This window comes from Scytonema hankhaensis NUACC26 (assembly GCF_045865695.1).
Classification (GTDB): Bacteria; Cyanobacteriota; Cyanobacteriia; order Cyanobacteriales; family Nostocaceae; genus Scytonema.
The window spans coordinates 1-57,671 of record NZ_BAACAP010000230.1; the positions used below are offsets into that span (position 1 = coordinate 1).

A 57,671-nucleotide genomic window follows, 5' to 3' on the forward strand; every position below is an offset into this window, starting at 1 on the left:
AGTAGGCATTGGCAAGATTGTTTTGGGTCATTGCCCATCGTTCTGAGAATACATTGCGCGTGTGGACTTCAAGTGCGGCAGTGTAAAAGGCAATTGCCCGTTCGAGATTATCTGCCCTTTCCCCTTTTATCCGGTTAAAGTAGGCAATGGCGAGATTGTTTTGAGTCATTGCCCAATCGACTGGGAATGCATCGCGGGTATAGACACTCAGTACTGTTTCATAACCTGCAATTGCCATATCTTGGTTGACCGCCTTGCTGCCAAGAGGAAATTCTTGAATAAGTTTGCTAAAAATGAAAATAGTTGTAGCGATCGCTCTCACGTCATCTGCTTGTGCCTTGGATAGGGAATCTAATGCCCAGTTTCTCAATAAGAGAGTGAAGTTCTCATCCAATTTGTCTAGGTTCGCTTGCAGTAACGGGTACACAGCTTGCTTATCACCCGCACTCTCCCTAGTAACTTGTAATACCTTGAAAAGAAAATCAACAGAGGCGTCAGAAGTAACTGTTGCTGAAGGGATGTCTTGAGATTTAAATTTAAATAAACCTAGCTTTTCAGGAATACTACTTATAAAACCGAACAAACCTTGCCACATTCCAATGACCTCATTGTTTTTCTACCAAGAACTCCAATTCTTATTTTGCACCAAACTAAGGCTAATGTTGAGTAACATTAAGTGTCTTATATTTTACTTCACAGGCTGTTTCAGTTTTTCCAGATTATTAAATATTAAATAGCATTATTATGCTCTTTCTGTGGTGGGCTGCTTCAGCGTAGCTGTTTTGACTAAAATAGAAGAAGAGATTTTGAAAGCGCGAGGGTTGCGTGGCATGGAGGTTGAAAAGCCGTTGGTAATTGATTTTGCTAGAGAAGAAAATACTCAAATGCTTTACCAGCATTCGACTTTGCTTTCTAGCTACACAGCTAATTGGGATGGGTTTTACCTTCAATATCACCATCAGCCGCCACAGGAAATATCCAAACACTGTTCTAAGCAGCATCGTATCATTATTCACAACCACCCCCTGCCAACGCCGAAAATCGAACGGATAGAAGAATTATCTCAAGAGAGCCAAGTCATGCCAGGGACTATCACTGTTGTTCCCGCAAATACACAAAACTGGGCATACTGGGATGCAGAGCACCGATTTATTGTGCTGATTTTTGAGTCGAATCTGTTTGCACGGCACATTGCTGAATCAACCGATGTCGATGAGGTTGAACTGTTAACGACTCTGAGTCATCCCGATTCATTGATTTACAGCATTGGGTTAGCCCTCAAAGCCGAACTAGAATCCAATGGGCTAGGTGGTCATTTGTATGTAGATTCGTTAGCGATCGCATTAATGGCACATCTACTGCGACATTATTCTTCCCAAAAATGTTCCCTGCAAATTTCTGCAAGTGGTTTACCGAAAACTAAGCTGCGACAAGTGCTCGAGTATATTCACGATCGTATTGGTCAAGATTTAACCGTGGCTCAGTTAGCTGCGCTCGCTCACATGAGTCCAAATTATTTCTCAGGCTTATTCAAACAATCAACCGGACTCACACCTCATCAATACGTGCTTCGGTGTCGTATAGATTGTGCCAAGCAGTTGCTGCATGAAGGTAAACTGAGTATTGCAGAAATCTCCAATCACCTCGGCTTTTCCCATCAGAGTCATTTCAGCCAGTACTTTAAACGTCTCGTTGGAACCAGTCCTAAAACATTCCTTAAACGCCAGTAGAAATTTGCAAGACATTATTCTGAAAATTTTGCCTACTTAAATCTAGCGACTTATTGTTGCCTTGTAGAACGATTGGTGAATTGACAGTGCTGCAAGCGATCGCGAATCTTCATGATTACTACATACAAGACTGGCACCATAAATAGACTCAAAAAAGTAGAGACAATCATGCCGCCAAAAACAGATGTTCCCAACGACTGACGGCTTGCGGCTCCACCCCCCGATGCGGTCACCTATGCATTAGTCACATCTTTCTTAACATTTGTAGAAGATAGAAGGAGCAAGGATTACAGAAGTCAGAGCCGTCATCAGGGTTGACAAAAGACAAGAGATGTAGATTAAAGAATAAATGTATAATTATGTACACACATCAGATATGGGGGTATGGAACTGTAACTTAATTCTTTACCATTTTTACCCAATACTAGACTTTTTAGGTATATTGACATATTCTGCTAAATCCCAGAGATTTTAACTAATTACAATGTTCCTTACGGTAAGGTTTAATAGGAATGGATTCAATATTAGAGGAAAACAATAGTTATGCAAAACCTCACTCGAATTACCCGCAATCTAGAAGTAATGGGCGGTAAACCTTGTATCCGAGGGATGAGGGTCACAGTTGGTACAATCGTTGGGTTAATGGCATCGGGACATACCACCAATGACATTCTTGCAGCATATCCCTATTTAGAAGAACCGGATATATATGAAGCACTTGACTATGCATTAGAACTCAACTCGAATTACCAGTGAAGTAAGCCAAACTAAAAATTTCAAATTTTTTGCTTAATCACTATGCCTGTATGTGTAAAGATTCTCAATATGAAAAAAATTGAATCATTTATTGTTCAAGAGTAAGGGGTCACTGAATGACTGATCTGATTCTCACCACTTTCGATTGGGTTCCTAAAACTCCGCGAGGCTATGTGCGTGACATACGTGTGCGTTGGGCACTTGAAGAGGCTGGGTTGCCCTATCGCGTAAATAGCGTGCCATTTCGCGATCGGGATGCCGAGCATTTTTCGCACCAACCCTTTGGTCAAGTGCCGTGGTTGACCGATGGAGACATCTCGATCTTCGAGAGCGGCGCAATCCTGCTTCATCTCGGCGAACTGAGTGACAAGCTGATGCCTGCCGAGCCGCACGGTCGCAGTGATGTTAAACAATGGCTGTTCGCGGCGCTCGCTTCAGTCGAGGCGGCAAGCCAGCCCTGGTCTTTCTTCAAGTTCTCCGGTGACACCGAAGAAACGCAAATGCGGAAGTTTTTTGACGCATTCCTTGAGGCTCGGCTCAAGCACATGGAAACGGTGTTCGCAGGACGCGAATGGCTGGCTGGAAGCTTTTCTGTGGCCGACATCCTGATGGCCGATGTGCTGCGCCTTGTCGATCGGTTCGACGGGCTGGCGGCATATCCCGCTTGTCGTGACTATGTTGCGTGCGCCACGGCACGCCCGTCGTTCGTGAAGGCACATACAGACCAGATGGCGCATTTTGCTGCGGCAGACTGAGCAACACCCAACCATTCGATGAAAGCGAGGTGCCGTTCAACAATCCCGTTGCATACCGACCGTATCAAGTTGGTTAGTGGAGTTTCATAATTCGCTTTTTGCATCAATCTCTGATAAATTTTTACCCTTTAAACTTATATAGCTAGCACAGTCTTGGAATCGAAAACTATAACCATCAGGAAGGGTAATTCTCAAACCGCTTTCTTTATAAATGGGCATATTTAGGCTTGCAAATCTAAACGTACATCTTCTTCATATAACTTTATAGATGCATCTATTATAGAATTGTCTGGCATTCCTTCTTTAAAATCGTTAAATTTAATGTTAATACCTCCGTCAGATTTTTCTAGGCAGCAAAGCTGGATGCTTTCTTGATATTTCCGTGCCAGAATTTCAAATTCTTTTAGCACAAAATAACTATGAGTAGCTAGATAAATTTGTACACCTATCTGACTCAAACAAAACAGCAGATCGCAAAAAGGAATTATAGCATATGGATGTAAGTTTATTTCTGGTTCATCAATAAATAAAATAGTGTTCTTTTGAAGGGTTCCATTACGTATTAATAATGCTAAAATACCAATTCTTTTGATACCTTCTGGAATTTCAGAGATTTCATACTTTTCTCGTCCTTGTTGGAAAAGAAACCTTTGATTCTCTAGAAATAATTCTCCTTGGAGTATACTTTGTAAGTCAGCTAATATCTCTTCAAAAGATTGAGTGAGTTTTTTATTGAAGACTGGTATTCTTAAAGCCTGTATTATATCTTGATAAGTTTGGTCAAAACCAAATATTTTTAAATGCTCATTCACTGCTGCTATAGCGTCAAAAGACGTAATAACTTCTTTGGTTGGTATATATAATGCGTTTAAAACCAAATTTATATTAGCTAAGTCAGTACATTGAAGAATAGTTTCTTTTGAATCTTTTTCTAAATAAAAACTATATTCATCGCCTCTAATGATAGTACGAACCGTGAGGCGATCGCTACCTTTATAGATAATTTCACCAAGCGACTGTTTAGTCGGCTGATAAACCGAAAACAGTTTTTCAGATAAAAAGCTTTTCCATGTTTTACTATCTGCTTCTGAACTTTTATTATACTCTTCGATACTCTTGGCAATAGAATAAAGAAGTTTTAGGAGATAAGTCTTACCAGTACTATTCTTTCCAATAAGAATGTTAATTTTTTGATGTTCTTGCCATTCTAATCTTGAGAATAGCCCTAAGTTTTCTACAAGAAGATACTTAAACATTATTGGTTTCTACTGAATTGAAAGTTAGTTGTACTGGTTCGAGTTTGGTATAGTAAAGCTATAGCGATCGCTATATATTGGATGTTTCGTTATTGATATTAAGTAGAATAAACGAGTTCTATTCTCTTTGTTGTTGATTCAACCAAGTCACTAAATCACCCACTTCAGAGAAATCAACGAAAGCTTCTGCTAAATCTTCCAATTGCGGAGTGGATAATTCCTGTACTTGCTCCAACAATGATGAATCAAGTTGACTAAAAAGCCGATTAAGCTGACGCATAATTATTAAAATTGCTTCTTGTTTTCTTGCCTTTTCAAGGATATCTTGATAAATCACTGATTCTTGCATAGTCTTCTCTCCTAAAAACTGCTTAATTAACTGCTCCAAAAACGTGAACCTAACTAAAAACTCCAGAGATGTAGGTTGAATTGAGCGATCGCAAAATAAAACAAAGTCACAAAAAGTTGGGTTTTGTTCCTCAACCCAACCTACGCGATTTGGAATTTGTACCTTATCTGAGCGATATTGGCAACAATCTGCAAACGATAGAAAAAGTAGAACAAACGAGTTCTACTCTCTTTGTTGTTGATTCAACCAAGTCACTAAATCCCCCACTTCCGAGAAATCAACGAAAGCTTCTGCTAACTCCTCTAATTGCTTAATGGATAATCCCTGTACTTGTTCCGCCAATGATGAATCAAGTTGACTAAAACGCCGATTAAGTAAACGCATGATTATTAAAATTGCTTCTTGCTTTCTTTCCTTGGCTGCAATATCTTGATAAATCACTGATTCTCGCATTATATCCTCCGATAAAAATTGACGAATTAAATCCTTAGTAAATCGCAAGCCAGCTAGGACTTCCAGACAGCCTGCAACATTTTGTCGTTCCTCTCTATCTGAAATTCTAGCCACGTTTTCTGCAACTCGCGCCAGTAATCCTTGAGGTGAATCTGTCCGCGTTAAAGGTGCTAGGGGTAGCAATCCTGGGTTAGTGAGAAATAATGCTGAATCTTGTTCCCATAGGCGAATGACTCGATAACGGTGAACTGTTGTCTCATCTCGATATTCCTCTGTAAAAACGAGTTCATTATCTTCTTCCTGTAAAAAGACGATGACTTATATCACTGGACACCGATATTGTCGCTTTAATCGCACTGAGTAATCGAGCATTCTGAACGGAAGCGGTGGATTGGATGACGTTAAAGTTTGAAATTCAATGTGCAAAATTTGGTTTGCTGTTTGCAGGAAAGTCACAGAATCGGCACGAATTGGTTCTAAACTCAATTCAGTTTTCAGTACGCCGATCTCCCTCGGCTCAATTGCTAGCAGCCGACGGACAAATTCTGCTGGGTATTGTTCGGCTAAATATTTACAAACGTTATCGTAACTCATTTGTTGTTTGGTACTTTTTGTTACTCTACAACAATCCGAACCTTACCTGGATCTTTACCCTTGGCTAAATCGCTGAGATAGTCATCAAAGCGTTTTTTCATCTCTTGGACGGTACAAGGCGAACCCCCATTTAATAATATCTTCTGCAAATCTTGTGTCTTGACGACTACCTTGACTAACCCAGAAAGAACTTCTTGAAAAGCATGAATAAAGTCATTTGTCAACGGATTTGGCAGAACTTGCGATCGCAAAAACTCATCCACAAGCTGTCTTTGCTTTGGTTTCAGCAAATTCAAATTTGCCCGTGTTGTTGGGTCATCCAAATTAGTCAACAGTGTCTGAGTCCAATCATTCAAAAGCTGCTCTAACTGAGTTTCCAAATCAACCAACAAACTGCTAGCAGGCATATTTATTGTCTCAGTCGTCGGCTTAAACTGACAGTGAGGACAAATAGCCGTTGCTTGCATCTCCTGTTCCGTCAGTGCAAAGCAAGTTTTTACTTTAGCCAAATCCTCTTGAAAATCCTTCAACTGGCTTGCTGGCATCAAGTCAACTGTTGCCAACTTCTGCAAACTTTGCAATCGCGAATCTTTAGTTAATTGTACTTTGCGTTGGTCGTCATGCATCCCCAACCGTGCGCTAGCGTGCAATGCCGTATAAGTTTGAATGTAGTTCTGTTTCAAACCCGTAAGTTTTTGTAAAGTTTGCTGTCGGAACAATGCACTAGAGCGTTTCTTGGAATTTAGTATATCTGCAAGAATTTCCTCCCTCACTTGTCGCATCTGCGTTAACCAAGGATTCTCGACTGGTAACAGCGCTTCAGCTGTATCGAGATAAGATGCTACCGATCCCAAGTAAGTCACCAGTTCTTGCAGTGCTTCAATTTCTGGCAATGTTTGCAATCCAGGGCGGTAGGAACTCACTTCTTGTTCTTGAGAGCGAAAATTCTTGAGTTTTCCAGGAGTTGAGTAAGCTTGCAACGACTCCAAAAAGGTCTTCGTCCTATCTAAACTAGAGCGATATTCATCCTGCACGATATCAGTTAAAAGATGGCGACCCCAAAAAGTTAGACCCAATTGCAGTTTTTGCCGTGCTAGCACCAATTTATTAACGTTCTCACTGACAGCTTGTTGTAATTGCTGAATTGGCTCATCCTTACCTTGAGTGACCAACTGCGCCATACCTGGTGCGAGTCCCAACAGTTCAAACAGTGCTTTGAGTGCAGGTAAATTCCAATCTTTTGGTTGCTAATGTGCTTGAAATTAACCAGTTCTTCAACAGAAGTCGTCACCAAACTATCCAAACTATTGGCATCAAATTTTTTCCCAGGAATAGCTAAGGCACTATCCCCGTTGTAAACTAAAGCTGCTGCCAGCACAACTACCCATTCCGGTTCTAATCTATACTGACTGGGAGCCATGTACTCAACACCGGAAATATCTTGAATGACTTCCGCACGATTGAGAACTTGACCGGAACCTTTTTGCTTCAGTAAGGACAAAATGTAGTTAGCATATTTAGAGCGATGGACATCTAACTTGTCTCCATCCAATAATTCCAAACCATCAAGTACTGCGATCGCTTGTTTTGTCTTCGTTGTTCCCTTAAGAAAACGCAATGCATCTTGTGCAGCCTGGTTTTTGTTTTCCCTTGTAATTAACAAGGAAAAAGTTGGGTATTCTGGTGCTCGATCTCCAAAATGAGCAGCTAAACAGCTAGAACTTACCACATTCACAATATCGCGCACATTAGCACGCGCACTAGTCCCCATCTTTAGACCTTTCATCCATTCCAGTAAAGGTTTGGTTTTTCCTTGGTAAGTCACTTCAAAGGTAGTGGTCATGTTTTGCTGCAACCAGTTCACCAAGTTTCGCAAAAAACCTTTTGCCTTATCCTCATAACTTTTTTTTGCCTGTCCTGATGAAGTAGAAGCCAAGTCAACAGCTGCTGCGTACTTCTCTAAAGTTTGCTGAAAATTTGTATCTGGTTTGGTTAAGTGAAAGAAAACCTCATCTGCTAACTTTTCTTTTTTATAAGCAGGAGGATCGTAAGGCTGAATAAAGTATAGATAAAAATCTCTTGCAGGAGCAGCTGTAGATCGCTCATTTGGCGCACCAAAGAACAAATACCCTTGGCGAGTGACTTTTTTGCTCGCCCACTCCACCTCATGTTCCCAAATCAAATAACCCGTTACATAGGTTTGGTCGGGACGTTCTGGAACTATTTGCTTGAGAGCTTCATAATAATACCTATCCAACTGAGTTTTATCTAGACTTTCAGCTCGCTTTTCAATCAAAGCATCGTAGTCATCAGTTTTCTTTAAGTCAATATAGTATTGACGATTCTCTGGATTTGCGGAAATAAACTGACCGCTAATAGTTTTGAGGATTTCCCGCAATACTGTTTCTATCTGCGACAGCAAGTCATCGGCTGGTTCACCCCCCAATTCCGCTACTATGGGGTCATACAAACACAAGCTGTCCCGCAACTCATCTGGTGTTGCACCTAAAGGCGAGTAAATATCCCCTGTAGTTAGACGGTGAACTGAAAGCGCTGATACAATTCGCTTTGCCATGGGCTTGTAAGCAGGACGGGTAAAAGCTTGTTGAATGCGTGTTTCCAGTACTCCAGAACAATTGATGACTTCTCGAATATCGGGAACTGACCGAAAGGAAGGATTGTCTTTAAGGGTTTGCCAATAACTATCATAGGCAATTAAACCGGGAGAATCTTGAGAAACTTCTTTCTCTAAGAGTTGTCGCATTGCTAGGGAGAGAGTTTTGAGAACTTCCCGCCTTTCCGCAACAGTTATCCGCTCAAAAGTATCCATATAATCGGGGTGGATTGGGAAAAGACGAACAAACTCGTCCATTCGCTCGTTCATATTGCCGTAAAACTTAGCAAAAGGTGTGAGGTGTTGACGATTTTTCACCTGTTGTTCGGCAGTTTTCTTCAACAAACGTTCGGCGACAACATATTTAATATCTTTACGAGCAATAGAAACCTGTTCAAAACGGTCTTTGACACGACGAATTGCTTCAGCCGCAAACTGGAAGCGGTCACTCGCAAACAGCGTTTCTTGCAAACCGGTAATGAGTCGGAACTTCAAATTTTTACAAACTTCGCCAATTTCCCGAAGAAAAGTGAGGTCAAGTATCAGTTCCTGGTCTTTGCGGGTACGTAAGTAGTCCAGCATTTCGTCCACTACCACAAGCAGACCGAGGTCTGGGTATGAGTCACTAAAAGCGACCATCATATTTTCAAACACACCTTTGTGATTGGGGATTTTGTTTCGAGGTGGAAACTGAAATTCAATCCCCTAGTCAGATAATGCTTGTTCAAGTTGCACGCAAACAAAATCCCGCAAGTCCATTGTGGTGGAACCCAGTTCTGTGCGAAGTACTTTGAATTTACCCGCAATACCAGCTGCACTTTGCGCGACCTGCGGATTGTGCAAAGCTGTGGTTAGGTGAGGGTATTCTGCGATCGCACTCAGCACTGCCATTAAATGTGACTTCCCAGTACCGTAGTTCCCTACAATAAAAATCCCTTTATTATCGGCAGGCTGTTCAAATTGTAAATTGGGAAATACCACTCCTAACAGCTTTTCTGCCATTTCATCGGAAATGACATAAGTGGAAACCAGTTGCTCTGCCTCAGCGAGTGCGCTAGCATTTTGTAACTGAATAACAGTTTCAATAGGTTCAAATTGAATTAAATCACCGTACTTCATCATAGTTATTTTTATTTGTAGTAGCGCTTCAGCGCCATAAAACCATATATTTTTTAGCGCTAAAGCGCAACTACGAACCCCCACTCTCTACAGATTAATGACTGTACAACCATCTGTAGGACAACGACAGTACTCAGGATGACCCGACTCAGCATAAGTAAGAGAGTTGTTTTCAATGTTACCGTTCCAAACAGCAACAATTGTGCGATCGCCCTTGGCGCAAGCCGTACCCGGCTTATCGCGAGCCAATTTCTGAAGACACTCCAACGGTTTTAACTTGAGGGACTCATCAAACAAAATCTCCAGACGATCCAATAAAACAGCACCATTATGAGTGTTCCCAATAATCTCTGCTAATAACTTTTGCACTTGTGTGGCTCTCTGCAATTGCGTCAATTCCAGCAGTCGCCTACTTAATTCTAAATTTATATTGACGTATCGGCTATTGATAGACTCAGCTATCTGGCAAAAGTTAACGGTTTGAGAACGAGAAGGCGGAACCACAACAACAATCAATCTGTAATACCGTTCGACAACTCGGTCAAAATAATTACTGATGTGAGAAGATAACAACTCAACCTCTCTGTCTTCTACCTTCTGCCTTCTTCAAATCGGAGGAATCCTTGCCACAATACCTTTCTTCAAAGGTTCTGGTCTTTCTGCCCAAGGTAACAAACCTTGAGGATGAGAGTGATATTTGCTAGCACACTCAAACACTCCAGCAATTTCTACAGGAGACAAATCGGGCGATATGTCACCAAAAAGATACGTGTATTTACTTGTAGAGGCAAAAGAAACAGCGCAAGAACGGCTACAAGCACTCATGCATTCTACAGGTTGAATCACAAATTCCTCATGCAATTCCCACTCTTGATGCCGTTGTTGCAACGTCTTAAATAACTTTTCTCCACCACTTTCACCAACACGCTTGCCATCTTGCCATTGACTGGCACAAGTGGTACAAACAAACAGATTATGTTGAGCTTTCATTATCCTCCCGGTCATTTGTCATTTGTCATTTGTCATTTGTCATTGGTCACTGGTCACTGTCTACTGGTCACTGTATTAAACGCAAAGATATCTTGAATCACTTGTACCCAACCATTAGACACAGATTCAAGAATACGATCGCCCTTTTCTTTGGTTGCAACTGTAGGATCGCCTATGACCCCACTTTTACTTAAATCTCGTGTTGTCCAAGCAAAGGATAACTTCCCTTCCATGCTGAGCAAACTCTCCTCTGGTTGTTCGGGAGGATATTCTACAACAGCAGCATCCATTTTAACTTGTTCTGGTAAGATTGCCAGCATAAAACTAGTTTCAGCATCCCCTGCATGAATTCCTAATTTTTTTTCTTTGGCAGTGAGCAATTCTCCAGTGATATGGGGAACTCGCCAGGTGAAAAGTGGAAACACGAAAAAAGCGCTGTATTTGACGTGTAAATCCCGTGCGACAATATCCATCACCTGGGGTTGTCCTCCATGAGAGTTCATTAATACGAATTTTCTAAAACCAGCACGGTAGACACTTTCTCCCACTTCCATTAAAGTTTTCAGTAAAGTTTCGGCACTTAGGGTAATCGTACCGGGAAAATGCCAGTGCTCGTTGGATTTGCCATAGTAAAGATTTGGTAGGGCATAGGCTGGAATGTTAGCGTCTAGTTTTTCCAACGCTTTTCCCAAAACGGCAGCACCAATTGCCGCATCAACAATCGTGGTAAATGGGGACCGTGTTGTTCTATTGCTCCTACGGGTTGGATTATAACAACATTTTCTTTGTTCGATATTGCCTGAACATCAGTCCAAGTCAAGTAGGGAAAAAATCGTGATGGAGGAATGAAGCCGTGCATATTTTCTAAAATATCTCTGATAAGATTAACACATCAAAATTGGGCATTGGATATTGGGGATTGTTTTTCCCAGTCCCAAGTCCCCAGTCCCCAGTCCCCAGTCCCCAGTCCCCATGTAACAAGAAAAAACGATGGTTGTAAATGATGGAGCTATCCGTACCTTATCTGTTGATATTGGAGGTAGCGGTGTTAAGGTCATGGTTCTGGATATTAAAGGCAATCCCTTAACGGAAAGGGCGCGAACAGAAACACCCCAGCCCGCTACACCAGAAGCTGTGATTAATGCGATCGCTTCTTTAACCGCAACTCAAGGAAAATATCATCGCGTTTCTGTAGGTTTTCCCGGTGTTGTGCGTAATGGCGTTATAGGAACAGCAGCCAATTTAACTCCTGAGTGGGTTGGATTCGATCTAGCAACAGCATTGTCGGGATGTTTAAATCAGCCCGTGCGCGTTATAAATGATGCGGATATGCAAGGTTTGGGCGCAATTTTTGGACAAGGTGTCGAATTGGTAGTTACGCTAGGGACTGGTTTTGGTTCTGCTTTGTTTGTGAATGGCAAACTCGTGCCAAATTTGGAAATGGGACACCATCAGTTTCGCAAAGGAGAAACTTATGAGGAGCAATTGAGACGCTCTACTTTGGATAAGATTGGAAAAGAAAAATGGAACAGGCGTTTGCAAAGAGCGATCGCATCTTTGGAACGTCTCTTCAACTACGATTATCTATATATTGGTGGCGGGGAAGCAAATAAAGTCAGTATTGAATTGCCGCAAAATGTGAAGATTATTCCAAATGTGACCGGGTTATTGGGCGGTATTGCTTTGTGGAAGGATTAGTGGTATGCTTTCCGAGCATAAACGGCGTCGATTAGAACAAGAAAGAAACTCTCTTGAAAAACTGTACGAACTTCAAAGCGAAAAAATTGCCAGAATCCGAGAGGCTTTGATTGTTGAAACCGATCCATCACGTAAGTTTCAGTACGAACAGCAGATTCAAGAGGAAGAACAGGCGCTTCAAAAGTTGAGCGATCGCATCGACGAAATCGAGCAGCAACTGGTTTCACCTACTCCAGTTATATCTGAACCACAAAAGATAAATCAAAAAATATTGATTTTAGCAGCTATTCCGCAACCTTATATTTACGAAGTTTCACTTGTTGTAGGAGCAGGTTGTAAAGCACTGTGAGAACATTAGAGTAAGCGATCGCATTCTACGTTGTCAAATTTTGTCGTACCTCTTCCACTGGTAGACTCAAAGCAGTAGCAACTTGTTCGATGCTTAATCCCATCTCTAATAACCGAGGGATAGCATTGAGTTGAGCTTGCTCAGCCTGCTGTCTAGCTTGTTCTGTCTCTTTATAATTGAGAAGTTTCTTTCCGGTTCGGGGGTTATAAAACCGTAGTTCTCCTGCAATCAATCGTAAATCTAGACCCAAAACTTCGCTGTGTACGGACAAAACCTCATCTGGTAACCATTGAGGTACAATAGGTTGGTAGCGATCGCTAACCAGGTATTGACCTTTGAGTTGAGGATCGAGATAGTCTGTGCATAGCCCCCCTTTTTAAGCTACGGTGTACAAGTTGCATTTACCCCCCTTAATCCCCCCTTATAAAGGGGGGAAACTGAATTTCCAGTTCCCTCCCCTTAACAAGGGGAGGGTTAGGGTGGGGTAAATTAGCTCAAAAGCAATTCCTGTAGTTTTTCTCTCTTGCTCATTTTCTACTGAGGAAATAGCAGTTGCTTGTTGTTGCGACTTAGGTACAACACTCACCGCAATGGTTACAGATTTTTAGTATACACTTGTTGTCTTTCTTGCGATCCCCGTGGTACGGGCGTCCTCGCCCGTCCTATCAGGGAGTATACGGGCTGGAAGCCCGTACCACAAGAACATAGTCTTATCACCACAAGAACATAGTCTTATCACCACAAGAACATAGTTCTATTACCACAAGAACATAGTTCTATTACCACAACATCATTCTATCGTGTTTTAGAATAACCTACGATGTAAAATGTGGATACTTGTCTCTAAGCAACTGGTGACAGCGTTGCTTGGCTTGAAAAGTAGCACCCGGAACCCATTCTTGAAAGCGTTGTGCGATCGCATCCAACTCTTCCTGACAAGCTTGTAGCTCTGCTTTGTGTATTTTCAGTATAACTGAATTTATCAAATTTTGAATTTTTACAATCTTACTATTTTCTGGAACCAGTAATGTCTCTACACCGTCTTCGACTACATCAATAAAATTACTTACCCAATTCACTAGTTCCTCATTCCTAGTACTGCGATCGAAGCGGTTTAAGCTTTTCAGATCCAGGGCTTGCTTGAGGATTGGATGTTGGGAACCTATATGATTGAGCAAGTTACTGCAATCATCACAGAGATTGTGAAGAGCAGTAGTAACTTTTTTCAATTCTTGTAGATTACCACTATCTTTGCAGTGGTAATACATTGCAAGGTAGCCACGAGCTTGGTTAAAGAGTGCGGGGAGTTTTTTCCGACCAAAACCATTCATCATTTCAATAAATCTTGAAAACTGTATATTTTCTGTTCTCGTTTGAACAGGTGACTTTGCAATTTCAGGATTATTTTTATTCCATTGCTCGCAAGCCAATGCTACTAATTCCTTATGAGACAAGGGCTGAATATGAAGTCGAATAGTTGAGATTTCTTTTACAAACAATTGCTGCTGCTTCTGTAACTCTAAAGCTTTTCGATCGGCTTCGATTTGTTTTTGTCTTTCTCTTTCTTGACGAGTCTGTGCTGCCTTCTTAGCAGCCTCTTTTCGCTTTTCAGAAAGCTTTTTCCAATGTTCAAATTCTTCGCTAGATTCAGCTTCTAAGACTCGTTCTAGTAAGTACAAACAAACAGGCGATGCACTCCGATAAACGGGATTTTTAGAATTCTTATCCTCGCTACCAAGAAACTTCTTGATGGCTGCATCTGTCCATCCACGTATGACTTTAAGATCGGTTTTAGTGATGTATTCTGCTGTCATTTAGGAATATAGCGGGCATTGGTCATTAAGTACTATACGTTTTTCCAATTTCCTCCTCCTGAATTATTCTAGCGAAAAGATATCAAAGCTTCATAAAGCTTTATGTAAAAGGAATCTCTGTAGTTGCCACAAGTGAGGTTAAGCGTATCTACATAAATTGCTGACTATATATAAAATATCAATAAAGTAAACAAATCTCGATTGACGACTAACTTAGCGATTGTTAGTGTATGGATACACAGATGCCAAGAAAGATGCGTAAGTATTAATGGCAAGGCATTTGTTATTTGAGGTGCAGCATCCAAAAAAATATATCTATAGTTTTTACAAGAATTAACAAATGGTTAATATCGGTTATCATAGCGCGAGGATTCAGGGACAAGCTCTTCGTTCCTTGTATAAAGCTGTTCTTGGTAAGTGGGTTAATAGTTCCATCCAACAAACTCAAACGATTCCAGTGAATGTCTATTCCTTATCCTGCGAACGGGATTTACCAGAACAAGTAGTCAGTATTCAGTCATTCATCCGTTATATAGGCGTTCCAAATACATTCACTGTAATTTCTGACGGGAGTTACACTGATGCTAGTTGCGAACTACTATGCCGCATACATCCCTGTGTTAAGGTAGTGCCTCTAGAGAAACTTCTGCGACCGGATTTACCCAAATGTGTTACTCATTACGCCCAGTTACACTCTATGGGAAAAAAGTTGTCGGCATTAATGTCTATTCCAGTAAATGGTGCAACCATCTACACAGATTCAGATATTTTATTTTTCCCTGGTGGAATTGATTTACTGAATTTAGTGAATCCTAACGATCGCTATAATTATTATTTACCAGATTGCTCTAATTCACTAGACAAGAGAATTATTTACGAGGATTCTGAAAAACTAAATCCAATCAACGCTGGATTCATTTTACTAAAGCAAGAGTTAGATTGGAGTTTTGCAATTGAACGCTTAGCGTATCTTAAAGAACCGCCTGGTTACTTTACCGAACAAACCGTCGTACATTTGACGCTCCACAGAAATCATAGCAAGCCTCTATGTACAAAACGATATGTTCTCAATGTAGAAGACCAATTCATCTATCCAGATAAATTTGCTAGTAAGGAAATTGCTCTAAGACATTATGTCAGAGATGTCAGACATAAGTTTTGGTTGAATGCGGGTTTATAAGTCTATCTAGTTATTTCGAAATTGGTGAGTTGTTTAAGAAAGGATTTACCGAATTAAAACGCCCATTAGCAAATAAATGAATACAATACAAATCTTCTCTTTTGATGTATTTGACACAGTTTTGACGCGAGTTGTTGGAGCACCGAAAGCAGTATTCCTTCTGCTAGGTAAGCAACTTGCAAGCCAATTTCTGATTACCTGTACGCCTGAAGCCTTTGCTCATGCTCGTATTAAAGCCGAACAGCGAACTTACGGCAATGTCGGGGAAAAATGTTCTTTAAATGACATATATATAGAACTTGCAACCGCGTTGCGGCTCTCCAATGAGCAACGCGAAAAAATAATGCACCTGGAATGCGAGCTCGAATCTCAACTCCTTCGCCCAATCCCAATGGCAAGAGATTTGATACAAAAAGCCCGAAACCAAGGCAAGCGGGTGGTTTTTGTATCTGATATGTATTTGCCAACAGAGTTTATTAAAGAACAGTTAGTGCGCCATTCGTTTTGGGTAGAGGGCGACGAGCTATACGTATCTCATGAATATGGAAAATCGAAGGCAACAGGTCAGCTTTTCCAAGAAGTCATAAGTCGTCATGGTGTTTCGCCCGCACAAATCTCTCATTGTGGTAACGATTGGCGTATTGATGTCCAAGGTGCAAAAAAGGCTGGGCTAAAAGCTCAGCATTTTAATGCAGGTAACCTCAATGAATATGAAAAGTTACTTGAGTCTCACTCTTGTGCTACAGAAGGTTTATCTTCTGTTTTTGCTGGAGCCTCAAGATTAGTGCGCTTACAAATTCCAGCATCTTCTTCTAAAGAGGAGGCTTTGCGTGATGTCGCTGCAGGTGTTGTCGCACCAACATTGGTTGGCTTTGTTCTTTGGGTGCTTTACCGAGCTCGAGTCATGGGCTTAAAACGGCTTTACTTTGTCTCGCGCGACGGCCAAATTTTGCTAGAAATAGCACGTAGACTAGCTAGTCAGCTCAAAATTTCTTGCGATCTTCGCTATGTTTACGGTAGCAGGCTAGCATGGAATATGCCCGCCATAGCCAGTCTAGATCGAGAGCAAGCACTCCAGATGTTGAAAAGATCCAGTTGGATTTTGGATGGAACTAGTGATGTTTCTATCCGAGACTTTTTTGCGCGGGTTTCTATTGCTCCTGAAGAAATAAGTGAGAGCTTAGCTGCTGTTGGATTTAAACCAGAAGATTGGTCGCGGATGTTAAGCCCGGTCGAACAGCAAGCATTGCATCCAGTTTTAGAAAATAGCAAAGTTATTGAACTTATTTTCCAAAAAGCACGTCAGAAGCAACAAGTTCTGATGAAATATTTCGAGCAAGAAAAACTGTTAGACTCAACGGCTAAAGGCTTAGTTGATGTAGGTTGGTTTGGCAGCTCGTATGATTCATTACGCGCACTGCTCAATGCCAAAGGTGCTACACTTAATGAGGGTCTATTTTTTGGTCTTAGGAGTCATTCCCAAGACAGTCGCGACAACTCAAAGATTGGCTATTTCTTTGATGAGCGGACAAGAACTGGCTTGAATTCGGCTTTATCCGATTTCGGTTTTGTGCCTTTAGAAATGTTTTGTTGTGCAGATCATGGTACTGTTATCAGCTTTACAGAAGAAGGTGAAGAAGTTCGACCAGTTTTCAAAGAAGAATGCAATCAAAGACTTATTGATTGGGGTCTACCACTTGTCAGGAAAGCAATTTACTGTTTTACAGAAAATTTATTGCTCGATCCAAGCTTAATTAATCCATGGGCAGATACGCGAGAGGCTTCCGCAGAAAGCCTTAAGTCATTTTGGTTGCATCCTTCTCATGTAGAAGCACAGGCTTGGGGTGATTTTCCCTGGGAGAAAGGGCATAGCGATAAAACCGATCCTCTTGCCCAAGCTTACAATTGGGCAGATGTTATTAAATCTTTTTTAACCATAAGACTAGCCTATGGTTCAGGAGTATGGTTAGAAGGATCGATCGCCCGAAGTCCCTCATTAATATCTAAAGCAATGCGAAGTTTTCTTCGCTATCACAGCTTATTATCAAAGATCAAGTCAAAGGTCTTCAAAACAGCAACTGTTAAACACTAAATCTTAACTTATACCATATTGGATCTTGGATTTTGGAATGAGCTAGTCATGTCTAGACTTAATTTGGATTACTCCCTTTGGTCTCTAAAATTACCGATTTTTGTAGGTGGGGCTATGCCCTACAAAGCTGAGCCTTTTTCATAAATCATTTATGATTCCTATATAGCAATCCTATTGAATTCTTGGAATAAACGTAGGTTGGGCTATATCGCATAAAAGATTTAGTGATTGGCAATGCCCACCTTCTAATTTTTTCTGAATCATTTAGGGTTACTCTATCCGTCACATTCTTTATTCAAAATGGGATAAGTTATCTAAAAAAATTACGGATATATAGAAATGGTTAACTTAGCAAATAATATTAAGACAAGCAGAGAGATTGTAACTGAATATACATTTGAACAAGACACAATTTACCATTGTTCTAATTTTCCTGCAGGTGAAGGCGGAGGTGTTGAACACTATTTATCTTATATTTTTTCTCATAAGTTACCTGGTGTTAGCGATCGCATTATTAAATCACTCCACACTATTGACCAGAGCCAGACAAAATTGCTGCACCTCCACAGTCCAGAGCTTCTATGGCAATTGACCGGAGAATGCGCGACTGTTTTTACAGCCCACAATCACTCACTCTACTGCCCTAGTGGGACAAAGTATTTAGCAGGACAACAGAAAATTTGCGATCGCAATATGTCCTATCTAGGATGTGCTTGGGGTAAAATCGTTGATGGCTGTGGTAGCCGTAAACCTTTAAGAATGTTTCGAGAACTTCGGTACACTCCCGATGCGCTCAGTCTTATTAAAGCTCATAAAGTAACTATCATCGCCCCAAGCGATTATATCCGGCAACAGCACATAAAAAATGGTATACCACCTCACCTAGTTGTAACGCTCCACAATAGTATTTCTGTTTCACAAACAGAAACTGCACCACTAAGTGTAGAAACACATAAAAATCATAGAATCTTATTTGCTGGACGAATTGTTCCCGATAAAGGGTTGGAATGGCTGCTCACAAGTTTAGCGCAAACCGATCGTCGCATTCATCTTGATATTGCAGGTGATGGTTGGGATCGACCCAGATTAGAAAGCTTAGCAACCTCCCTTGGTCTAAACGAACGTATCACTTGGCATGGTTGGTGTGAGAGCAACAAGTTAAAAACTCTTTACGAACAGTGTTTTGCAGTCATCTTCCCAAGTATTTGGCCCGAACCTGCAGGTTTGATTACTCTTGAAGCTTATGCTCACTATCGACCTGTTATTGCCAGTGCGGTAGGAGGTATTCCGGAATATGTAGAACCAGGAGAAACAGGTATTTTGGTTCCAGGAAATGACATTCAAAAACTAGCTCAAGCGATTACTGAGCTAGATACAGATTATGACAAATGCCTTGATATGGGCAAACAAGGTAATGCTTTGCTTACGAACAAATTTAGCCTAGAGAATCATCTCAAAGGATTACAAAAAATTTATGAAAAAAGCATATTGGAATTTTATTCCTAAATTTTTCCAAAATCATGCTTTGTGAATAAAGTTTCTTACCGTTACATAAGACTTACCCAAAGTTACCCAAAGCTAGACATTTTTCGTCATTGGTCTAGCTGAACTTTGATGCTTAATTCCTGCTTCACACTGGTGATGTCGGCATCCTCCAGTCCACAGGCTCACTCCACCTAACTGGCGGTGATGGACGAATAGTTCTTTAAGTTGATGGCGGCGTTCAGGTCTCTGTTGAGACTGAAATTACAGTGGTCGCAACAAAAGACTCTTTCTTTTAGGGAGAGTTCTTTTTTAACTGTTCCGCAATTAGAACAAGTTTTAGAACTAGGAAACCATCTATCAGCTATTACAAGCTTGGTACCATGCAAGGTACACTTGTAAGTCAATTGCCTGCGAAACTCGAAAAATCCCATATCTGCAATAGAGGCTGCCAATTTATGATTTGCCAACATTCCCGATACATTCAAGTCTTCTATAACTACTACACCGTGGTTTTTGGCTAATAGTGTAGTTAACTTATGCAATGTATCTTTTCGGATGTTAGCAATCTTTCTGTGCAATCTAGCTATCTGAATTTGGGCTGAGTTCCAATTAGCTGAACCAATCACTTTATGACGATTCAACCATTGCATTCTGGCTAACTTATCTTGGAATTTTTTGTAAGATTTGGCTCCTTCAATAATTTCTCCAGTAGATAATGTAGCCAAATTTAAAATACCAAGGTCAACACCTACAGTAGGAAAAAACCAAGTATCTTCTAACTTCATATCAGAAGCTGTGACTTCAAATCGAAAACTAATAAACCATCTATCAGCTTCTCTACTAATTGTGCAAGTTTTAATTTTATCCTCCTGTGGTAAACTTTCATAAGTTTTCAAAACACCAATTACAGGGACTTGAATTTTGTTGGAACCTTTGATTTTGATAGCACCTTCCAAAGTCAAAGAATCATGTCTACCTTTTTTCTTAAATTTAGGAACTCCTTTTTTCTTTTCAAAACAATCTTTCCAAGCTATTCGTAATGCTTTTAATGCCATTTGAGGAGTTGATTTAGAGCATTTGTAATATCATGGATATTCAGGGTTTACCAATGCTACTAACCATTTATGTAAGTCAATCGCTGTTGGAAACTTTATCTTTTCAGTAGGATTATTTCTGTTCCAATCTAAAATTTGTTTGGTTAGTCCCAATCCCCAATTCCAAGCATGACGTGCTACACCACAATGTTTTATCAAAGCTGTGCGTTGTTGGTTATTCAGTTTTAACTCTGTTTTGAATCCGAGTAACATGGCAACTGTTTAATCCATTCTCTAAATGCTTGCGACATATTCCAACCTTGGTGTTCAGCATAGGATTGCAGTTTATCCAACTCTTGTTGAGTCAGTAAAACTTTAAACCATCTATCTCGTTGTGGCATAAATTTTATAGAAATTTATGGTCTAAACATAACCAAAAAAAGACTATGCATTAAGTAGAGAAAACCGTACAAAAACCGAATAATAGTATGATAGCTACCTAAAAATTATTATTAATGGGTAGCTATGTCCAATAATTAAGTTACAGTTCAAAACCCCTTCTCACTCCAATGAAAGATGAATGAATGCTTCATAAAGCTTTACATGGGAGATAAAGAGTAAGGGTAATCACTATGCAATTAAAACCTATTCATCAACAAGTCGTTGCTGTAGTCGGCGCTTCTAGTGGGATTGGACGAGAAACTGCTTTCAAGTTTGCCCAACGAGGTGCAAAAGTCATGGTCGCAGCACGAAGCGAATCGGGGTTAAAGTCTTTGGTGGAAGAAATTCAAGGATTTGGTGGAGAAGCAGCGTATGTTGTGGCTGATGTCAGTGATTTTGAACAAGTCAAAGCGATCGCGGACAAAACTGTCGCACTGTATGGAAGACTAGACACATGGGTTCATGCTGCAGCGACAGGTGTACTTGCTCGCTTCGACCAAATCACACCAGAAGAATTTCAACGGGTGATAGACGTTAGCTTGATGGGACAAGTTTATGGTGCAATGGCAGCACTACCTTATCTCAAACAAGAGGGAAGAGGAGCATTAATTCATATTTCCTCAATGGAAGGCGTCCGAAGTCTACCACTACAAAGTGCCTATTCTGCAGCCAAACATGGAGTTGAAGGTTTCTTAGAATCCTTGCGCGTTGAATTGCAACACGAAAAATTGCCTATCAGCGTAACATCCATCAAGCCTGCAGTGATTAACACGCCTTATTACAACAAAGTTCGTACCAAACTTGGGGTTAAGCCTACAGGAATACCTCCCTATTACCAACCCAGTGTTGTTTCCGATGCCATTCTCTACGCCGCCGAACATCCCACTCGCGATTTTATCGCCGGAGATGTTGGCAGAGTCTTAGACGTATTGCAACGCTTTTCACCAGAACTTGTGGATTCAATACTTGCACTGGTTGGTTTTGCAGGACAGCGTACTAACGAACCTAAGTCAGAAGATGCACCAGATAATCTCTATGCACCCGTACCTGAGTACGATCGCGTTAAGGGGGACTTCGACCAATTGGTAATTCCCTCGTTCTTAGAGTGGTTGGATATGAATCCAACTCTTAAGTGGGGTGCAGTTACTTTTGCTGCATTAGGCGTTGCAGCCTTACTTGGTGGATGGCGTCCTGGGGATAAAGTTTGAAGAGCAATTTGGGCATAGGGCATGGGGCATAGGGCATTGGGCATGAAGAAAGAATTATTTTCGGAAACCAGCAGCCAGCCCCTACTCCCTACTCCCTAACCCCTACTCACCGAACAAGCGGTTGTGTCACTATTTTTTCTAACCCAATTGTCGTTAGTAAGCTTTTCCAGTCTTCAACTAATACTGAATTCTGTGGGTTTGCAAGCTGGAGTTCTGCTAGAGATGTTAGAGCATCATACCAAATACCTTCTCTGGCATAAATAACTGCTTGTTGCTGCGGAGTGGCTTGTTTTAAGCGATCGCGCAGTGTGGGTTCTAAATTCACTCTCTGTACCCAACCCTCTACATAATCTAAGGTTGTTTGCTTGGAATAGCATGCAACTCTAACCTTCAAAAACCAATGATACTGCTTGTCAATCTCTAAAGAGGCTGGAGATTCTTTGAGAGAGACACCAATAATTCCAGATTTTGGCGGTATAGAAACATTTGTGCGGTAAATTGTTTTATTATTATCTGTTTGTCAAACAAACTCCATTACTTGAATCAATGACTGATTGTAGGGAATATAGAACCAAAAGCTTGGCTGTTCTAAACTGGTTAAACCCCATACCTGAGTCACTGCATTTGTTTCTCCTTTTTGCAAGCTTAAACTTTGCTCATAGCTTGGAACTAAAGCTGTGAGAGGTAAGTTGTTAGAAATACACTCCCCCCGTGAAGCTCCTTCTCCTCGGTTTCCTGGCGTGCCGCGATCGGGTGGCGGTGATGGTGGGTTAAAAAGAATAGGCGTTGATTTTGCCAGAAGGGCTATCGGAGTGCTGAGACAACTTATTATCAAAATTAAGATAAATGGGATTTTAAAAACTAATTGCTGATAAAAAGGTTTCATTGCTCGGCATATTTAAAAGTGTTTTCACTTAATGATTTGATATAGCAATCCTAAAGCATTTATATACAATCCTAGGTACTGTAGTAGGGTGGGCATTGCCCACCACTAAGTCTTTTGTACGACATAGCCCTACCTAGGTGTATTTTATAAATCAAATAGGATTGCTATGCTTCCTATAGCTAACAACTAGACTGCTAGCCAGTAGCGCTAGAGTAGAAGGAACAAGCGATATCCAACCGCCCCATTGAGTTAAGAAAACAAAGCAAGCTGCATAGAGACAGAGAATGGCAAACCCATTAGCGATTACCAGATAGCGTACCTTTAGGATATGCCAAGCAAGTAAACTGCCTGTGAATGACCATGCACAAATCCAAATTGTTTCTTGCCATATAGATAAAGCCCACAATAGAGCGCGTCCTTCTAGTGCTGCACTTAGCAGTTGACTAATCATTTGTGCTTGTAGGATAACTCCCGGTATTTTCTGTACCCTACCTTCGGGTGTAGAGTAAGGTGTGAGCGAGGAGTCTTGAAAGCTTTCAGCCGTTGTTCCAATGAGAACAATTCGATCTTTAACTGCACTAGCATTGACTTTACCTGCAAGGAATTCTGCAAGCGTTACTTGTGAAACAAATTTTTGTAGTGAATGATGAAAGCGGTAATTTAATAACATTTGGTAACCCGCAGCATCAATGTCTTGGTATCCACCAGTGTGTGCTTCTATTGGTTTAAAAGTCGCTTTGCCTAATTGCCAAGTTCCATCTGGGGTAAATGTTAGTGAAATATTCTGAACTGCCAAATAGCGCAACGCTAATTGTACGCTAAAAGCGTAGGTAGCAAGACAGGGGGATGAGGGTGGTGGTGTTAATGAGAGAAGATGACGACGCACAACATTATCTGCATCGACTGTTAGATCGCTAAAACCCAAGCGTTGATGCGGGATTTCTGGGGGTGGTGAAATTCCAGGTTGACTGGATTGAGGATCGCTCACTCGACAAACTGCAAAAAAGCGATCGCTTTTTTGCATTTGTGTTACCAGTTGTGGTAAATCTCGCCTCACTGCATAGTCGCGATAGATATCCAATCCAATAACTCGTGGTTCATACGCCTCTAATTTTGTTAGCAATTTCAAGAGCGATGCATCACTCAAAGAACCTCGAGGTTCTTCTTGGGATTGTGACTGTACATCTTCTTCCGTAATCTTTACAACTAACAAGCGAGTGTCAGGTTTCTCGTCTGGACGAAGCCTTAACAATCCATCGAATGCGTGTAACTCCAATGGCTGAAGTATTCCTAAATAGCGTATTCCCATGACTAAACCCGCGATCGCCAGACTTACACCAGCTAGCCATAAAAGATGATGCTTGGAATTCTTAGCTTTACTTTTTAAGCTCCCCCTTCTTATTAATTCACGCCAAGTCGGTGGTATTTCTGCCGGATTTTGATAGATTACAGGTAGCCAGGTTGCACAAGGAAATTGACCTTCAAGCCCTTGCATTCTTTCCCTTGCTTCACGAACTGCTAGATACAGGGGTTTGCCTCCTGCATATGCTTGTAGGAAATGTTTGAGAAATGCCTGAGCTACAAGATCTGGAACGGGCTCGCGCATGACAATCAACTGTGGAATTTGCAAAGCTGCAAATTCTCGCGCTAGTCCCAAACCGTCACATGAGTTAAAAATTGCTAGTTTTAAGCCACGCTCTACTGCCTGCCTTAATGAATATTTTAACTGATTAATTGTCAAACTTTCCGTTTGATTAATATAAATTAAGCCTGTTTCTCCCGAAATATGAGTTGAACTATGCCCAGCAAAAAAAAGAGGCGTTGCATAATAGAGGGAGGGTTTGAGGTGTACTACCATGCAGTGTCCATACTGTGAGTCTACTGAGATTCATAAAAACGGTAAGCGAAGAGGTAAACAAAACCACAAATGTGTTAGTTGTGGTCGCCAATTTATAGATGTTTACAGTCCACCAAGAGGATACTCAGATGAGGTCAAAAAAGAATGTTTAAGATCATACTGTAATGGTATGGGATTCAGAGCAATACAGCGAGATAAAGGTGTTCATCACACGACTGTAATCAACTGGGTTAAACAAGTTGGGCAACAGCTACCAAATGCACCGTCTGCTTCGGACATACCAGAAGTTGGGGAATTAGATGAGCTTGAAACCTTTGTAGGGTCAAAAAAAACAAAGTTTGGTTGTGGACAGCGGTAAATCATTTTCGTCCCGGAATTTTAGCTTGGGTTGTAGGCGATCGCAGTAGCGAAACATTTAAATTATTATGGGATATTGTTTCTTGCTGGGGATGTTATTTTTACGTAACAGATGGCTGGAAAGTATACCCTTGTTTCATTGAACCGGGTGACCATATCGTATGCAAAACTTATATGACGAGGGTAGAAGGAGAAAATACTCGCTTGCGCCATTACTTAGCAAGATGGCGGCGAAAAACGCTCTGTTACTCTAAATCCGTGGATATGCTTAAACATTCAATTAGATTGCTACTTCATTATTTAAAGTATAGAGAAATACCCATGTTTTCCTGAATCATCCCGCATTTATGCAACGCCAATAATTAGTCCTCTTGCAAAAGATAATTACAACCAATTCCCCACTAAAACGTAAGCAGCCCAATAACCCGGACGGCTATAGTTTGGGTACTTTTGTAAAAGCGTTAACTGAGCGCGACGTAGAGCTTCGGCTTTAGTTACTTTGGCAGAAACTAACTCGCGGTAGAACTCACCAATTAAGATTGCAGTAGAGCGATCGCCCACATTCCAAAGACTCGCCACGGTACTCCTTGCGCCCGCACGCACAGCAACCCCTGCTAAACCCAGCGTTGCTCGGTTGTCCCCTGTTGCTGTTTGACAAGCGCTTAAGACAAGAAGTTCTATAGCTTCTCGGCGTGTTTCATCTCGACGGCGCAAAAACAAATCAAAGTCCGTGACATTAATTGGACCATCGGCTGCTAAAACAAATGTATCTTCAAGACGAGAACTAAACTGTCCGTGGGTTGCTAAGTGAACAACATTAAACGGGGAAGCGTTCATGTTTCCAAACAGTGCTTTACTTGTGAATTCCCGATCTACAAGTTTTGTACTCGATACTCCTGTCTTAGCAATTAAGTTAAATTCAGATTTGATTTCTGGTAAAGGTAGAAATTGTTTGAAGTTAGGAGGTGGTTGTATCAATCCCCCAGCAAGAACTTGTAATTTTTTCTGTGCTAAAGGCTTTGGGTTCTGCAATTGCAATCCCAGGTTTAAGGCAACAGCATACTTCTGAACTAAATACTGCTTACCATCATGTAATGCTGCCATCGGTATATTCCGCAACACTCCATCGAGTACAAAAACCAAAGTATTAATATTGCTATGTTGCAAGGTAGACTCAATTGGTTGAATGAGCCAAGTATAGAGTTGCTGAGACAAAGATTGTACTTCTTCAAGTCTGTCCGGTTCCGTTAAGTATAGCTGTAGTTGCCCTACAATATTTTCTATTTCAATTTGAGATTTATTGACAGAGTAATGATGTAACTGTTGTTTGGCAACTTTAACGATGACTTGTAATTCGTCTTTTAAAATAATTGGATAAATAATGGCAGTAGTAGGATTGTCTCGATCTACAACGTTGTCTAATACAACCTTTGTGACATTTAAACAAGCTTCTCGAAAAAAGTTATCTAATTCTGCTAACTGGAGTGCTTCAATTCTTTGTCTGGCTTTATCTAATGTTTCTTCACTCAGTTTTTGTCCCTGCGATCGCAAAAGCAATGCTACAGATTCACGATAAACAGGTTCTACACTTTCCTTAAATGAAAACTGAACATCTCGATTGACTGCTACAAGGTCATTTCTTAAAGACTGCAACTCAGCGATCGCAGCATCATAGGCAGCAATTGCACTCGGAATATCTCCTTGCTGTTTCAACAAGCGTCCGCGCTGCCAATACCAGTTGTAAGCAATATCCGGAGCATTCACAGATTGAGCTAACAAAAGCGCTTGCTGTGTCAGTTTTTGAGCGTTTGACCATTGTTTTTGTTGCTCGTAGAGTTTTCCAAGAGTTCCAATCGCATAAGATTCGGCTCGCGTATCGCCCAATACTTTCGCTTGTTGAAAGGCTGCAACAAGCAATTGAGCAATATATTTGCTTGAGAATATGGGATCTGAAAAACTAACAGACGAATTATCGTTTACATTCGTTGCTACTGTCATCAAGTTTTGTGCTAGATGAATTCTTGCATAAACTGCTATTTGACTCAGGGGGAGTTTATCTAGCTCATCAGGAATTTGTGCTAAAAGAGGTTTTGCTATGGATAATTGGCGTGTATTAAGTAGCACGCTTAACAAATTAATTTGAGCTTGGACTTTGGTGAGTGGTGAAGGAGTCGTGGTAATAGTCTGTTGATAAAACGCGATCGCATCTCGATCTTCTTGTTGCATTCTAGCAGTATTGCCCAAACTTAAAAATGTTGAACTCATTTCTTGTGGCGAGCGCAAGTTTTGAGCAATTTCTAGACTCTTTTGTAAAACTTGACGAGATTGTTCCAAATCTCCTGTTAATTGGAGTGTATCTCCGAGCGATCGTAATTCTATAGCCTTAGTTAAAGAATCTGGTTGAGATTGCAAAGTTTTATCGACTTCAATCAACATCGTCAAAGCACGACGGTAAAATCCCATAACTTGCAATGCTTGTGCTTGGTTAATGTAACTGCGAGCGATCCCACTGTTGTCACTGATTTGAGTATAAATTTTCTCAGCCCGTTGCCAAGTTGTTAACGCCCGTTCGGCTTGTCCTTGTTCTAATTGTAGGCTTCCTTGAATTTGTAGGATTTGAGCAAGAACCTGTAAGTGTTGTTTTGAAGTATTAATGCTTATAAGTTGTAAGCTGTCAGCAATAGCTTGATTCGCTTGAGCTAACATTCCACGATGTTGGTAAACCAGAGCCAGATTACTCAGAACCATTGCCAGCCGAAGTTTATCTCTAAGCACCTGATATCTTTGAGATACCCTTTGCAAAACTTCTTGCGCTTCTCCCAAGCGTCCTATTTCATAAAGTTCTTTTCCCTGTTTTACTAAATCTTGCAAGCTTTTTTCTGGTAGAGACGAACGTTCTACTGAAAAATCAGTTGCTTGAGAGGGTTTTAGAACAGGCGATACGAAAATCAATACAAATGCTGTTACAAATATTAGTAAAAGATAAGCAGAAAACTTACACATAGCCCCCCTTTTTAAGGGGGGTTGGGGGGATCGACATTGACACATAGCCCCCCTTTTTAAGAGGGGTTGGGGGGATTGACATCGTATGAAATCCCCAAAACACCGTTTACGCTTTCCCCGTTGCTGTTGTTCTTTTGCATCCCGTACTTTTGATTTTTCTAGCATCATTACAATGCTCCCAAACTCGCAAATTGTTTTACTATAATTAGAAGCTGATTTTTGGTCTTGGACATTGAAGTGCAAACTTTCTTATCTTGATTTTATTGAAGCAGAGCTACAACTACCTCCACCAGAAAACAGAGAAGATTTAGTTATTGATTTATTTGCAGGTTGTGGTGGGCTTGCCTTAGGATTTGAAGCAGCAGGGTTTAAAACTATTGGTTATGAACTTTTAGAAGATGCTTGTAAGACATATAGGCATAATCTACACAGTTTATGCGATCGCGTGAATCTCTCGCCTTCATCCGATCTAGTCGATTGTGCTACAGTTATCATAGGCGGACCTCCCTGCCAACCTTTTAGTGTAGGTGGTTGTCAACTAGGTTTAAAAGATAGTCGTGACGGCTTCCCCACTTTTATTTCTGCTGTTCGACGTTATCGCCCGCAATTGGCGTTATTTGAAAATGTACGGGGAATGCTTTTTCGTAATAAAGAGTATTTTGAAGAAATCGTTTTGGCTCTGCAAGAACTTAATTATATTGTGGAATGGCAAATATTAAACGCTGTCGATTATGGAGTACCTCAAAAACGAGAACGTCTTTTTTGTGTTGCTCATAAAGGTGGTTGGAGATGGCCTGAAAAAACTCATCTTTATTCACAATATACAGCTGGTGATGCTTTAGGAGAATTAGCGAATTTAGTCTCCCCTAACTCAAGATTTCTGACTCCTAGCATGGATGAATATATTAAGAAATACGAAATAGCATCTAAATGTATAAAGCCTAGAGATGTTCATCTTGAGATACCTTCTAGAACAGTCACTTGTCGTAATTTATGCGGTGCAACGGGTGATATGTTACGAATACGCTTACCCGATGGACGCCGAAGAAGACTGACTGTGCGTGAAGGTGCTCGTCTTCAAAGCTTTCCAGATTGGTTTGAATTTCAAGGTTCTGAAAATAGTCAATTTAATCAAATTGGAAATGCTGTTCCTCCAATTTTGGCAAAAGCTTTAGCTCGTTCTGTGAAAGAATATTTGAATGGAAACAATCAAAAATTAGAACCAATTTGTTCGAGAAGCTAATATAGTGGTTTTTTATTGAGTGCAATATATAAAAAATTTATAGCTTAATTATTTTTTCCTGTCTAACGGTTCCACAACAACTCTGTTCTCTTCTTCATCTACTGTTACCTTTGCCAATCCAAATAGCTCGATAACAGAAGCATTAGTGGTTAAGTGATTGCTAACAACAGCCACTCGGTACTCGCTTCTAGTTGATGCTAAAGCAGCTGGCAATAGTAATTGATCTCCTAAATGTTCGTCTACTGGTGCGCCTGTTTCATGAAACTTCAGAAATTCTTCACAAGCTATCTCAGCAACTTTTTCTGCAGGCAAACCAATACGCCCCAAACCACTAAAGCCAGCCAAACTATTTTCATACTCAGCAGTGAGAAACAAACCAGCCCCTGGTGCTACACCTTTTGCATGAATTGGCTGTACTCCCACTTTCAATTGTTCTTCACGTAATATATTCTCAGCACGACTCGCCATTCTTTGAGGAATATGAGAGGGGAGTTTTGTCACCACTGCTAAACCCCGTACTTGTTGTAAGTCGCCTCGTTCTAATAAGTTAATCCCATTTAGAGTGCGATCGCCCTTAGCGCAAGCTGTACCCAGCTTATCGCCACTCACAGACAATTCGACTTCTCCGCCACCTTGAGGATACCATCCCCAAGCATTGATTTGCATCGTAACTTGTACGCCCATGCGATGCAGTATGGGAAGATAAACTTCTTGAATGTAGGTCATCGAGGGGCTGTAATTAACGTGAGTTCCGCCCCGCAATATCACTTGGGAATTGCCATTAGCAAGCACCAAAGGCAACAATACAGTTTGTAACACCATAGCAACAGCACCTGCTGAACCACCTTCCCGTGCTTCGCTGACATCAAACGTATAATTTCCTACTCCTACTGCACTACCAGGAATAAACTCCAAAGTCATAGATCCCATGGCATCTCCCCGGACTTTGGCACGACAAATCGTTGCTGCTGCACGAACAGAGGTCAGATGTTGTGCGGCTAGCCCTGGGCGATCGCGTCCTGCACGAATGTTATTTATCCGGATTGGATGACCGGTAATAGCAGATAAACTAAGAGAAGTCCGGAGTATTTGTCCTCCGCCTTCTCCATAGGAACCGTCAATGTCAATCATGAGCGACTTTGGGTTCTACTAACTTGCAACAGACTCATGCCATTTAGTATATGGCAGCTTTGCAGCAGTTGCCCGAATTTGGTCTTTGTTAGCCACTAATTGACCGCAAGCATCCCAACTTCCAGTAAGAAACATATTTCTGGTACTTTCATTCATCAAAATAGAAGCTGAAAAGTCACCGCATTGAACCTGCAAGCTTTCCAAATTCACTGAAATGGCAACTTCAGAATTAGCAGCCAATCTCTCTTGCAGTTCTTTAGCAGTCTCTGTATCAACAACTACACAAGGAATTCCTATGGCAACACAATTCCCAAAAAAGATTTCACTGAAGCTTTCACCAACCACAGCTTGAATGCCCCATTTGGAAAGCGCTTGTGGTGCGTGTTCCCGTGAGGAACCACAACCAAAGTTGCGGTTGACTACCAAAATATTAGCTCCTTTGTACTGAGGTAGATCAAAATGATGCTCTCCTTTTAATACTGTACGGTCATCGGTAAATACGTGTTCTCCTAAGCCATCAAAGGTGACACACCTTAAATATCTAGCAGGAATGATGCGATCTGTATCTATATCATTTCCTACTAAAGGAATACCCCGCCCTGAAACAATTTTGACTTCACTAACCATAAAAGGATTTTGGATTTTAGATTTTGGATTTTAGATTCTTCTCGTTCCCAGTCTCTGGCTGGGAACGCAGACTGCGAGGCTCCGCCTCGCGTGTGGGCTATATCGGGAGGCGGAGCCTCAAGTAAGGCATTCCCAGGCGGAGCCTGGGAACGAGGTGACGAGGTAAGATATATCTTTCCCAGTTCCCAGTCCCCAGTCCCCAGTCCCCATCACGACAACAATTCCCGCACGTCAGACACTTCCCCTTTAATCGCTGCGGTAACAACCATTGCAGGACTCATTAACAAAGTCCGCCCGGAAGCAGAACCTTGCCTTCCTTTGAAGTTGCGATTGGAGGAAGATGCACTTATCTGCCTTCCCTGAAGCTTATCGGGATTCATAGCAAGACACATCGAACATCCCGGTTCGCGCCACTCAAATCCCGCTTCTAAAAATATTTTATCGAGACCTTCATTTTCAGCTTGTTGCTTCACCCTTTCCGAACCAGGGACGACAAACGCTTTCACTCCCTGTGCAACTTGACGACCTTTGGCAATTTTAGCTGCTTCTCGCAGATCGCTGATGCGTCCGTTGGTGCAACTTCCAATGAAACAAACATCAACTTTTGTCCCCTTAATGGGTGCGCCTGGAATCAGATCCATATACTGGTACGCTTCTTCAGCAATAAACCTTTCCTGTTCTGGCAATTCTTCGGGGGTGGGTACGAGTTCGTTCACTCCAATACCTTGACCGGGTGTGATACCCCAGGTTACGGTGGGAGGAATGTCAGCTGCATCGAAGATAACTACATCGTCGTATTCTGCATCTGCATCGCTACGTATAGAGTTCCACCAAACAACAGCTTTATCCCAATCTTCTCCTTTGGGGGCAAAATCTCTATCCTTGAGATAATCGTAGGTAATTTGGTCGGGATTGACATAACCGCAACGAGCACCGCCTTCTATGGACATATTGCAAACGGTCATCCGTTCTTCCATGTTCATTTGCTCGAAGGTTGTGCCTGCATACTCGTAAGCATATCCTACGCCACCTTTGACTCCCAAATCCCGGATAATATGGAGAATGACATCTTTAGCATAGACACCTGGTTTTAAAGTGCCGTTAACTTCTATTTTCCTCACTTTCAGCTTTGAGAGGGCTAGGGTTTGGGAAGCTAAAACATCTCTAACTTGACTAGTTCCAATTCCAAATGCGATCGCTCCAAATGCACCATGACTTGATGTGTGACTATCTCCGCAAGCGATGGTCATTCCCGGCTGACTTAATCCTAGCTCTGGAGCAATGACGTGAACAATACCCTGACTTCCAGAACCTATATTATAAAATTTTATGCCATTTTCTTGACAACTTTGCTCTAGCGATCGCATCATTTCCTCTGCTAAGCTATCCTCAAAAGGACGTGCTTGATTGTCTGTGGGAACGATATGATCCACAGTAGCGACAGTCAATTCTGGAAAAAGTGGCTTTAGACCCCGTTCCCGTAACATAGCAAAAGCTTGAGGACTAGTCACTTCATGAATTAAGTGCAATCCAATAAAGAGTTGTGTATGCCCTGAAGGGAGTATACCAACTGTGTGTGCGTCCCACACCTTATCAAACAAAGTCCCTTTACTCATAAACCCAAATCTATAATTTTTGAGACAATCGAGTTGCAACAGAGAGAATTTCACTTACGTTTAATTTCGGATTCTTATCTTAGCATCAATGCCTTACTTTTACCGGGATTCATTAATCCGTGAGGATCGACCATCTCCTTAAACTTTAATTGTTCTGGGTCAATCGCTTTTCTCCCACCGTCCTCAATAATATACGTATGAGGATTAGCGATAAACACTCCTTGCTCTTCGTGATAGCGGATAATTTCGTTAAGCCGTTCCTCCGTTGTAAAACGTACAAGCTGCAAAGCACCGGGAACTACACGACCGTGTTGGCGAACAAATTCCAGATGCATGGTTACCTCATCGCCAAAATGATGATACATATGCTCGACAACTTGCAGATTATCGGCAGGGAAAATACTTTGCAAGTAAGTCATGGAAGTATCCACAGTCCGAGCGTGTAACGTCGTGTGATTCCAGGTAAACTCCCCTAAGTTAACCCCTTTGCCTGCCTCTGGTGCTAATTTTTGGTAATTTATCTTACCACTAAATTGTCTTACCAATCCCGATAGTAATTCAAAACTAGATTCTGCAACAATTAACAAAGCAGCATGCGTTCCATCTGGGATGTACTGTTTAATAGCAGTAAAGTAATGTGATATCTGGGCTGCAAAAATAGCAATCTCTTTCTTAATCATCCCTTCTGCCTCAGCCAGAGATTGACCAAATCTTGCAGCTTGCATAAAATCATCGAAAGTAACGATGACCTCTACCCAAGGATAGGCTGGAGCCAAAGGAATTTCCAATTCAGTAATAACACCATTAATACCCCATGCATGGTTAACCTTTTGTACCTCATCACCACGTAATTCCATTGCTCGTGGTTCATCTTCCAAAGTGACAACTTTTAAAGCTTGAAGATTACCCCTGTCTCCCAAAAAACCGTACTGTATCGAGCCAATTCCTCCGCTACCACCTGCAATGAATCCGCCAATTGTCGCCGTGCGGTATGTAGAAGGAGCCATTCGCATTTCCCAACCGATTTCCCGTGCTTGTTTGTCCAATGCTGCTAAGTTTACCCCAGCTTGCACCCGTGCTATCCCTGGTTTTACCCAAAGTATTTCGTGCATTCGGGTCATATCCAAAATAACACCACCATATAAGGGAACACACTGACCGTAATTTCCCGTTCCTGCACCCCGTACTGTTACAGGAACCCGATGTATGACACAAGCTGCTGCAACTTTTAATACCTCTTCTTCGTTAGCAGGACGCACAACCAAATCCCCTACTTTCCCTTCTAGTTTGGGTACAAGTACTGGGCTAAATGTATGATAATCTTGAGATAATTTTGCTACTTGATGGGAATCAGTAATAATTTCAATACCTTCTAATGAAGCGATAAGAGCACTTGTATCAAAAGATTTTACAGATGTTGTCATAATTATATAGAGTTTTATAACTACAAAGACGCCAAAGTCACCAAGATTAGGATACAGCTTTTCCTGAAATTCTGAACGATCGCTGGATCTATAGGACTCTTATTTGATTTTTGAAAGATACGTAGGGTGGGCATTGCCCACCACATAAAGCTTTTGTGCGGCATAGCCCTACCTACAGTACTAAGATTTTTTCATACATCATTTATGATTCCTATAGTTGAAGAGCGGACAATTTTGTCCGATACTGGAATTATGAAGGGGAGTGAGTTCATCAAAAAGGTAAAAAAGCTGGCTCAAGAGCGTGACATCGAAGCATCGAAGCCTACGTTGATAAAAAACGTGGTAAAGGAAGTTATGTAACACTTTATTTTGGTGAGAAATTCACTATTGTAAGAAACCCGAAAGATGAACTGAAAACAGGCACTCTCAAAGCAATGCTTAATCAACTTGGACTCACTGAAGATGAAATTTGACCCTGCGATTACCATGAGCCGATTTGTATTTCCTGCACTGCTGACTCCCGATGAGCAGGATGGAGGGTTTATAGTGACTTTCCGCGACTTACCTGAAGCTATTACTCAAGGCAATGATATTGAGCAATCGCTTTTTGAAGCTGCTGACTGCCTCGAAGAAGCAATTGCTGCTCGCATTGATGATAAGCTTGATATTCCAGAACCATCTTCAGTTTGCACCGGAGAGTATAAGGTAGCCGTACCAGTACAAACAGCATTAAAAGCAGCACTTTACTTGGCAATGCGCAAGGGAAGGCATGACTAAGGTGCATCTTGCTTCTGCTTTAAATACTCATGAAAGACAGGTAAGACGTATCCTATCTCCCCACCATAAAACATAGTTGCCTACAATCGAACGGGCGCTTGCGGTACTCGGACAACGAATTGAATTACTTTTGACTGACAATTAAAGCTTGAAGAGCATCAGTATTGCTTTAAATGACAGGTTAGTATAAGTACAGATAAATATATTAACTCTGATTATTCATGACGCCTTCAGACTTGTTAACGGCTCCAGCCTCTACCTCGCTCCAAGCGAAATTAACGAATTTACGTGTATTAATGGAAGAGTATCAGTTAGATGCTTACCTGATTCCCTCTGCTGACGAGCACTTAAATGAGTATTTACCAGAAGCAAAACAGCGACGAATGTGGCTCAGTGGCTTTACGGGTTCTGCAGGGGATTTTTTGGTAGGACGGGAATCGAGTTGGTTGTTTGTTGATTTTCGCTACCACGAACAGGCAGATCTAGAGATAGATCTATCTCAGGTTCAGGTCTCAAAATTGGGTGCGGAAGGGCATAAAACTTTGGTGGAAACGTTGGAAACTTTGGGACAAGAAGTTTCTGGTTTTCGCTTGGGTTTCGATCCATTTACTATTCCTGCCGAACAATATCGGACGTTTCAAGATAAACTAAAGTCTGCTGGTGTGGAATCAGTTCCAGTGGATAAGAATTTGGTGGATATCGTTCGTTCTCAAAGCCCTTGGGTGGAATCAGAACCTATTCCTACTTTGGGTGATTCTAAGGTATTTCACGTACCCAATGAATTTACAGGCGAAACAATAGAGAAGAAGTTGGATAGAATTAGGGAAGCAATGCGATCGCACAAAACAGATATCTTCCCTGTTACTAAGCTGGATCAACTAGCATGGTTGTTTAACTTGAGGGGTTGGGATATTCCTTACAATCCCGTCTTCATTGCTTATGCGATCGTCACTCTAAATGATGCATTTCTATTTACTAATTTAGCTCGTATTGATGCAGAAGTTCGGCAATCTTTGGAAGGCAGTGTCACTTTACTTCCCTACGAGAAATATACAGAAACTCTGAAAGCTTTAATTTCTCAAGAAAGCCAGAGCAAAGTCCTTTTAGACCCCAAACAGACAACAATGGGAACTTATCAATTAATAGATAAGAACAGAATTGTAGAAACTGCCAATCCTGTTGAAGGAATGAAAGCTCGAAAAAATGAAGTTGAAATCGAGCAAATGAAGGCGGCGAATCTCAAAGCAAGTCGCGGGATAGTCCGAACTTTAAAGTGGATATCCGAACAACTCGCAAGCTCAAAGCAATTGAGCGAGTTGGATGTTGCAAATGCGATCGCTCAATTCTACCAACAACAACCTGACTTTCAAGGATTAAGTTTTAATACAATCGCAGGCGCAGGAGCAAACAGTTCCATCGTTCACTACGGTACACCCAGTCCCGACGTATTGCTGAAAGACGGTCAATTCTTCTTACTTGACTCAGGGGCGCAGTATTTGGGAGGGACAACAGACGCTACCAGAACTATTATTGTAGGCGAGCCAACTCCCGAACAAATTTTACGTTATACCGAAGTTTTAAAAGCACACATTAACTGTGCCATGCAACGCTTCCCTAAAGGAACAACAGGCGTTCAACTCGATGGTATAACCCGAAGCACCATGTGGATGGAAGAACTTGACTACGGACATGGAACCGGGCATGGAGTTGGTGCTTTTTTAAACGTTCATGAAGGTCCTAATGGAATCAGTAAACGTGCCTCCGAACCCTTAGAACCAGGAATGGTAACGAGTATTGAACCGGGTTTTTACCTAGCAAATTGGGGAGGAATTCGGATAGAAAACCTCTATGTAGTCAAAAATCTAACTCCAGAAACCGAACTTCTAGCAGCTCCAAGTAAAACCCCTTGGTACGGCTTTGAATCACTAACATATGTTCCTTTCGAGAAACGCTTGATTGACGTAGATCGATTGGAACACAGACAGCGTGAGTGGTTAGAAAATTACAATACCGCTGTTGTAGAAAAGTTAACTCCCATTCTAGAGCCAAGCGAAGTAGATTGGCTAAAAGAAGCTGTCAACTGAAGGGAGCAAGCAGAGAAGCCGAGGTAATATAGCGCTCACTTGAATAAAGTACAGATTTATCCGCGTTCATCTGCTACAGGCTGCGGTTCCTTAATTATTTAGTATTGCACTAGGTAAGGCTATCCTTACATTAGATATTGGTGGGCTTTAGCCCTACCTACTAAATAATTAATACCCAATCCCCGAGTTCACCAATTCAAATTAGTTATGACCAAAACTGTATCTCCTGAATATCTAGAAGGATTAGAAAATGCACCTGATGAGGTGAAAGCAGCGATTCGCTTAGAACCTCGCGAACCAGAAACAGACCCAACTTTAGGAATTCCTGTTACAGTTAACAGACAGGGTAAACCAGCTCATCGTCTTGTAGCGATTGGCGACTCCCTAACCCAAGGCTTTCAAAGTGGAGCAATTTTTAATACCAAGTTTTCCTATCCCATGCTGATAGCCCGCGAACTTGGTTGTAGCGAGCAATTTCGCTGTCCTAACTACGACAGTCCAGGAAACGGCTTACCATTAAATTTAGAAAAGTTTGCTAAAGATTTAGGCGATCGCTTTCGGGTAGCTGATGGTATCAATGCAATAGACTTTGCTATGATACTGCCGTGGTTGAGAAAGTATCTTGATGCTAACGAAAAGTATTGGGAAGGGTGGGCTAAAAATTCTCTTCAGTCACCAGAAAAGGGATCGAGCGCTCATAATTTGGCCATGTATGGTTGGGATTTACGGAATACACTTTCTCGCACAGCCAAAACTGCTCGCGACATTATTCTTAATAATCCTTTCAAGGATGATGATGAGTTAAATTCTTTAAAACAAGTCCCCGAACACGCCAACGAAATCGCTACGTTACGGGTTTTAGATACAGCAAGGGATAAAAATGGAGAAGCTTTAACTCCTCTCGGTGCAGCAAAAGCTTTGAGCCAAGAAGGAGATGGAATTGAAACTCTCATTGTTGCTATTGGAGCAAACAATGCTTTAGGCAGTATTTTAACCTTCAAAGCAGTTTGGTCTGAAGCAGACTCTTATACTGATATGAGCGTAAACGATCGCTATACAGTTTGGCTACCCAGTCATTTCAAAGCTGAGTTAGACTTAATAGTAGAGCAGGTCAAGCAAATTAAAGCACGTCATGTAATTTGGGCTACAGTACCTCATGTTACGATTCCACCTTTTGTAAAAGGTATCAATCCCGCACAGGTAGGGAAAAAAGCTTCGCCCGGATCTCGTTATTACCCATACTACGTTCCCATTTGGTTGGATGAAAAAAAATTTGATGCTAAGCGCCATCCTCATCTGACTGCTAATCAAGCCAGAGCCATTGATAGCGCGATCGATAAATATAATGAATCTATAGTAGAAGCAGTACGGCAAGGACGACTCCAAGGAAAAGATTGGTACGTATTCGAGATGGTTTCATTATTAGACCGGTTAGCTTATAAGCGTTACCTAGTAGACGAAGATCGTGCAAATCGTCCGAGTTGGTGGACTCCATATAATTTACCTCCTGCTTTAGAGCAACTCAATCCAAAACCCGATACGCGATTCTTGATTTCTGATGCCAAAGGAAGACATCAAGGGGGATTGTTCTCGTTAGATGGCATTCATCCCACCACAATTGGCTATGGTATCATGGCGCAAGAAGTCATTAAAATTCTGGAACTAGCTGGAGTCGAGTTTTTTAATAGTCGTGGCGAAAAAAGATCTGGTTCAATTAAAATTAATTTTGCGCGTTTAATTCAGGAAGATTCTCTGATCTCCAAACCTCCAACCACCACAGCAGCCGTGCTAAATTTTGCAGGTTGGTTGGACAGCATGACTGGTATTATGTCGCAAATGTATAAATCTAATGTGTAATCAGGGAGTAGGGAGTAGGGAGTAGGGAGTAGCAGTGAAACCTTTAGTGGTAGTCGTTATAGGAGGAGGTGCGGCTGGTTTCTTTGGTGCAATTACAGCAGCCCAAGCAAATCCAAAAGCTCAAGTGATTTTACTTGAAGCCAGTCGTCACCCTTTAAATAAAGTTTTAATCTCTGGTGGTGGACGTTGCAACGTAACTCATGCCTGTTTTGAACCATCAGGATTAGTGCAAAATTATCCTAGAGGCGGAAAAGCAATGCTTGGTGCTTTCACTCGCTTTCAAGCTAAGGATACAGTGAGTTGGTTTGCTAATCGAGGAGTTCCTCTAAAAACTGAAGCAGATGGTAGGATGTTTCCCATCACCGATAGTTCGGAAACAATTGCCAATTGTTTGATGAAAACAGCAAAAGCATCTGGGGTAGAATTGCGTACCGAACAAACAGTTGTTTCTGTGAATGTAACAGGCGATAAGCTGGGTACAGCTTGCGCTAAGAGCGATCGCTTTAAAATTGTTCTCAAGTCTGGAGAGAATTTGGAATGCGATCGCTTATTGATTGCAACAGGAAGCAGCCCGGTAGGTTACAGATTAGCTAAAGATTTAGGACACACTGTTGAACCACCAGTTCCTTCTTTATTCACCTTTAATATTCGCGACCAAAAATTCAGAGAGTTAGCTGGTGTTAGCGTTGAATCTGTACGTTTATCGTTAACTGTACCAGATAAACCCTCCATAGAACAACTAGGACCAATATTGATCGCGCATTGGGGTTTAAGCGGTCCTGCTGTCCTAAAACTGTCTGCTTGGGGTGCAAGAGTGTTACACTCTAACAACTACAAAGCCACTTTACACGTTAATTGGCTACCCCATTTTAAGACAGAAGAAGTACGACAAAAAATTTTAGCAGTAAAAAACGAATGGGGGAAGCGGGCGATGTCCTTGCATCGTGGAGTGGATTTGCCTCATCGGCTTTGGCGGTATATAATTTCTCGTATTGGGATTGCTCCTGAAATGCGTTGGGCAGAACTTCCCAGTAAAACACTAAATTTATTAGTCCAAGAACTGACTAAAGGACAATTTTTAATTGATGGTAAAGGAGTTTTTAAAGAAGAATTTGTGACTTGTGGTGGTGTTAACCTTAAGGAAGTTAATTTTAAAACAATGGAAAGTAAGTTAGTTCCGGGACTTTATTTTGCAGGAGAAATCTTAGATATAGATGGGATCACTGGTGGATTTAATTTTCAAAGTGCTTGGACAACCGGGTATTTAGCAGGTCAAGCCATATCGTCTGTTATGTAGATTTTGATATAAATGACAGATAAGCGTATTCCGGCAAAGTTTTATCAAAATGAAAATGGTAAAGAACCAGTTCGTAATTGGTTAAAGGATTTGAGCCAAGAAGAGCGACGTTTGATTGGAACTGATATTAAAACAGTTGAGTTTGGTTGGCCTATTGGGATGCCTATTTGTCGCTCGATGGGCTATTTGAGATTCGTACTGATTTACCTCAAGGTATAGCTCGCGTACTATTTTGTATTTATCAAAATCAAATGGTCTTACTTCATGGATTTGTTAAAAAGTCCCAGAAAACACCTAAAAAAGAATTGGATTTAGCTTTAGAGCGCAGGCAAAAATTAAAATGGGAGGTGGAGAATGAATAATAATCCGTATATTGGTTCATCGTTCGATGATTTTCTTAAAGAAGAAGGGTTGCTTGAAGAGATTAATTTGATTGCTGTGAAGCGAGTCATTGCGTGGCAGATTGAACAGGCAATGGAACAAAAGAATTTAACCAAGACAGAAATGGCAGCGCAGATGCAAACTAGTAAGTCGTCTCTCGATCGACTTTTAGATCCAGAGGATGTATCTGTAACCTTAGAAACAATTGAACGTGCTGCTAGAGCCGTTGGTAAACGAGTACATTTTGAACTAGTAGACGCTGAATAATCTATGAGAATATAATGAACATCTCTGAAAATCGAAAACTAAGTATTTTCTCTTTAGCAACATTACTGGTATCTGCCCATTATGGATTGGGGTTTCTTCTAGGAACTGGTGAAAAAGCTGTGTCTTCAGGAGTTATGGGTAGTTTGTATGCAGTTTCTGTTGGATTGGGATCGATCGCTAGCTTAGCACTTGCAAAATTCTACTGGACACAAATCGAGCAAATTTGGACGTTACTGGGAAACCGTTATGGAAATTTGGTGAAGGTTGGCGTTGGCTTAATGTCATGGATGTCATTTATTGGTATTAGTGCTGTCCAAATTATTGCTGCTGCTTCCATTCTTGCTGTGATGGGAGTAGGTAAATTAACCACTATGGTGACGGTGACATTGTTATTTTGGATTCTCTCATTACTAGCAGTTGAGAAAGCAAGTTGGTTGTTTCGTGGATTGCTCTTGCTCAACATTTTAGGGCTAGTTTACGCATTATGGGTATTGAATGGTATACAAAACTACGTACAAGCACCCTTGGAATTTATTTCCTCTTTGCCTCAAATTAGTATCGCTGAAGTTATTGGTGTTTCCCTCTCCACAACATTGTTGGTAGCGATCGATATGAAATGTCACCAATATATGGTGCAAGCTATAGATGTACGTACTGTTTATCTCGGTTGTACCCTCGCTGCAATAGCAATAATTGCCTTAGCTTTTCTTCCTTCTACTGTAGTTATTGCCGCTCAAAATGCTGGAATTTTACCTACTAATTTAGATGCCAAAGAAGTTGTTCCCTACATTTTGTCTTGGGTTGGTCATGGAACAAATCAACCTCTAGGAGTCTTTTTAATTGGAGTTTTAGCTGTTCCATCTTTGGGTTTGGGTAGCAGTGTGTTGCGGGTGCAAACCAAAACCATGTTGGACTTACAGATATTGCCTAAATTTCAGGGAAATAAAATCTTAATTGCAGCCATAAATGCTTTGTTTGCTTTAGCGATCGCTCTTAAGGGAGGAGAAATTATTGGTTTAATTCTCTTGTTTTACACTGCTTACCTTTCTGCTGTGTGGGTTCCTTGGAGTGCGTATTTACTAAATCACATAAAGTTTTATACTTTTTCTGATTTTAGTGTCAGGCTGTCTTTAGCACTAGGAAGTCTCTCAGCCCTCATAACTCTAAGCGTTATCCTCTACCAACCCAATGCCGTTTTTTGGGGAAGTGGAGAATTGACCATTATGATTGTCGCTATGGGTTGTGGGGGTATTAGTTTATTATTCGGTCAGCTAGCTGATAGCTTGAATACCATCTCATCTGTCTTGAAAAAGGGAGTAGGGAGTGGGGAGTAGCGAGTAGGGGAGTTGCAGCTAGGGGCTGTTTCTTGATTTTAGTAAGACAATATAATTTTATGTTAACAGATTCTAACACTTCTGTTGTGATGCCTGTTTACTACCAAGTGGCTTTACGTCAAGGAACTCAGTGGGCTTTTATACACGGAGAGACGTTTTACAATCCTTTTAATTTGCCACGATTTCCGATCGAGGATACATTTGTCGGTTTTGGAACCTCTATGACAAAAGTAGCAAAAGAGTTTTTCAAAATCAATGGCGGCAAAGAAGGATATTATTTAGCTAATCTTATGGACAAAAAATATTACTACTGTGGCAAGTATCCTTTTGATGTGAAAGTCAAATTACTTGAGTTAGGCATCGGTAAACCTGACCCATTTGTTGACTGTTGAAAGACTATCCTATTAATCCGACAGTTTCTTTTTTTTTGAAAAAATTCCATGTCCCTCCACACCCTAAATCCCAAATTTAAACGTCAGTCCAACAGAGAATATCGCAGCCGCGAAAATTTAGAGATTGACGAAATTATCTCATTAATCGAAGCCGCAGGTAGTCGGGGCAGGTACAAAGAACGCGATCGCACTTTGCTTTTATTAATGTTCAGACACGGACTCCGAGCCAGTGAAGCCGCCACTCTTAAGTGGGATGCTGTCATGATTAAAACTAAAAAGCTACGTGTCAATCGTTTGAAGGTAGTGTAGACAGATCTGCACTAACTAATTTTGGCACATTTTATTCTGCAATTGGACGCTTGTCATATTTAATAAACAAATCATTTAACGCTTCAATGACTAAATCCTGAACGCTCGAATTTTGGTCTAAGGCAATTTGCTTCAACTGTTTTGAGGTTTCTGGTGACACAAATGCACCTAGCGCTTTCTTACCTTGACGACTGTGCGGTCTTACTGATTTACCACTATTGGCTGGACTTCCTCTGGTGTGGAGGCAAGTGCGGGTTTTATCTTCTCTGCTTTTGCGGCTTGTTGGAGTTTGCTAGCTCGTTGGGATATTTTCTTCTCTGTCGCCATGTCTACACGCCTGCACGTATACAAATTTCTGCTTTTTAGTATAATGCGTAGTCACAAGTTTTCTACAATTTGTAAAATATCAAAATAGATGCCATGGATTAATTTTATGGATATTTCACTTTTAGACCGTGCTGTAGAAGAAAAACTAGTCACTCTAACAGATGTGACCTGGGAGCAATTTAAAGGAATTGAGGCACAACTCATCGATAATCGCAGTGTGCGCCTATCTTATTTATCAGGAATTTTAGAAATTATAGCTCCTATTGCTGAAGAACATGAAGAAGTGAAAACAACTCTCGGTTATTTACTAGAAATTTATATAAGAACGTTGGGTATCCGGTTTTATGGACGTGGAGGTTATACCTTACAAGCACCGGGTTATGCCTCTGGGACACCCGATGAATCTTACAGTATTGGCACAAAAAAAGAAGTCCCTGATATCGTCATTGAAATCATTGTTACCAGTGGCACCATTAACAGAAAGGAATTATACAAACCAAAACAAGTTCCCGAAATTTGGTTCTGGAAATCTGACACCATTAGAATATTTCGTTTAAATTCCTCTGGGGAATATGAGGAAGTTGAGCGTAGCAGCTTCTTCCCCAATCTCGACCCAAATGTGTTACTACAGTATATTGCTATGCCCGACCAGTATGATGCTGTTCTAGAATTTGAACAGTTTCTCAGGGAACAACTCCCCTAAATTTAGTTGCAATCTGAAAAATTTGGATTTTTGAAGTTGTAAATTTATACGCCGGACTCACATATCAATTTTGACACTTTCTGTACCTCCCGCTAGATAAATTGGACGGCGGGAGACAGATTGCCGAATCATTGGTGATTATTTTTGCGGGTTGGTCGGGATGGCGACCTACCTCAACTTCAAATCCCAAGCGCTGTAGGGTAGACGCCGAGATACGTATCTCGGCGTCTACCCTAAATCTCCCGATAAATTGGGGGACTTTTAAGAGTATTTTCCCCGCTTTTTAAGGCATGCCTGTTTCATTCGCTCAGAACAGGATTTTGTCAAGAGTATCAGCCAAAAATTTTAGGGAGTCGGCCATCGAAAAATTACTACTTCAACGAGTAAACTTAAGTGCGATAAGCCGAAGGCTTTCAGCTCCGCTTATCGCCTGGTTCATCAAAAAATTAAGTTTTTGAACTACCTGATTTCTTTGATTGATACGCTTGTAAATTATGGACTTTTAGGGAATGAAACAGCCCTGCTTTTTAAGGAGGGCTAGGGGGGATCGCGATCCCAACGGTGACTTTACAAACATCCTCTAACAATTCTGTTCAATGTTGGGTTTCGTTCCTCAACCCAACCTACGCAATATATGATGTATGCTTAAAAGCTCTTTAAAACTCCAGGTTTTTCTTGCATGGGTAAAACATCTAGAATATCCTCTTGAGAGCAATACTTCAGGTCTTCATGGCATTCTAGACGTAACAGGCGTTTGCCATGACTGGCGTGATGGAATAGCCCAAGTAAGTTATCTTGCCATTGGGAGTAAAGAGCGATCGCACTCACCACTTCATCATTACCAGCAACCTCATCAGGTGACAGCTTTGTATGTTGTAAAACGCTGTGAGCAATTGCACCCGCACAAGCAGTATCTTCCAGAGAAAAACTCCCTTCCCAACCCGATCCAACAATCCAAACAGTTTCTGGCTGTTTTTCTACAAGGTGTTGCACTACTGCAGCGCGGTTAACAAACGCAGCCGTCAGTACAGTTCTAGCATTTTGTATTCTTTGTAACGTCCGAGTGCCATTAGTAGTACTAATGAACAAACGCCTTCCCCGTACTAACTCCGGCGTACAGTCTAGAGGAGAGTTACCCAAATCAAAGCCAGGGACTTTCCCACCACCCCGTTCTCCTGCTCGCAAGCGTTTTTCAGGAGGCCATTTTTCACTCTCTGTCATCAGTTTATCCAAATCGCTAAAAGCTTCGATAGCTTCGCCTCCCGCAGACAAGACTGTCGCTATTGTAGTCGTGGCTCGCAACACGTCTACTGCGATCGCGCATTCTGGGACTTCATGTGCTGGAGTAGACTCTGGGGTATGGTAAATGTATAGCTTCACGGGTTTGGTACGCCTGATTTAATAATGATTTATACTCATGACAAACATTCTAACTAGTGTATGCACTAGCCATAATTAATAATGGAGGTAAATCTAAGGAAGTATCCATTGGAAATTCCTATTGCGAGCGCAAGAAAAACTTATCAATGGAAAGATAGCGGTAATCTAAAGAGAGATACAAACAGCTTGAACAAGTTGTGTTTGGCTTAAATATAGAGAACCAAAACCCATGCTTTAGGTCAGACACCCATCATGGGAATAACCTACAACCAAAAACAAAAACGTCTCTTTCCTAGTCCCTAATCGCCAATCCCCAGTCCCCATTTTCCAGATAGATGTCCTATTAAAAATTCAAATCGACATGGCACCACTACCTAACTACCGCCCCAAACAACTGTCTTTAGGTCCCTTAGAAGCAGAAATTTTGAGTATTATTTGGGAACTCAATTCGGTTACAGTTAAGGATGTACACGATCGCATTTTAGCCGATCCTAACCGAGAGTTAGCATATACGTCGGTAACTACAGTGTTGCGACGCCTTACAGACAAAGGTTGGCTAGCTTGCGACAAAAAAGGGCGAGCGTTTTATTGGCGACCTCTAGTCACAAAACAGCAGGCAGAAATGATTCGAGCACACGAGCAGCTACGACGATTTTTAGCGGTAGGAAACCCCGATGTCATTGCTGCTTTTGCTGATAGTCTTGATGAAGCTGCTACCGAGCAAATACAAGCGATCGCAAAACGCATTCAAGCCGCACGCCAAGCCAGGGAGGAGAAATAATGCATCTTTTGATAATTCTATCTGCTTTAACAGTTGCTTATTGGATGAGGTCTCAATCGACCAAAATCCAAGGTAACTGGAATGAGCGATGGCAAAAAACGCTCTTTTTATTTCTCTTTCCCCCATTGCTCATTTTGATGACGGATATTGCTCTACTGTGCATGGGACCCCAAGGCAAAATGGGCGGTTTGCAGACGGGTTGTTTTGGTTATTTTGTCGCATTAAGTACTCTTGCTTTTATTGCCATTTCATGCATTAAACTAGCAGTAGAAGGATGGCAATCCATTAAGTCTACCCGCAATTGTCTTCCAATGAATATTGCAGGTCAGCAAGTGAGAATTCTCAACACAAGAGCACTATTTGCTGGTCAAATTGGATTTTGGCAGCCTCACCTCGTCTTAAGTGAAGGACTGTTACAAACTCTGACCCCAGAGCAATTAGAAACAGTCTTTGCTCACGAGCAAGGACATTTCTACTACCGAGACACATTTTGGTTTTTTTGGTTGGGATGGGCGCGTTTTTGCACCGCTTGGTTACCCAATACAGACGCTCTATGGCAAGAATTACTAACATTACGCGAACTACGAGCGGATACATATGCTGCATCAAGAGTAGACCCACTACTGCTAGCAGAATCGCTGTTACTAGTCGCTAGTACTCCATCTGTATCTTCAGAAATATGTTGTGCGGCATTAGGTTCGAGCAGTACCGAGCGTTTGGAACAGAGAATAGAAGCTTTGCTAGAAGAACCACAGCCCATTCCCCAATCAAACTTTCAATTGTGGCAAAGCTTCCTTCTAGCGTTTTTACCTATGATTACTGTTATATTTCATACTTAATAACCCGGTCATTGGTCACTGGTCACTGGTCACTGATGAAGACTCATAGGTAATGACACTAATACTTCCATCAGCCTCGATATACGCTCTTTTGACATCAGAAAGCAATTCCACTCCTTGTTGACGTAATTTGCTCATCAATTCATCGTGCGTAATCAGTTCCCTTTGTAAATTGCGATCGAGTAACTTGCCATACCTAACTAACAGTAGCGGAGGCGGATTTAAAAAGAGTTGAAATTTTGGGTATTTATAACCTAACCAATTTAAAAAATAACTCCAGAAAATGACGGTTCCTACTAGAATTCCTCCTTCAGTGATTGATGAATAATTACTAGCCATAGCATTTTGAGCGGCTTCAGCAAATAGCACGACTACAAGTAGATCGGCAATTCCTAGCGTTCCTACTTGTCTGCTGGGCATTACACGTAAAACGGAAAAGAGGGATAGGTAAACGAGTGTTCCGCGCAAAACAAGTTCGAGAACAGAAACGCTAGGAATAAAAACTTCTTGCCAATTGATGTGGAATAATAACTTATACATTTGTTGTAGCGATAAATAAAGATATAACTCTAAATCATTCCTCAAAAATCTTAATTTTGGTGGGCATTGCCCACCCTACGGATTACAAACTCCAAGACCGGGCTTGGTCGCTGAAGTCACCCTCAATTTTGTCAAAACCTTGAATGGGTTCAAACAAATTGTCAGGAGCAGTTTCTGACTTTGGTTGATTTGTCTTCTGTCCGCTAAATGCTGTCATTGCCATGTATGCATCTACCAAGCTTGGTGAAATTCTTTGAGCTAAAAGAATAACCTTGCCAGCATCACCGACAACAACATCGCGTTTTGGATGCTCAGCCGCCTCAACAATGGCTTTAGCAACAAGGCTAGGTTGATAAATAGGAGGTACACCTACTGGTTTTACTCCTAGCTTTGTACGTGCTTTGTCAAACAGAGGTGTATTAATTGAAGCTGGCATGACGTTTGTAACACTAATGGGTACCTTTTCGTGCATCAACTCAACGCGAAGCGATTCCAAGAAGCCGTCAATACCATGTTTGGCAGCAGCATAAGCACTTTGTAATGGCAAACTCCGTCTTGCTTCAACTGAAGAAACATGAATTAACGCTCCACGCCCTTCGCGTTTGATATGTGGTAGCGCCGCCATTGCACCGTGTACTTGTCCCATCAAGTTAACGTCAACAATTCGTTTGAATTCCAGAGGCGTTGTCACTTCAAAAGCAGCGTAGAGTTCTACTGCGGCATTGTGTACCCACGTATCAATTCGCCCGTAAACTTCAATCGCTTTGTCTACGATCGCTTTCACTTCATCAAATACTGTAACATCGGCAACAACGGCTGTTGCATCGCCACCCATATTTTGGATTTCTTCCACTAAAGACTCTAACCCCGGTTGACTACGAGCAGCAATGACTACCTTTGCCCCTCTACTAGCAAATTGAAGAGCTGCAATGCGACCGATACCGCTTGAAGCTCCGATGACAACTACAACTTGCTGATTTATCGGTTTGAGTTGCACTGTTCTTACTCCTTAAACTGAAGACCCTATTACTCAGGTAAATCCGAGCTAGCTTAAATCTCATCAGTCGCTAGGTGAATCAATTGCGATTGACTTCTATGACTTTTGGTCTGAGAACAACGTTGATTTGTAGTTACCTCGAACCGCCATTCGATTACTTAAACAAGTAGGTGGGGCTATGCCCTGCAAAGCGCTTTGGTGGGCAGTGCCTACTGTCTGGAAAAGAACAACATCGATTTGTAGTTAATTATGACCACTGCAGGTAACGGACGCACTTACAAGTGTCACTTGTCACCAAGCACTGGTTAGCGATCGCTGTTAAGCTCTGAGAAATAACTCTACTTAAGTTACATAAGAAACTACTTTGGGAAATCAAAATGTCCTTCTTAAAACAGAAAATGATTAATAACTTCAGGCAGACTTCATCGCTGATTGTAGTTGTTACTATCTTTAGGAGTAATGAAAACTAGGGCTCATTACATAGTGACCAGGGTAGCGGTTAAATACAATGATGATTTAGATCGCATCTTATGTGTGATGTCAATCTACCATCGAAAGAAAATTGAGAAGATAATAGATTTGTGAGGAGAAAAAAAGAAGTGATTTGTAATAGGAAGGGGGAAAATGTAATGAAAACGAAGCTTCTCGCTACTCTTGCGATCGCAACGCCCCTGCTCTTTGCTAGTTCAGTTAGTGCTGCAAATCCGCAGCAAGTACAGAAACTACTAGAAACCGGAGAGTGTAGGAAGTGTGATTTATCTTACGCTAATCTTAAAGGTTCTCACCTAATTGGTGCTGATTTAAGAGATGCAAATCTCACTGGAGTAAATTTAAAGGATGCAAATCTTGAAGGTGCTGACTTAACTGGTGCGAATTTGGCAGGTGCTAACCTATCGTCAGCTTTTGCAACAAACGTAAATTTCAAGGAAGCCAATCTAAATAGAGTTAATTTTGCAGGAGCTAAGATTTACGACTCTAACGTGCATGGTGCATCAATGGAGGATCTTAACATTACCAATGCTGAAATCTTCAATACGGGCATTGGTATTGGTGGAGATAGTAGCGAAATTCCCGATTGGGACTAAAGAATTTCCAAGAAATAAGTTATCCATCTTGTGGGACGGGCGAGGACGCCCGCCCCATATTAGTAGCGGAATAAAAGCCTATCTCACAAGGAATTTAGGGAGATTTTTTATTTGGAAGTCCATGAAGAGGAATCGGGGAGCGAGATTTACCTTTGTAGGTAAGCAATGCCTTATGCCCTACAGTACTTAAAATTGTTTGTGAATGATTTAGGTTTGCTAAAAAGTATATTTGATAACTTTTTTTCAGTATAAAAACTCATAAAAATTCCTAAATAGAGCCTGAGAGCTTAAAATAACTTAAATATCGGGTAAAATCGGCATTTAGATTTGTATAAACTAAGAAGTGAACCGATTTTAGTACGATTTGTACTGAAACGGGTCCTCCTCTTGGCGATAGTACCGCAAGTAGTAACCTTACAATCAGGATTCTATTTCGTGAAATAACGAACCGTAGAGTAATGATTTCAAACTACCCACTAGGTTATTACAGTCACAATATGCGATCTTTCTACCTTGGAGTTGATGAACTGCTGATAGAGGGACAACTATGGTTATAGGCAACTAAAAACTCTCGTTGTTACCAAAATCAGTTGTGTCGATGCGCTGGTGTATCGCTTAGACAACAACCTTTTGGTTGTAACTGTCCGGATAAAAGTAAATAAACTTTGAAAACTATGGAAGCGGAAATGCAACAACCAGAAATTGTGGAAACAAAGTCTTCAGAGGCAACAGTGCCAAATATCAACAACCAACCTGGAACCATAACCAAAATCCAGCCTACAGCGCAGTCTCAAGAGCAATGGCTAAAATATGGAGAACAAGCTTCTAGCTTTTTGGCATCATTGCCTGAATACCTGGGAGGATTTTTTAACAAATACAAACAACCTCTCATCGTTGTTGGTTTAATCGTAGCAGCAATTGTGAGCGTCAAGGTCGTTCTGGCAGTCTTAGATGCTCTCAATGATTTTCCTTTAGTAGCGCCAACCTTTGAATTGATTGGTATTGGTTACTCTGCTTGGTTTGTCTACCGCTATTTGCTAAAAGCTTCAACCAGGCAAGAATTAACTGGTGAAATTGAAACACTGAAGTCACAAGTTGTAGGCAAAGAAGGTTTAGAAGGGTAAGAAATTGTTAGTTGTTAGTTGTTAGTTGTTATACCGATCGCTAATCATCAACCACTAACCACTAACAGCCCTTTCTTTAAACTCTACTAGGGCAAGGTCACAACATTTTGAGATTTAATGGGTTGTAACCTTCCCGTTCTTACTAAAGCTTGATGAATCATAGCAGCTACCTCGGCGCGGGTAGCTTCTTTATTTGGAGCAAGAAACTTTGCGTCTGGATAGTTAACTACAATACTATTTTCAGTGGCAGCTGCCACTTTAGCGATCGCATACTGAGGAATTTCTTTTACGTCCTCATAGACACTTAAAACCTGCTCTGAGGGGGAAGATTGTTTCAAATTTAATCCACTTGCAATAGCAACTAGCACCTGTACTCGAGAAATTTTCTGTTGTGGTTTGAATGTTTTGTCTGGATAACCTTTTAGAAATCCCGCACTAATAGCTCGATCTATAGCAGGGGCTGCCCAATATTGTTCTGATATATCTTCAAATGAGAGTCCTTTACTACGTACTTTTGTATTAAAGGATTGTTGCAGCATGGTAGCAAATTCAGCACGGCTAACGGGCTGATTTGGTCTAAAAGAATAATCGGGAAAACCTTTGATAATTCCTCGAGAAGAAAGTTTGTCAATAAAGCGACGCCCCCAAAAGTCACTTGGTACGTCTGTGAATGCAATTGGAGGGGGGATGGTTGGTAATTTTTCTGCGGGCGTAACTGCGCGATATTCTTCTACAGCATAGACATCAGGAGAAACTAACAAAGGTGCTTGTGCTTGTGGCGATTCCTTTGGAACTGTTTGGTCAACGGTCGGTAACTTATCTTCAGGGATTGCTTCTTGAGGTACTAATGGAGTTTTGGCAGGTTCATTACCCCGTGGAACGAGTTGTTCTGGTGGAATGCTTAAGCTTGGAGAAGCTGAGGTTGTGGGCAATGGTAATTGTAGCCCATTGATATTCCAACCAGAGTCTCCCTTACGAGAAAATGACCAGAATAGAATGACTCCAATAGTAGCAAAGGCAACTAAGATGCCAATGAATTCATCAAAGCCAAGGGGATTCGATTGCGATGACTTCGGATCGGGAGACATATTTTGTTATAGGTTAAACTAAAATGAATACACTCATCAAGGTTGGGCATGGGGAATAGGGCAAAGCAAACGCATTATTGAAATTAATGAAAAACGTAAATCCTTGATAAGGATTAATATATAGCATCCCGAAGCGATGAGCATATGCGGGAAAGTTCCTTCACTAATGTATCTGGATCGATAGGCTTGGAAAGGTGCATCTGAAATCCTGCGTCTAGAGCTTGTTTTTGATTGTATTCTCCCGCATAAGCAGTCAGCGCAACTGCTAGCATTTGACCTCCCTTTTCTGGTGGCAAAGCCCGGATCTGACTCATTAACATATAGCCATCTATATCTGGCATACCAATATCACAAACCAAAAGATCGGGGACTGATTTCTCTACGATCGTGAGTGCGTCAGTGGCTGATTTTGCACTACAGACCTCAGCCCCTGCTTCTTCTAAAATAAAAGCAACTAATTCTCGAATATCGGCTTCATCATCTACTATCAAAATTCTCAATCCTAAAAGTGAAGGGTGAGGAGTGGAGTTTAAGGCGTAGAAATCTTCAAAATCTACAAGTCGATCTCGAGAATCTTCTCTGACAATAGGCAATTTAACAGTAAATGTTGCTCCTTGTCCCTCTCCTTGGCTATGGGCTGTTACTAAACCACCATGCATTTCTGTTAAGTATCTTACAATAGCTAACCCCAAGCCTAGTCCACCAAATTGACGAGTGGTACTGCTGTTCTCTTGTCGGAAATACTCAAATACATGGGGTAAAAATTCGGGATTAATGCCCTTACCAGTGTCTGTAATACTAATTTGGGCGTAACTACCAGACACAGAAGATCCCTCATTCCCTACTTCGACTCTTTCTAATCGGACTTCTACCCGTCCTCCATTAGGTGCGAATTTAATAGCGTTGGAAAGTAAATTCCAAAAGACTTGTTGCAAACGATTTGCATCTCCTGATATTAACCCTACATGAGGAGCTAAAATAGTATGAATTTGAATAGATTTCGCTTGTGCTGCTAACTGTACTGTTTCGATCGCAGCTTCTATTGTTGAGATTAAATTAACGGGATTGATATTTAAGACTAACTTGCCACGTAAAATGCGAGATACATCTAACAAATCTTCCATAAGTTGTGCTTGTAACTTGGCATTACGCTCGATTGTTTCCAAAGCACGGTCAGTTGCTATGCGATCGTACTGACCAGTTCTTAACATTTTTGCCCAGCCCAATATTGGGTTGAGGGGCGAGCGCAATTCGTGGGACAGTACTGCTAAAAACTCATCTTTAATTCTATTAGCCGATTCAGCTTCATCCCGTGCAGCCCGTTCCCGTTGTAAAAGTTCTAAGCGTTCTTGCTCATCTTTTTTCCGCTGAGTAATATCTCGGAAATAAATCGCTAAACCTTGTTCAAAAGGACTTGCTCGAACTTCCAACCATATATTGTAATAAGGGAAAAATTCCTCAAAATTTACAGCTACTCGTTCGGCGAGCGATCGCTTACATTCTCTTTCAAATTCCGTTCCTTTACTATCTGGAAACACCGCCCATATTTCTTTCCCTAACAAATCTTCTGGAGTTTTTTGCATTAGTTTTGCGGCTTCGGAATTGACGTAAATACAACTGCATCTGCGATCTACAGCAACAAAGCCATCAGTAATACTCTCCAGAATACTCCCAATATTTATATATGCTGTTTTTTTCTTAACATATAACTGCTGCTTGCGAGTTATTTGTTTCTTATGCAATTCGACTAATTTAGAATGAGTTCGCATGATATCTGCCTTATTGCTATTATCAGCAAATGCATCTTCAATGGATTTTGCTTGATTTTTATTCACTGCTTCCTTTCCTCTTCCAGCTATATTTCTTTATAGAAAATATTCGGCGATCTTTTGGCATATTCAATAGATTATTGAAGTTTTTCACTGCTTAATACTCCTTTCATCATCAATCATCAAATTTCAATTCATTAAATTAAAAAATATTTCTGGATGACACAACCATAAATTTTATAGAGTTAGTATACTTCATCTAAACATATATTTTATACTTTATATAATAATTTATATGTCATAATTTAGATTTTTATTATTTGTTAGATAACATTTTAATATAGCAATCCTAAATCATTTATAAACAATTTCATGTACTGTAGGGTGGGCATTGCTAACCCTACGTGTATTTTGCAAATCAGATAGGATTGCTATAGTTTAGTTTTTTATAGCTTTGACTCAAACTCAATTGAGTTCTACAAGTATCATATACCATAAAAAATAATGTGTACGCTAAAAAATATTTTTTATAAAAAATAGCATTGACTTTATTCCCTTTGAAATTGAATTACAAAAATTTGATATGCTCGGTAATAATCAGAAATAAAAAGAAAAACGCGGTAAGTCACTAAAACAAGCAACATATTTACATTAGACATCTCCAGAAATTAATTATGCATTACCCGAAAGTCCTGCTAGGGGCGCTCTTACCGCCGCGCCCTTACATCTTTTCTGGATACGTCTATTGTATTTTAGTATTGTTACGGCAGAAGTTCGTAAACTGGCGGATACAAGTAAACAATCAGCCCAGCAGATCGATAACTTAGTTATCAAAATTCAGGAGGTGATGAATTCCACTGTGAGAGGATGTTTGAAAAGTCATGAATTAATGTATCAAATATTTTTTACCCCACCCTAACCCAGACCGATGTATTGGGGAGGGAACTGGATTTTTCTTATTTCCCCCCAATACATCGGGGGGATAATGGGGGGTAATAATGTGATTAAAACGACAGCCAACCACTTTTCAAAAATTGTAGGCTTATAAACACCCATGATTAAATCCCGTACCTATACCCCTAAAAAAATCTAAAATTTACTGAAATTCTTACTAAATAAGAGTTTCAAAATTTGAGTACACAAATAATTCCAATAAATAATCTTCTTCCTAAGGTGAGATAATAATTGATATAAAAGGTTTAATGAGAGCCATGCTAAGCCTTACCTAGTGCCTAAGCACAGTCATGCAAAATGTTAATTATAATTAATTCCATTCATGTATGAGTTAGAGCATTAGTTTAATACATATCGCATTTTTAAACTGCTAAAAGCGAGTCATTTTCGTAATAACTTATTAGCTATTAGCGTACTAAGAATGTGGAAATTTGAGGAGATAGCAATCTCACAGGAGAAGTATGAATACCAACTTTGCAACAATAGACGGTAATGAAGCTGTTGCTCGTGTTGCTTACCGTACAAATGAAGTGATTGCTATCTATCCCATTACTCCCTCCTCTGCAATGGGAGAATGGGCTGATACCTGGTCATCTGAAGGGCGTCCCAACTTATGGGGTACTGTTCCTAGCACCATCGAGATGCAAAGCGAAGGCGGTGCTGCTGCTGCTGTTCATGGAGCATTACAAACAGGTTCCCTGACAACGACTTTCACATCATCTCAGGGATTGCTGTTGATGATTCCTAACCTGTATAAAATTGCAGGGGAATTAACCAGTGCGGTAATTCACGTTGCTGCTCGTTCTTTAGCAACTCACGCCCTGTCAATATTTGGCGACCATAGTGATGTTATGGCAGCTCGTGCAACTGGTTTTGCGCTTCTGTGTTCCGCATCAGTACAGGAAAGCCATGACTTTGCTTTAATTGCACAAGCTGCTACTCTTTGGGCGAGAGTGCCATTTATGCACTTTTTTGATGGCTTCCGAACCTCCCATGAAATTCAAAAAGTACAGCTATTGAATGACAGCGATTTAGAAGCCATCATCGATCTTGAAGCGATCTTTGCCCATCGCAATCGTGCTTTGACTCCAGATCGTCCCGTATTGCGGGGAACTGCTCAAAACCCTGATATCTATTTCCAGTCCCGCGAAAGTGTTAACCCTTATTACAGCACCTGTCCCGATATTGTCCAACGAGTGATGGATCGATTTGGAGAACGCACGGGACGCTGCTATCGCCTTTTTGAATACTACGGTGCATCCAATGCTGAAAATATCATTGTTCTCATGGGTTCTGGTTGTGAAACAGTGCATGAGACAGTGGATTATCTGAATGCTCGTGGTGAAAAAGTCGGTGTTGTTAAAGTTAGACTGTATCGTCCTTTCGATGTCAAACGATTTGTAGAAGCACTCCCTACAACTGTAAAAGCGATCGCAGTTCTTGACCGTACAAAAGAGCCAGGTAGTGTTGGCGAACCTTTATATTTAGATGTCGTAACAGCCCTTCATGAAATGTGGGACGCTAGAGGTAGTGGTAGAATTTTCTCCCTACCTAAAGTCATTAGCGGTCGTTACGGTCTTTCTTCCAAAGAATTTACTCCAGCAATGGTCAGGGCAATTTTTGAAAATCTTGCCCAAACTACACCGAAAAACCACTTCACTGTAGGCATTAATGACGATATCAGTCATACCTCCCTCAGCCATGACCCCGACTTCTCCATAGAACCAGATAGTGTAGTACGGGCTATGTTCTATGGATTAGGAGCTGATGGAACGGTAGGAGCCAATAAAAACTCAATTAAGATTATTGGTGAAGAGACTGATAACTACGCCCAAGGCTATTTTGTTTACGACTCAAAAAAATCTGGTTCTATTACTGTTTCGCATTTGCGTTTCGGTTCCCAACCCATTCGCTCGACTTATCTGATTGAGAAAGCTAACTTTATTGGTTGCCATCAGTGGTTTTTTTTAGAACGTATTGATGTTCTGAAAAATGCTGCCCCTGGAGCGATATTTTTGTTGAACAGCCCTCACGATCCTTATACTGTCTGGGAACATCTCTCAGTGAAAGTACAAGAGCAAATTATTAGCAAACAGTTAAAGTTCTACGTTATTAATGCAAACAAGGTAGCGCGTGAAAGTGGTATGGGTGGAAGGATCAACACCATCATGCAAGTCTGTTTCTTCGCACTAGCAGGTGTTTTGCCACAAGAACAAGCGATCGCTAAAATCAAGCAAGCCATTGAAAAGACTTATGGTAAAAAAGGTACAGAAGTTGTCCGAAAGAACCTAGAAGCAGTGGATCGGACTTTAGAAAACTTGCATAAAGTAGGGACTGGGAACTGGGGACTGGGGACTGGGAACTGGGAGACAAGAGACACCAATCGCCAATCGCCAATCGCCAATCGCCAATCGCCAATCGCCGCTCCCGAATTTGTACGAGAAGTATTAGGAAAAATTATGTTATGGCAGGGTGACGAACTCCCTGTCAGCGCACTTCCTCCTGATGGAACTTATCCTACAGGTACTGCTCAGTGGGAAAAGCGAAATGTTGCACAAGAAATTCCTGTTTGGGACTCTAGCGTTTGCGTGCAGTGTAGTAAGTGCGTTATGGTTTGCCCTCATGGAGCGATTCGGAGTAAAGTCTATCAAGCAAATGCATTGGATGAAGCTCCAGCAAGTTTTAAATTTGCCGATGCTAAAGACAAAGATTTTGTAGAACAAAAGTTTACTATTCAAGTTGCTCCAGAGGATTGTACGGGGTGTAAGATTTGCGTGGACATTTGCCCTGCGAAGAATAAACTTCTTCCAGAACGTAAGGCAATTAATATGGAGCCACAATTGCCTTTGCGAGAGCAAGAACGAGAAAACTGGTACTTCTTTTTAAGTTTGCCAAATCCCGATCGCCGACTGCTTAAACTCACGCAAATCCGCCAACAACAACTACAACAACCGTTATTTGAATTTTCTGGAGCTTGTGCTGGTTGTGGTGAAACACCATATTTAAAATTGCTCGCACAACTGTTTGGAGACCGGGCTGCGATCGCTAATGCTACGGGTTGTTCTTCAATCTATGGTGGGAACTTACCGACAACTCCTTGGACAACAAATGATGAAGGTAGAGGTCCCGCTTGGTCAAATAGCTTATTTGAAGATAATGCTGAATTTGGTTTTGGCTTTCGTTTATCTTTGGATAAGCAGACTGAATTTGCGATCGAACTGCTAAAAAAATTAGGACAGACAAAACAGGAAATCGGCAATGGAGAAGTTGAACCATTAATTCCCAATGATTTGGTTCAATCTATTTTAACCGCACAGCAAAACT

51 protein-coding genes and 7 pseudogenes (1 of these 58 running past the window's edge) are annotated in these 57,671 nt (G+C 41.1%); 28 read left to right on the plus strand and 30 right to left on the minus strand.

The window, feature by feature from the left end; translation table 11 throughout:
- On the minus strand, nt 1-595 hold a 595-nt coding region (locus ACKTT2_RS34640), incomplete at its 3' end, for a tetratricopeptide repeat protein (protein ID WP_407895364.1).
- A 187-nt stretch (nt 596-782) separates the two neighbouring features.
- Between ACKTT2_RS34640 and ACKTT2_RS34645 the strand changes: the two genes are divergently transcribed.
- A complete protein-coding gene (locus tag ACKTT2_RS34645; RefSeq protein ID WP_407895366.1) occupies nt 783-1,730 on the plus strand; it encodes a helix-turn-helix transcriptional regulator in 948 nt (315 codons plus the stop codon).
- Nucleotides 1,731-1,780: 50 nt separating this feature from the next.
- Here the strand turns inward: ACKTT2_RS34645 and ACKTT2_RS34650 are convergent.
- Nucleotides 1,781-1,963: pseudogene (locus ACKTT2_RS34650) on the minus strand (efflux RND transporter permease subunit); the annotation flags it as partial.
- 310 nt (nt 1,964-2,273) lie between these two features.
- Between ACKTT2_RS34650 and ACKTT2_RS34655 the strand changes: the two are divergent.
- Together ACKTT2_RS34655 and ACKTT2_RS34660 are read left to right on the plus strand one after the other, a co-directional pair.
- On the plus strand, nt 2,274-2,486 hold the full coding sequence (locus ACKTT2_RS34655; protein WP_407895367.1) for a DUF433 domain-containing protein: 213 nt from the start codon (nt 2,274-2,276) through the stop codon (nt 2,484-2,486).
- 116 nt (nt 2,487-2,602) lie between these two features.
- The gene (locus ACKTT2_RS34660; RefSeq protein WP_407895369.1) at nt 2,603-3,241 is read left to right on the plus strand and encodes a glutathione S-transferase family protein; all 639 of its coding nucleotides are present in this window, start codon (nt 2,603-2,605) and stop codon (nt 3,239-3,241) included.
- A 221-nt stretch (nt 3,242-3,462) separates the two neighbouring features.
- On the opposite strand, the gene ACKTT2_RS34665 is transcribed toward ACKTT2_RS34660, so the two are convergent.
- The 9 genes and pseudogenes from ACKTT2_RS34665 to ACKTT2_RS34695 all read right to left on the minus strand — a co-directional run bounded on the left by ACKTT2_RS34665 (nt 3,463) and on the right by ACKTT2_RS34695 (nt 11,475).
- Nucleotides 3,463-4,497, minus strand: a complete 1,035-nt coding sequence (locus ACKTT2_RS34665; RefSeq protein ID WP_407895371.1) for an AAA family ATPase — start codon at nt 4,495-4,497, stop codon at nt 3,463-3,465.
- Between the two features lie 118 nt (nt 4,498-4,615).
- Nucleotides 4,616-4,846, minus strand: coding sequence for a DUF4351 domain-containing protein (locus ACKTT2_RS34670; protein WP_407895373.1), 231 nt, complete (start codon nt 4,844-4,846; stop codon nt 4,616-4,618).
- A 222-nt stretch (nt 4,847-5,068) separates the two neighbouring features.
- Nucleotides 5,069-5,893 (minus strand): annotated as a pseudogene (locus tag ACKTT2_RS34675) (Rpn family recombination-promoting nuclease/putative transposase).
- 20 nt (nt 5,894-5,913) lie between these two features.
- Nucleotides 5,914-7,074 (minus strand): DUF6079 domain-containing protein, encoded by a 1,161-nt coding sequence (locus ACKTT2_RS52425; RefSeq protein ID WP_500691412.1) that lies wholly within the window; start codon nt 7,072-7,074, stop codon nt 5,914-5,916.
- A complete protein-coding gene (locus ACKTT2_RS52430) occupies nt 6,987-8,852 on the minus strand; it encodes a DUF6079 domain-containing protein (protein WP_500691413.1) in 1,866 nt (621 codons plus the stop codon). The genes ACKTT2_RS52425 and ACKTT2_RS52430 overlap by 88 nt, the downstream gene beginning before the upstream one ends.
- A gap of 42 nt (nt 8,853-8,894) precedes the next feature.
- Nucleotides 8,895-9,629, minus strand: a pseudogene (locus ACKTT2_RS52435) (DUF6079 family protein); the annotation flags it as partial.
- Nucleotides 9,630-9,713: 84 nt separating this feature from the next.
- Complete coding sequence (gene brxF / locus ACKTT2_RS34685; protein WP_407895375.1) at nt 9,714-10,199, minus strand: BREX-3 system P-loop-containing protein BrxF; 486 nt, start codon at nt 10,197-10,199, stop codon at nt 9,714-9,716.
- 33 nt (nt 10,200-10,232) lie between these two features.
- The gene (locus tag ACKTT2_RS34690) at nt 10,233-10,631 is read right to left on the minus strand and encodes a DUF1636 domain-containing protein (RefSeq protein ID WP_407895377.1); all 399 of its coding nucleotides are present in this window, start codon (nt 10,629-10,631) and stop codon (nt 10,233-10,235) included.
- A gap of 38 nt (nt 10,632-10,669) precedes the next feature.
- A pseudogene (locus ACKTT2_RS34695) lies at nt 10,670-11,475 on the minus strand (creatininase family protein).
- A 131-nt stretch (nt 11,476-11,606) separates the two neighbouring features.
- Here ACKTT2_RS34695 and ACKTT2_RS34700 point away from each other — a divergent pair.
- Together ACKTT2_RS34700 and ACKTT2_RS34705 are read left to right on the plus strand one after the other, a co-directional pair.
- Nucleotides 11,607-12,314, plus strand: a complete 708-nt coding sequence (locus ACKTT2_RS34700) for an ROK family protein (protein WP_407895379.1) — start codon at nt 11,607-11,609, stop codon at nt 12,312-12,314.
- 4 nt (nt 12,315-12,318) lie between these two features.
- The gene (locus ACKTT2_RS34705; RefSeq protein ID WP_407895381.1) at nt 12,319-12,663 is read left to right on the plus strand and encodes a hypothetical protein; all 345 of its coding nucleotides are present in this window, start codon (nt 12,319-12,321) and stop codon (nt 12,661-12,663) included.
- A 25-nt stretch (nt 12,664-12,688) separates the two neighbouring features.
- On the opposite strand, the gene ACKTT2_RS34710 is transcribed toward ACKTT2_RS34705, so the two are convergent.
- Both ACKTT2_RS34710 and ACKTT2_RS34715 read right to left on the minus strand, forming a co-directional pair.
- Nucleotides 12,689-12,934: a hypothetical protein gene (locus ACKTT2_RS34710; RefSeq protein ID WP_407895383.1), complete on the minus strand. Its 246-nt coding sequence runs from the start codon at nt 12,932-12,934 to the stop codon at nt 12,689-12,691.
- A gap of 544 nt (nt 12,935-13,478) precedes the next feature.
- Nucleotides 13,479-14,477 carry a hypothetical protein gene (locus ACKTT2_RS34715; RefSeq protein WP_407895385.1) on the minus strand — a complete coding sequence of 333 codons (999 nt, stop codon included), beginning with the start codon at nt 14,475-14,477 and terminating at the stop codon, nt 13,479-13,481.
- A 340-nt stretch (nt 14,478-14,817) separates the two neighbouring features.
- Between ACKTT2_RS34715 and ACKTT2_RS34720 the strand changes: the two genes are divergently transcribed.
- The 3 genes from ACKTT2_RS34720 to ACKTT2_RS34730 all read left to right on the plus strand — a co-directional run bounded on the left by ACKTT2_RS34720 (nt 14,818) and on the right by ACKTT2_RS34730 (nt 19,255).
- A complete protein-coding gene (locus tag ACKTT2_RS34720) occupies nt 14,818-15,657 on the plus strand; it encodes a hypothetical protein (protein WP_407895387.1) in 840 nt (279 codons plus the stop codon).
- 76 nt (nt 15,658-15,733) lie between these two features.
- Complete coding sequence (locus ACKTT2_RS34725; RefSeq protein ID WP_407895389.1) at nt 15,734-17,749, plus strand: HAD family hydrolase; 2,016 nt, start codon at nt 15,734-15,736, stop codon at nt 17,747-17,749.
- A gap of 339 nt (nt 17,750-18,088) precedes the next feature.
- Nucleotides 18,089-19,255 (plus strand): glycosyltransferase family 4 protein, encoded by a 1,167-nt coding sequence (locus tag ACKTT2_RS34730; RefSeq protein ID WP_407895391.1) that lies wholly within the window; start codon nt 18,089-18,091, stop codon nt 19,253-19,255.
- 170 nt (nt 19,256-19,425) lie between these two features.
- Here the strand turns inward: ACKTT2_RS34730 and ACKTT2_RS34735 are convergent.
- The 3 genes and pseudogenes from ACKTT2_RS34735 to ACKTT2_RS34745 all read right to left on the minus strand — a co-directional run.
- Nucleotides 19,426-20,307 (minus strand): annotated as a pseudogene (locus ACKTT2_RS34735) (RNA-guided endonuclease InsQ/TnpB family protein); the annotation flags it as partial.
- A gap of 12 nt (nt 20,308-20,319) precedes the next feature.
- The gene (locus tag ACKTT2_RS34740; RefSeq protein ID WP_407895393.1) at nt 20,320-20,541 is read right to left on the minus strand and encodes a helix-turn-helix domain-containing protein; all 222 of its coding nucleotides are present in this window, start codon (nt 20,539-20,541) and stop codon (nt 20,320-20,322) included.
- A complete protein-coding gene (locus ACKTT2_RS34745) occupies nt 20,514-20,669 on the minus strand; it encodes a hypothetical protein (RefSeq protein WP_407895395.1) in 156 nt (51 codons plus the stop codon). The genes ACKTT2_RS34740 and ACKTT2_RS34745 overlap by 28 nt, the downstream gene beginning before the upstream one ends.
- A gap of 231 nt (nt 20,670-20,900) precedes the next feature.
- Between ACKTT2_RS34745 and ACKTT2_RS34750 the strand changes: the two genes are divergently transcribed.
- On the plus strand, nt 20,901-21,917 hold the full coding sequence (locus ACKTT2_RS34750; protein ID WP_407895397.1) for an SDR family oxidoreductase: 1,017 nt from the start codon (nt 20,901-20,903) through the stop codon (nt 21,915-21,917).
- A 106-nt stretch (nt 21,918-22,023) separates the two neighbouring features.
- Here ACKTT2_RS34750 and ACKTT2_RS34755 read toward each other — a convergent pair.
- Together ACKTT2_RS34755 and ACKTT2_RS34760 are read right to left on the minus strand one after the other, a co-directional pair.
- Nucleotides 22,024-22,803: pseudogene (locus ACKTT2_RS34755) on the minus strand (DUF928 domain-containing protein).
- A 151-nt stretch (nt 22,804-22,954) separates the two neighbouring features.
- A complete protein-coding gene (locus tag ACKTT2_RS34760) occupies nt 22,955-24,661 on the minus strand; it encodes a CHASE2 domain-containing protein (RefSeq protein ID WP_407895398.1) in 1,707 nt (568 codons plus the stop codon).
- On the opposite strand from ACKTT2_RS34760, the gene ACKTT2_RS34765 reads away from it, so the two are divergent.
- A protein-coding gene (locus ACKTT2_RS34765; protein WP_407895400.1) for an IS1 family transposase occupies nt 24,660-25,351 on the plus strand; the annotation gives its coding sequence in 2 pieces (ribosomal slippage) (nt 24,660-24,995 and nt 24,998-25,351; 690 coding nt in all). The two genes, ACKTT2_RS34760 and ACKTT2_RS34765, sit on opposite strands and share 2 nt — an antisense overlap.
- Nucleotides 25,352-25,402: 51 nt before the next feature.
- Here ACKTT2_RS34765 and ACKTT2_RS34770 read toward each other — a convergent pair.
- Nucleotides 25,403-28,021: a CHAT domain-containing protein gene (locus tag ACKTT2_RS34770; protein WP_407895403.1), complete on the minus strand. Its 2,619-nt coding sequence runs from the start codon at nt 28,019-28,021 to the stop codon at nt 25,403-25,405.
- A gap of 232 nt (nt 28,022-28,253) precedes the next feature.
- On the opposite strand from ACKTT2_RS34770, the gene ACKTT2_RS34775 reads away from it, so the two are divergent.
- The gene (locus ACKTT2_RS34775) at nt 28,254-29,264 is read left to right on the plus strand and encodes a DNA cytosine methyltransferase (RefSeq protein ID WP_407895405.1); all 1,011 of its coding nucleotides are present in this window, start codon (nt 28,254-28,256) and stop codon (nt 29,262-29,264) included.
- Nucleotides 29,265-29,312: 48 nt separating this feature from the next.
- Here ACKTT2_RS34775 and rtcA read toward each other — a convergent pair whose 3' ends face one another.
- The 4 genes from rtcA to ACKTT2_RS34795 all read right to left on the minus strand — a co-directional run bounded on the left by rtcA (nt 29,313) and on the right by ACKTT2_RS34795 (nt 34,062).
- A complete protein-coding gene (gene rtcA, locus ACKTT2_RS34780) occupies nt 29,313-30,395 on the minus strand; it encodes an RNA 3'-terminal phosphate cyclase (RefSeq protein WP_407895407.1) in 1,083 nt (360 codons plus the stop codon).
- Between the two features lie 18 nt (nt 30,396-30,413).
- Nucleotides 30,414-31,022: a 3-isopropylmalate dehydratase small subunit gene (gene leuD, locus ACKTT2_RS34785; protein ID WP_407895409.1), complete on the minus strand. Its 609-nt coding sequence runs from the start codon at nt 31,020-31,022 to the stop codon at nt 30,414-30,416.
- Between the two features lie 209 nt (nt 31,023-31,231).
- Nucleotides 31,232-32,638, minus strand: coding sequence for a 3-isopropylmalate dehydratase large subunit (leuC, locus tag ACKTT2_RS34790; RefSeq protein ID WP_407895411.1), 1,407 nt, complete (start codon nt 32,636-32,638; stop codon nt 31,232-31,234).
- Nucleotides 32,639-32,712: 74 nt separating this feature from the next.
- Nucleotides 32,713-34,062, minus strand: a complete 1,350-nt coding sequence (locus tag ACKTT2_RS34795; protein WP_407895413.1) for an FAD-binding oxidoreductase — start codon at nt 34,060-34,062, stop codon at nt 32,713-32,715.
- Between the two features lie 314 nt (nt 34,063-34,376).
- On the opposite strand from ACKTT2_RS34795, the gene ACKTT2_RS34800 reads away from it, so the two are divergent.
- The 11 genes from ACKTT2_RS34800 (at nt 34,377) to ACKTT2_RS34850 (ending at nt 42,760) form a co-directional block, all read left to right on the plus strand.
- The gene (locus ACKTT2_RS34800; RefSeq protein ID WP_407895528.1) at nt 34,377-34,535 is read left to right on the plus strand and encodes a type II toxin-antitoxin system HicA family toxin; all 159 of its coding nucleotides are present in this window, start codon (nt 34,377-34,379) and stop codon (nt 34,533-34,535) included.
- On the plus strand, nt 34,525-34,839 hold the full coding sequence (locus ACKTT2_RS34805) for a type II toxin-antitoxin system HicB family antitoxin (protein ID WP_407895415.1): 315 nt from the start codon (nt 34,525-34,527) through the stop codon (nt 34,837-34,839). Before ACKTT2_RS34800 ends, ACKTT2_RS34805 begins: the two co-directional genes overlap by 11 nt.
- A 221-nt stretch (nt 34,840-35,060) precedes the next feature.
- On the plus strand, nt 35,061-36,923 hold the full coding sequence (locus tag ACKTT2_RS34810; protein WP_407895416.1) for an aminopeptidase P family protein: 1,863 nt from the start codon (nt 35,061-35,063) through the stop codon (nt 36,921-36,923).
- 207 nt (nt 36,924-37,130) lie between these two features.
- Nucleotides 37,131-38,780, plus strand: coding sequence for a hypothetical protein (locus ACKTT2_RS34815; RefSeq protein ID WP_407895418.1), 1,650 nt, complete (start codon nt 37,131-37,133; stop codon nt 38,778-38,780).
- Between the two features lie 34 nt (nt 38,781-38,814).
- The gene (locus tag ACKTT2_RS34820; protein ID WP_407895420.1) at nt 38,815-40,077 is read left to right on the plus strand and encodes a BaiN/RdsA family NAD(P)/FAD-dependent oxidoreductase; all 1,263 of its coding nucleotides are present in this window, start codon (nt 38,815-38,817) and stop codon (nt 40,075-40,077) included.
- A gap of 12 nt (nt 40,078-40,089) precedes the next feature.
- A complete protein-coding gene (locus tag ACKTT2_RS34825) occupies nt 40,090-40,296 on the plus strand; it encodes a hypothetical protein (protein WP_407895422.1) in 207 nt (68 codons plus the stop codon).
- Nucleotides 40,245-40,439 (plus strand): type II toxin-antitoxin system RelE/ParE family toxin, encoded by a 195-nt coding sequence (locus ACKTT2_RS34830; RefSeq protein WP_407895530.1) that lies wholly within the window; start codon nt 40,245-40,247, stop codon nt 40,437-40,439. Before ACKTT2_RS34825 ends, ACKTT2_RS34830 begins: the two co-directional genes overlap by 52 nt.
- Entirely contained in the window at nt 40,432-40,725 is a 294-nt protein-coding gene (locus ACKTT2_RS34835; protein WP_407895424.1) for a helix-turn-helix domain-containing protein, read from the plus strand. The genes ACKTT2_RS34830 and ACKTT2_RS34835 overlap by 8 nt, the downstream gene beginning before the upstream one ends.
- A gap of 14 nt (nt 40,726-40,739) precedes the next feature.
- Nucleotides 40,740-42,059 (plus strand): SLC5/6 family protein, encoded by a 1,320-nt coding sequence (locus tag ACKTT2_RS34840; RefSeq protein ID WP_407895426.1) that lies wholly within the window; start codon nt 40,740-40,742, stop codon nt 42,057-42,059.
- A gap of 59 nt (nt 42,060-42,118) precedes the next feature.
- Nucleotides 42,119-42,451 carry a hypothetical protein gene (locus ACKTT2_RS34845; protein ID WP_407895428.1) on the plus strand — a complete coding sequence of 111 codons (333 nt, stop codon included), beginning with the start codon at nt 42,119-42,121 and terminating at the stop codon, nt 42,449-42,451.
- Nucleotides 42,452-42,499: 48 nt separating this feature from the next.
- Complete coding sequence (locus ACKTT2_RS34850) at nt 42,500-42,760, plus strand: tyrosine-type recombinase/integrase (protein WP_407895430.1); 261 nt, start codon at nt 42,500-42,502, stop codon at nt 42,758-42,760.
- Nucleotides 42,761-42,791: 31 nt separating this feature from the next.
- Here the strand turns inward: ACKTT2_RS34850 and ACKTT2_RS34855 are convergent.
- Together ACKTT2_RS34855 and ACKTT2_RS34860 are read right to left on the minus strand one after the other, a co-directional pair.
- A pseudogene (locus ACKTT2_RS34855) lies at nt 42,792-42,938 on the minus strand (ribbon-helix-helix domain-containing protein); the annotation flags it as partial.
- A gap of 23 nt (nt 42,939-42,961) precedes the next feature.
- A complete protein-coding gene (locus tag ACKTT2_RS34860; protein ID WP_407895432.1) occupies nt 42,962-43,087 on the minus strand; it encodes a hypothetical protein in 126 nt (41 codons plus the stop codon).
- Nucleotides 43,088-43,193: 106 nt separating this feature from the next.
- On the opposite strand from ACKTT2_RS34860, the gene ACKTT2_RS34865 reads away from it, so the two are divergent.
- Nucleotides 43,194-43,790, plus strand: coding sequence for a Uma2 family endonuclease (locus ACKTT2_RS34865; RefSeq protein ID WP_407895434.1), 597 nt, complete (start codon nt 43,194-43,196; stop codon nt 43,788-43,790).
- Nucleotides 43,791-44,435: 645 nt separating this feature from the next.
- Here ACKTT2_RS34865 and ACKTT2_RS34870 read toward each other — a convergent pair.
- Nucleotides 44,436-45,170 carry a 2-phosphosulfolactate phosphatase family protein gene (locus ACKTT2_RS34870; protein WP_407895436.1) on the minus strand — a complete coding sequence of 245 codons (735 nt, stop codon included), beginning with the start codon at nt 45,168-45,170 and terminating at the stop codon, nt 44,436-44,438.
- A gap of 361 nt (nt 45,171-45,531) precedes the next feature.
- Between ACKTT2_RS34870 and ACKTT2_RS34875 the strand changes: the two genes are divergently transcribed.
- Entirely contained in the window at nt 45,532-45,951 is a 420-nt protein-coding gene (locus tag ACKTT2_RS34875) for a BlaI/MecI/CopY family transcriptional regulator (protein ID WP_407895438.1), read from the plus strand.
- A complete protein-coding gene (locus ACKTT2_RS34880; protein WP_407895440.1) occupies nt 45,951-46,790 on the plus strand; it encodes a M56 family metallopeptidase in 840 nt (279 codons plus the stop codon). The genes ACKTT2_RS34875 and ACKTT2_RS34880 overlap by 1 nt, the downstream gene beginning before the upstream one ends.
- A 15-nt stretch (nt 46,791-46,805) precedes the next feature.
- Here ACKTT2_RS34880 and ACKTT2_RS34885 read toward each other — a convergent pair whose 3' ends face one another.
- Nucleotides 46,806-47,330, minus strand: a complete 525-nt coding sequence (locus ACKTT2_RS34885; RefSeq protein WP_407895442.1) for a DUF421 domain-containing protein — start codon at nt 47,328-47,330, stop codon at nt 46,806-46,808.
- An 82-nt stretch (nt 47,331-47,412) separates the two neighbouring features.
- Nucleotides 47,413-48,327, minus strand: coding sequence for an SDR family oxidoreductase (locus ACKTT2_RS34890; RefSeq protein WP_407895444.1), 915 nt, complete (start codon nt 48,325-48,327; stop codon nt 47,413-47,415).
- Nucleotides 48,328-48,956: 629 nt separating this feature from the next.
- On the opposite strand from ACKTT2_RS34890, the gene ACKTT2_RS34895 reads away from it, so the two are divergent.
- Nucleotides 48,957-49,412, plus strand: coding sequence for a pentapeptide repeat-containing protein (locus ACKTT2_RS34895; protein ID WP_407895446.1), 456 nt, complete (start codon nt 48,957-48,959; stop codon nt 49,410-49,412).
- A gap of 674 nt (nt 49,413-50,086) precedes the next feature.
- Entirely contained in the window at nt 50,087-50,536 is a 450-nt protein-coding gene (locus ACKTT2_RS34900) for a CAAD domain-containing protein (RefSeq protein ID WP_407895448.1), read from the plus strand.
- Nucleotides 50,537-50,622: 86 nt separating this feature from the next.
- On the opposite strand, the gene ACKTT2_RS34905 is transcribed toward ACKTT2_RS34900, so the two are convergent.
- Together ACKTT2_RS34905 and ACKTT2_RS34910 are read right to left on the minus strand one after the other, a co-directional pair.
- A complete protein-coding gene (locus tag ACKTT2_RS34905; protein WP_407895450.1) occupies nt 50,623-51,624 on the minus strand; it encodes an S-layer homology domain-containing protein in 1,002 nt (333 codons plus the stop codon).
- 113 nt (nt 51,625-51,737) lie between these two features.
- Nucleotides 51,738-53,459: a hybrid sensor histidine kinase/response regulator gene (locus ACKTT2_RS34910; RefSeq protein WP_407895452.1), complete on the minus strand. Its 1,722-nt coding sequence runs from the start codon at nt 53,457-53,459 to the stop codon at nt 51,738-51,740.
- Nucleotides 53,460-54,808: 1,349 nt separating this feature from the next.
- On the opposite strand from ACKTT2_RS34910, the gene nifJ reads away from it, so the two are divergent.
- On the plus strand, nt 54,809-57,671 hold the 5' portion of the coding sequence (gene nifJ, locus ACKTT2_RS34915; protein ID WP_407895454.1) for a pyruvate:ferredoxin (flavodoxin) oxidoreductase. The gene runs 800 nt beyond the window's last position; only the first 2,863 of its 3,663 coding nucleotides appear in the window; its start codon is at nt 54,809-54,811; its stop codon lies beyond the right edge, outside the window.

Coding starts and splice junctions, on each gene's coding strand:
- ACKTT2_RS34720 (WP_407895387.1), top strand. CDS start 14,818: ATGGTTAATATCGGTTATCATAGCGCGAGGATTCAGGGACAAGCTCTT.
- ACKTT2_RS34900 (WP_407895448.1), top strand. CDS start 50,087: ATGGAAGCGGAAATGCAACAACCAGAAATTGTGGAAACAAAGTCTTCA.
- ACKTT2_RS34740 (WP_407895393.1), bottom strand. CDS start 20,541: ATGTTACTCGGATTCAAAACAGAGTTAAAACTGAATAACCAACAACGC.
- ACKTT2_RS34760 (WP_407895398.1), bottom strand. CDS start 24,661: ATGGTAGTACACCTCAAACCCTCCCTCTATTATGCAACGCCTCTTTTT.
- ACKTT2_RS34655 (WP_407895367.1), top strand. CDS start 2,274: ATGCAAAACCTCACTCGAATTACCCGCAATCTAGAAGTAATGGGCGGT.
- ACKTT2_RS34770 (WP_407895403.1), bottom strand. CDS start 28,021: ATGTGTAAGTTTTCTGCTTATCTTTTACTAATATTTGTAACAGCATTT.
- ACKTT2_RS34805 (WP_407895415.1), top strand. CDS start 34,525: ATGAAATTTGACCCTGCGATTACCATGAGCCGATTTGTATTTCCTGCA.
- ACKTT2_RS34660 (WP_407895369.1), top strand. CDS start 2,603: ATGACTGATCTGATTCTCACCACTTTCGATTGGGTTCCTAAAACTCCG.
- ACKTT2_RS34840 (WP_407895426.1), top strand. CDS start 40,740: ATGAACATCTCTGAAAATCGAAAACTAAGTATTTTCTCTTTAGCAACA.
- ACKTT2_RS34705 (WP_407895381.1), top strand. CDS start 12,319: ATGCTTTCCGAGCATAAACGGCGTCGATTAGAACAAGAAAGAAACTCT.
- leuD (WP_407895409.1), bottom strand. CDS start 31,022: ATGGTTAGTGAAGTCAAAATTGTTTCAGGGCGGGGTATTCCTTTAGTA.
- ACKTT2_RS34670 (WP_407895373.1), bottom strand. CDS start 4,846: ATGCAAGAATCAGTGATTTATCAAGATATCCTTGAAAAGGCAAGAAAA.
- rtcA (WP_407895407.1), bottom strand. CDS start 30,395: ATGATTGACATTGACGGTTCCTATGGAGAAGGCGGAGGACAAATACTC.
- ACKTT2_RS34795 (WP_407895413.1), bottom strand. CDS start 34,062: ATGACAACATCTGTAAAATCTTTTGATACAAGTGCTCTTATCGCTTCA.
- ACKTT2_RS34885 (WP_407895442.1), bottom strand. CDS start 47,330: ATGTATAAGTTATTATTCCACATCAATTGGCAAGAAGTTTTTATTCCT.
- ACKTT2_RS34875 (WP_407895438.1), top strand. CDS start 45,532: ATGGCACCACTACCTAACTACCGCCCCAAACAACTGTCTTTAGGTCCC.
- ACKTT2_RS34730 (WP_407895391.1), top strand. CDS start 18,089: ATGGTTAACTTAGCAAATAATATTAAGACAAGCAGAGAGATTGTAACT.
- ACKTT2_RS34665 (WP_407895371.1), bottom strand. CDS start 4,497: ATGTTTAAGTATCTTCTTGTAGAAAACTTAGGGCTATTCTCAAGATTA.
- ACKTT2_RS34825 (WP_407895422.1), top strand. CDS start 40,090: ATGACAGATAAGCGTATTCCGGCAAAGTTTTATCAAAATGAAAATGGT.
- ACKTT2_RS34895 (WP_407895446.1), top strand. CDS start 48,957: ATGAAAACGAAGCTTCTCGCTACTCTTGCGATCGCAACGCCCCTGCTC.
- ACKTT2_RS34905 (WP_407895450.1), bottom strand. CDS start 51,624: ATGTCTCCCGATCCGAAGTCATCGCAATCGAATCCCCTTGGCTTTGAT.
- ACKTT2_RS34845 (WP_407895428.1), top strand. CDS start 42,119: ATGTTAACAGATTCTAACACTTCTGTTGTGATGCCTGTTTACTACCAA.
- ACKTT2_RS34835 (WP_407895424.1), top strand. CDS start 40,432: ATGAATAATAATCCGTATATTGGTTCATCGTTCGATGATTTTCTTAAA.
- ACKTT2_RS34750 (WP_407895397.1), top strand. CDS start 20,901: ATGCAATTAAAACCTATTCATCAACAAGTCGTTGCTGTAGTCGGCGCT.
- ACKTT2_RS52425 (WP_500691412.1), bottom strand. CDS start 7,074: ATGGCGCAGTTGGTCACTCAAGGTAAGGATGAGCCAATTCAGCAATTA.
- ACKTT2_RS34810 (WP_407895416.1), top strand. CDS start 35,061: ATGACGCCTTCAGACTTGTTAACGGCTCCAGCCTCTACCTCGCTCCAA.
- ACKTT2_RS34815 (WP_407895418.1), top strand. CDS start 37,131: ATGACCAAAACTGTATCTCCTGAATATCTAGAAGGATTAGAAAATGCA.
- ACKTT2_RS34690 (WP_407895377.1), bottom strand. CDS start 10,631: ATGACCGGGAGGATAATGAAAGCTCAACATAATCTGTTTGTTTGTACC.
- leuC (WP_407895411.1), bottom strand. CDS start 32,638: ATGAGTAAAGGGACTTTGTTTGATAAGGTGTGGGACGCACACACAGTT.
- ACKTT2_RS34715 (WP_407895385.1), bottom strand. CDS start 14,477: ATGACAGCAGAATACATCACTAAAACCGATCTTAAAGTCATACGTGGA.
- ACKTT2_RS34850 (WP_407895430.1), top strand. CDS start 42,500: ATGTCCCTCCACACCCTAAATCCCAAATTTAAACGTCAGTCCAACAGA.
- ACKTT2_RS34700 (WP_407895379.1), top strand. CDS start 11,607: ATGGTTGTAAATGATGGAGCTATCCGTACCTTATCTGTTGATATTGGA.
- ACKTT2_RS34880 (WP_407895440.1), top strand. CDS start 45,951: ATGCATCTTTTGATAATTCTATCTGCTTTAACAGTTGCTTATTGGATG.
- ACKTT2_RS34860 (WP_407895432.1), bottom strand. CDS start 43,087: ATGGCGACAGAGAAGAAAATATCCCAACGAGCTAGCAAACTCCAACAA.
- ACKTT2_RS34725 (WP_407895389.1), top strand. CDS start 15,734: ATGAATACAATACAAATCTTCTCTTTTGATGTATTTGACACAGTTTTG.
- ACKTT2_RS34865 (WP_407895434.1), top strand. CDS start 43,194: ATGGATATTTCACTTTTAGACCGTGCTGTAGAAGAAAAACTAGTCACT.
- ACKTT2_RS34745 (WP_407895395.1), bottom strand. CDS start 20,669: ATGCCACAACGAGATAGATGGTTTAAAGTTTTACTGACTCAACAAGAG.